This window comes from Alteribacillus sp. HJP-4 (assembly GCF_042139015.1).
GTDB lineage: Bacteria > Bacillota > Bacilli > Bacillales > Marinococcaceae > JBHIKY01.
In genome coordinates, this window is record NZ_JBHIKY010000001.1 from 115343 (window position 1) to 173013 (window position 57671).

At 42.2% G+C, this 57671-nt stretch carries 53 protein-coding genes (2 of these 53 running past the window's edge); 14 read left to right on the plus strand and 39 right to left on the minus strand.

Going from position 1 to position 57671, the window contains the following annotated elements; all coding sequences use genetic code 11:
• The 3 genes from ACE4RR_RS00510 to ACE4RR_RS00520 all read right to left on the minus strand — a co-directional run.
• On the minus strand, positions 1–30 hold the 5' end (the start) of the coding sequence (locus tag ACE4RR_RS00510) for an ABC transporter ATP-binding protein (RefSeq protein ID WP_375533434.1). Its footprint begins 1842 nt before the window's first position; the window shows 30 of its 1872 coding nt (coding positions 1–30); the start codon lies at positions 28–30; its stop codon lies beyond the left edge, outside the window.
• Entirely contained in the window at positions 8–3193 is a 3186-nt protein-coding gene (locus tag ACE4RR_RS00515; protein WP_375533435.1) for a lantibiotic dehydratase, read from the minus strand. The genes ACE4RR_RS00510 and ACE4RR_RS00515 overlap by 23 nt, the downstream gene beginning before the upstream one ends.
• An 86-nt stretch (positions 3194–3279) precedes the next feature.
• Positions 3280–3420, minus strand: coding sequence for a gallidermin family lantibiotic (locus ACE4RR_RS00520; protein ID WP_375533436.1), 141 nt, complete (start codon positions 3418–3420; stop codon positions 3280–3282).
• 223 nt (positions 3421–3643) lie between these two features.
• Between ACE4RR_RS00520 and ACE4RR_RS00525 the strand changes: the two genes are divergently transcribed.
• From ACE4RR_RS00525 to ACE4RR_RS00540, 4 genes are read left to right on the plus strand one after another with little or no spacing between them, the layout of a single operon-like run.
• Positions 3644–3796: a hypothetical protein gene (locus ACE4RR_RS00525; RefSeq protein ID WP_375533437.1), complete on the plus strand. Its 153-nt coding sequence runs from the start codon at positions 3644–3646 to the stop codon at positions 3794–3796.
• Between the two features lie 57 nt (positions 3797–3853).
• Complete coding sequence (locus ACE4RR_RS00530) at positions 3854–4681, plus strand: polyprenyl synthetase family protein (protein WP_375533438.1); 828 nt, start codon at positions 3854–3856, stop codon at positions 4679–4681.
• Positions 4674–6953 (plus strand): sensor histidine kinase, encoded by a 2280-nt coding sequence (locus ACE4RR_RS00535; protein ID WP_375533439.1) that lies wholly within the window; start codon positions 4674–4676, stop codon positions 6951–6953. Before ACE4RR_RS00530 ends, ACE4RR_RS00535 begins: the two co-directional genes overlap by 8 nt.
• Positions 6925–7536: a response regulator gene (locus tag ACE4RR_RS00540; protein WP_375533440.1), complete on the plus strand. Its 612-nt coding sequence runs from the start codon at positions 6925–6927 to the stop codon at positions 7534–7536. Before ACE4RR_RS00535 ends, ACE4RR_RS00540 begins: the two co-directional genes overlap by 29 nt.
• A gap of 14 nt (positions 7537–7550) precedes the next feature.
• On the opposite strand, the gene ACE4RR_RS00545 is transcribed toward ACE4RR_RS00540, so the two are convergent.
• A complete protein-coding gene (locus ACE4RR_RS00545; RefSeq protein ID WP_375533441.1) occupies positions 7551–8060 on the minus strand; it encodes a DNA-deoxyinosine glycosylase in 510 nt (169 codons plus the stop codon).
• A 100-nt stretch (positions 8061–8160) separates the two neighbouring features.
• A complete protein-coding gene (locus ACE4RR_RS00550; RefSeq protein ID WP_375533442.1) occupies positions 8161–9279 on the minus strand; it encodes an S-layer homology domain-containing protein in 1119 nt (372 codons plus the stop codon).
• Positions 9280–9529: 250 nt separating this feature from the next.
• On the opposite strand from ACE4RR_RS00550, the gene ACE4RR_RS00555 reads away from it, so the two are divergent.
• Positions 9530–10504, plus strand: a complete 975-nt coding sequence (locus tag ACE4RR_RS00555; protein WP_375533443.1) for an L-lactate dehydrogenase — start codon at positions 9530–9532, stop codon at positions 10502–10504.
• A 122-nt stretch (positions 10505–10626) separates the two neighbouring features.
• Here ACE4RR_RS00555 and rlmN read toward each other — a convergent pair whose 3' ends face one another.
• Together rlmN and ACE4RR_RS00565 are read right to left on the minus strand one after the other, a co-directional pair.
• The gene (gene rlmN, locus ACE4RR_RS00560; protein ID WP_375533444.1) at positions 10627–11691 is read right to left on the minus strand and encodes a dual-specificity RNA methyltransferase RlmN; all 1065 of its coding nucleotides are present in this window, start codon (positions 11689–11691) and stop codon (positions 10627–10629) included.
• Between the two features lie 84 nt (positions 11692–11775).
• Positions 11776–13371 (minus strand): gamma-glutamyltransferase family protein, encoded by a 1596-nt coding sequence (locus ACE4RR_RS00565; protein WP_375533445.1) that lies wholly within the window; start codon positions 13369–13371, stop codon positions 11776–11778.
• A gap of 409 nt (positions 13372–13780) precedes the next feature.
• Here ACE4RR_RS00565 and ACE4RR_RS00570 point away from each other — a divergent pair, with 409 nt between their 5' ends.
• Positions 13781–15133, plus strand: a complete 1353-nt coding sequence (locus ACE4RR_RS00570) for a glycosyltransferase family 2 protein (protein WP_375533608.1) — start codon at positions 13781–13783, stop codon at positions 15131–15133.
• Between the two features lie 60 nt (positions 15134–15193).
• Positions 15194–16093: an LCP family glycopolymer transferase gene (locus ACE4RR_RS00575; RefSeq protein ID WP_375533446.1), complete on the plus strand. Its 900-nt coding sequence runs from the start codon at positions 15194–15196 to the stop codon at positions 16091–16093.
• 392 nt (positions 16094–16485) lie between these two features.
• On the opposite strand, the gene ACE4RR_RS00580 is transcribed toward ACE4RR_RS00575, so the two are convergent.
• The 15 genes from ACE4RR_RS00580 to ablB form a co-directional block, all read right to left on the minus strand.
• Positions 16486–17082 (minus strand): hypothetical protein, encoded by a 597-nt coding sequence (locus ACE4RR_RS00580; protein ID WP_375533447.1) that lies wholly within the window; start codon positions 17080–17082, stop codon positions 16486–16488.
• Positions 17083–17328: 246 nt separating this feature from the next.
• On the minus strand, positions 17329–18021 hold the full coding sequence (locus ACE4RR_RS00585; protein ID WP_375533448.1) for an AIM24 family protein: 693 nt from the start codon (positions 18019–18021) through the stop codon (positions 17329–17331).
• Between the two features lie 136 nt (positions 18022–18157).
• The gene (locus tag ACE4RR_RS00590; protein WP_375533449.1) at positions 18158–19402 is read right to left on the minus strand and encodes a YeeE/YedE family protein; all 1245 of its coding nucleotides are present in this window, start codon (positions 19400–19402) and stop codon (positions 18158–18160) included.
• A 65-nt stretch (positions 19403–19467) separates the two neighbouring features.
• Positions 19468–20034 (minus strand): NADPH-dependent FMN reductase, encoded by a 567-nt coding sequence (locus tag ACE4RR_RS00595; RefSeq protein ID WP_375533450.1) that lies wholly within the window; start codon positions 20032–20034, stop codon positions 19468–19470.
• A 140-nt stretch (positions 20035–20174) separates the two neighbouring features.
• Positions 20175–22253 (minus strand): peptidase domain-containing ABC transporter, encoded by a 2079-nt coding sequence (locus tag ACE4RR_RS00600; RefSeq protein ID WP_375533451.1) that lies wholly within the window; start codon positions 22251–22253, stop codon positions 20175–20177.
• A gap of 34 nt (positions 22254–22287) precedes the next feature.
• Positions 22288–23664 (minus strand): glycosyltransferase, encoded by a 1377-nt coding sequence (locus ACE4RR_RS00605; RefSeq protein WP_375533452.1) that lies wholly within the window; start codon positions 23662–23664, stop codon positions 22288–22290.
• 69 nt (positions 23665–23733) lie between these two features.
• On the minus strand, positions 23734–23958 hold the full coding sequence (locus ACE4RR_RS00610; RefSeq protein WP_375533453.1) for a hypothetical protein: 225 nt from the start codon (positions 23956–23958) through the stop codon (positions 23734–23736).
• Positions 23959–24107: 149 nt separating this feature from the next.
• On the minus strand, positions 24108–25313 hold the full coding sequence (locus tag ACE4RR_RS00615) for a multidrug effflux MFS transporter (protein WP_375533454.1): 1206 nt from the start codon (positions 25311–25313) through the stop codon (positions 24108–24110).
• Between the two features lie 510 nt (positions 25314–25823).
• On the minus strand, positions 25824–25988 hold the full coding sequence (locus tag ACE4RR_RS00620) for a hypothetical protein (RefSeq protein WP_375533455.1): 165 nt from the start codon (positions 25986–25988) through the stop codon (positions 25824–25826).
• Positions 25989–26084: 96 nt separating this feature from the next.
• Positions 26085–26798, minus strand: a complete 714-nt coding sequence (locus tag ACE4RR_RS00625; RefSeq protein WP_375533456.1) for a hypothetical protein — start codon at positions 26796–26798, stop codon at positions 26085–26087.
• Entirely contained in the window at positions 26785–27672 is an 888-nt protein-coding gene (locus tag ACE4RR_RS00630; RefSeq protein WP_375533457.1) for an ATP-binding cassette domain-containing protein, read from the minus strand. The genes ACE4RR_RS00625 and ACE4RR_RS00630 overlap by 14 nt, the downstream gene beginning before the upstream one ends.
• Complete coding sequence (locus tag ACE4RR_RS00635) at positions 27669–28046, minus strand: GntR family transcriptional regulator (RefSeq protein WP_375533458.1); 378 nt, start codon at positions 28044–28046, stop codon at positions 27669–27671. The genes ACE4RR_RS00630 and ACE4RR_RS00635 overlap by 4 nt, the downstream gene beginning before the upstream one ends.
• A 232-nt stretch (positions 28047–28278) precedes the next feature.
• A complete protein-coding gene (locus ACE4RR_RS00640; protein WP_375533459.1) occupies positions 28279–30252 on the minus strand; it encodes a hypothetical protein in 1974 nt (657 codons plus the stop codon).
• A 39-nt stretch (positions 30253–30291) separates the two neighbouring features.
• Positions 30292–31638 (minus strand): ATP-grasp domain-containing protein, encoded by a 1347-nt coding sequence (locus ACE4RR_RS00645; RefSeq protein WP_375533460.1) that lies wholly within the window; start codon positions 31636–31638, stop codon positions 30292–30294.
• A 130-nt stretch (positions 31639–31768) separates the two neighbouring features.
• Positions 31769–32620, minus strand: coding sequence for a putative beta-lysine N-acetyltransferase (gene ablB / locus ACE4RR_RS00650; protein WP_375533461.1), 852 nt, complete (start codon positions 32618–32620; stop codon positions 31769–31771).
• 62 nt (positions 32621–32682) lie between these two features.
• Between ablB and ACE4RR_RS00655 the strand changes: the two genes are divergently transcribed.
• Positions 32683–32808 carry a hypothetical protein gene (locus ACE4RR_RS00655; RefSeq protein WP_375533462.1) on the plus strand — a complete coding sequence of 42 codons (126 nt, stop codon included), beginning with the start codon at positions 32683–32685 and terminating at the stop codon, positions 32806–32808.
• Positions 32809–32844: 36 nt separating this feature from the next.
• Here the strand turns inward: ACE4RR_RS00655 and ACE4RR_RS00660 are convergent, their stop codons facing one another.
• The 3 genes from ACE4RR_RS00660 to ACE4RR_RS00670 all read right to left on the minus strand — a co-directional run bounded on the left by ACE4RR_RS00660 (position 32845) and on the right by ACE4RR_RS00670 (position 37112).
• On the minus strand, positions 32845–35067 hold the full coding sequence (locus tag ACE4RR_RS00660; protein WP_375533609.1) for a YheC/YheD family protein: 2223 nt from the start codon (positions 35065–35067) through the stop codon (positions 32845–32847).
• 127 nt (positions 35068–35194) lie between these two features.
• Positions 35195–36640, minus strand: a complete 1446-nt coding sequence (locus ACE4RR_RS00665; protein WP_375533463.1) for a PH domain-containing protein — start codon at positions 36638–36640, stop codon at positions 35195–35197.
• Entirely contained in the window at positions 36633–37112 is a 480-nt protein-coding gene (locus tag ACE4RR_RS00670) for a PH domain-containing protein (RefSeq protein ID WP_375533464.1), read from the minus strand. The genes ACE4RR_RS00665 and ACE4RR_RS00670 overlap by 8 nt, the downstream gene beginning before the upstream one ends.
• 528 nt (positions 37113–37640) lie before the next feature.
• On the opposite strand from ACE4RR_RS00670, the gene ACE4RR_RS00675 reads away from it, so the two are divergent.
• Positions 37641–39455 carry a hypothetical protein gene (locus ACE4RR_RS00675; protein ID WP_375533465.1) on the plus strand — a complete coding sequence of 605 codons (1815 nt, stop codon included), beginning with the start codon at positions 37641–37643 and terminating at the stop codon, positions 39453–39455.
• Positions 39456–39764: 309 nt separating this feature from the next.
• Here the strand turns inward: ACE4RR_RS00675 and ACE4RR_RS00680 are convergent, their stop codons facing one another.
• Entirely contained in the window at positions 39765–40646 is an 882-nt protein-coding gene (locus ACE4RR_RS00680) for a LysR family transcriptional regulator (RefSeq protein ID WP_375533466.1), read from the minus strand.
• A gap of 121 nt (positions 40647–40767) precedes the next feature.
• Here ACE4RR_RS00680 and ACE4RR_RS00685 point away from each other — a divergent pair, with 121 nt between their 5' ends.
• Positions 40768–41328, plus strand: coding sequence for a flavodoxin family protein (locus ACE4RR_RS00685; protein ID WP_375533610.1), 561 nt, complete (start codon positions 40768–40770; stop codon positions 41326–41328).
• Between the two features lie 320 nt (positions 41329–41648).
• Here the strand turns inward: ACE4RR_RS00685 and ACE4RR_RS00690 are convergent, their stop codons facing one another.
• Together ACE4RR_RS00690 and ACE4RR_RS00695 are read right to left on the minus strand one after the other, a co-directional pair.
• A complete protein-coding gene (locus ACE4RR_RS00690) occupies positions 41649–42095 on the minus strand; it encodes a hypothetical protein (protein WP_375533467.1) in 447 nt (148 codons plus the stop codon).
• Positions 42088–42300 carry a helix-turn-helix transcriptional regulator gene (locus tag ACE4RR_RS00695; protein WP_375533468.1) on the minus strand — a complete coding sequence of 71 codons (213 nt, stop codon included), beginning with the start codon at positions 42298–42300 and terminating at the stop codon, positions 42088–42090. The genes ACE4RR_RS00690 and ACE4RR_RS00695 overlap by 8 nt, the downstream gene beginning before the upstream one ends.
• Before the next feature lie 294 nt (positions 42301–42594).
• Between ACE4RR_RS00695 and ACE4RR_RS00700 the strand changes: the two genes are divergently transcribed.
• Positions 42595–44175 carry a BCCT family transporter gene (locus tag ACE4RR_RS00700; protein WP_375533469.1) on the plus strand — a complete coding sequence of 527 codons (1581 nt, stop codon included), beginning with the start codon at positions 42595–42597 and terminating at the stop codon, positions 44173–44175.
• A 257-nt stretch (positions 44176–44432) separates the two neighbouring features.
• On the opposite strand, the gene ACE4RR_RS00705 is transcribed toward ACE4RR_RS00700, so the two are convergent.
• Genes ACE4RR_RS00705 through ACE4RR_RS00715 form a run of 3 tightly spaced genes read right to left on the minus strand, consistent with a single transcriptional unit; the run spans position 44433 to position 46332 of the window.
• The gene (locus ACE4RR_RS00705; RefSeq protein WP_375533470.1) at positions 44433–44855 is read right to left on the minus strand and encodes a VOC family protein; all 423 of its coding nucleotides are present in this window, start codon (positions 44853–44855) and stop codon (positions 44433–44435) included.
• 42 nt (positions 44856–44897) lie between these two features.
• Entirely contained in the window at positions 44898–45257 is a 360-nt protein-coding gene (locus ACE4RR_RS00710) for a Rieske (2Fe-2S) protein (protein WP_375533471.1), read from the minus strand.
• Positions 45226–46332, minus strand: coding sequence for an amidohydrolase family protein (locus ACE4RR_RS00715; protein ID WP_375533472.1), 1107 nt, complete (start codon positions 46330–46332; stop codon positions 45226–45228). The genes ACE4RR_RS00710 and ACE4RR_RS00715 overlap by 32 nt, the downstream gene beginning before the upstream one ends.
• Positions 46333–46713: 381 nt before the next feature.
• Here ACE4RR_RS00715 and ACE4RR_RS00720 point away from each other — a divergent pair, with 381 nt between their 5' ends.
• Entirely contained in the window at positions 46714–48258 is a 1545-nt protein-coding gene (locus tag ACE4RR_RS00720) for a BCCT family transporter (RefSeq protein ID WP_375533473.1), read from the plus strand.
• A gap of 56 nt (positions 48259–48314) precedes the next feature.
• Here the strand turns inward: ACE4RR_RS00720 and ACE4RR_RS00725 are convergent, their stop codons facing one another.
• From ACE4RR_RS00725 to ACE4RR_RS00735, 3 genes are read right to left on the minus strand one after another with little or no spacing between them, the layout of a single operon-like run.
• The gene (locus ACE4RR_RS00725) at positions 48315–48551 is read right to left on the minus strand and encodes a hypothetical protein (RefSeq protein WP_375533474.1); all 237 of its coding nucleotides are present in this window, start codon (positions 48549–48551) and stop codon (positions 48315–48317) included.
• Positions 48548–49924 carry a HAMP domain-containing sensor histidine kinase gene (locus ACE4RR_RS00730; protein WP_375533475.1) on the minus strand — a complete coding sequence of 459 codons (1377 nt, stop codon included), beginning with the start codon at positions 49922–49924 and terminating at the stop codon, positions 48548–48550. The genes ACE4RR_RS00725 and ACE4RR_RS00730 overlap by 4 nt, the downstream gene beginning before the upstream one ends.
• Before the next feature lie 4 nt (positions 49925–49928).
• A complete protein-coding gene (locus ACE4RR_RS00735; RefSeq protein ID WP_375533476.1) occupies positions 49929–50627 on the minus strand; it encodes a response regulator transcription factor in 699 nt (232 codons plus the stop codon).
• A gap of 160 nt (positions 50628–50787) precedes the next feature.
• Here ACE4RR_RS00735 and ACE4RR_RS00740 point away from each other — a divergent pair, with 160 nt between their 5' ends.
• The gene (locus ACE4RR_RS00740) at positions 50788–51360 is read left to right on the plus strand and encodes a YdhK family protein (RefSeq protein WP_375533477.1); all 573 of its coding nucleotides are present in this window, start codon (positions 50788–50790) and stop codon (positions 51358–51360) included.
• A gap of 52 nt (positions 51361–51412) precedes the next feature.
• Here ACE4RR_RS00740 and ACE4RR_RS00745 read toward each other — a convergent pair whose 3' ends face one another.
• From ACE4RR_RS00745 to ACE4RR_RS00755, 3 genes are all read right to left on the minus strand, one after another.
• The gene (locus tag ACE4RR_RS00745) at positions 51413–52282 is read right to left on the minus strand and encodes a sugar phosphate isomerase/epimerase family protein (RefSeq protein WP_375533478.1); all 870 of its coding nucleotides are present in this window, start codon (positions 52280–52282) and stop codon (positions 51413–51415) included.
• A gap of 78 nt (positions 52283–52360) precedes the next feature.
• Positions 52361–54091 carry a Rieske (2Fe-2S) protein gene (locus ACE4RR_RS00750; protein WP_375533479.1) on the minus strand — a complete coding sequence of 577 codons (1731 nt, stop codon included), beginning with the start codon at positions 54089–54091 and terminating at the stop codon, positions 52361–52363.
• 333 nt (positions 54092–54424) lie between these two features.
• Complete coding sequence (locus tag ACE4RR_RS00755) at positions 54425–55399, minus strand: asparaginase (RefSeq protein WP_375533480.1); 975 nt, start codon at positions 55397–55399, stop codon at positions 54425–54427.
• A gap of 138 nt (positions 55400–55537) precedes the next feature.
• On the opposite strand from ACE4RR_RS00755, the gene ACE4RR_RS00760 reads away from it, so the two are divergent.
• Positions 55538–55897, plus strand: coding sequence for a helix-turn-helix domain-containing protein (locus tag ACE4RR_RS00760; RefSeq protein ID WP_375533481.1), 360 nt, complete (start codon positions 55538–55540; stop codon positions 55895–55897).
• A gap of 20 nt (positions 55898–55917) precedes the next feature.
• Here the strand turns inward: ACE4RR_RS00760 and ACE4RR_RS00765 are convergent, their stop codons facing one another.
• Positions 55918–56916 carry an asparaginase gene (locus tag ACE4RR_RS00765; RefSeq protein WP_375533482.1) on the minus strand — a complete coding sequence of 333 codons (999 nt, stop codon included), beginning with the start codon at positions 56914–56916 and terminating at the stop codon, positions 55918–55920.
• 48 nt (positions 56917–56964) lie between these two features.
• Positions 56965–57671 carry the 3' portion of a Na+/H+ antiporter NhaC gene (nhaC, locus tag ACE4RR_RS00770; protein WP_375533483.1) on the minus strand. It continues 718 nt past the right edge of the window, so only the last 707 of its 1425 coding nucleotides appear in the window; its start codon lies off the right edge, out of view; it ends in the stop codon at positions 56965–56967.

Consider the following 57671-nt stretch of genomic DNA (forward strand, 5'->3'; position numbering starts at 1 on the left):
ACTCAGCTTAGGTGCTTCGGGAATAGACATGTGGCCCCACCTCTTTTTCTTTCCAATACCTTTGACTTTCTAAAATATGTCTTACGAAGGCCATTGTTTTCTTCTCAAGCTCCCGATTCGTACCAATCAATCTATTACAATGCATATGAATGAGGCTACCTGCAATTTTTTCCGGCGTGTTCGTAATTTCCTCTGTGTTAATTTTTTGTGATAAGCATTTTATTGGCTTATTGGTTCGTTCAAGCAATTGGAACCATGACGTGCTGTATTCTCTTAATGCTTTCCAATTGTCAGCTGCATCTGCTAGTTTTAGTAAGTTTTTTCTCAGTGGACGAAATTCGTCACTGAAATCATATTTATCTGTGCCATTTTTGATCCACGACAGCTGTTTTTGATAATCCCAGCCAAATTCTTGCAAGAAATATAGTATGTTTAATGATGTAATTACCTCAAGCGGATAGAGCAGTTCATCCTTTCTTTTCAGTTCAAGAATTTTTGAAGTCAGCATACTATCTATTTCAAAATAATTTTCCATATCCTCCATTAATGCTAATCCTCCATACCGCTCTATTTCACGCTCATACACATTAATAGTAAATGACCTAACCTTCCCATTTTCTTTTTTTCTTTTAGCCCATTTATAAAAAACAGGCATTACTTCGGCTAATAACGTATTTGGCTCTCCTTTCAGTCGCAATCGAACATGGGGGGCATGGTCGTGATATCGAATAAAAAACCAGCTATTAATCATTTCACTCTGCTGAAGCTCTTCAATAAGCTCAGAAATATCATGTGAAATAACTTCATCCTGCCTATGTGAAGGCATGTAAATTATAAAATACAGCCACTCCGTCCCTGGTTCTTTTTCAATTTCAGTAAGTGGTATGGACGAAAAGGTATTCAAATTCACCTGAGGTTTTTTCGGGACACTCTTTGTTTTCTTAAAAGGAACTACTATTTCCGTGCTATGATAGCCCCTCTCACTTTCTAGCCAGTGGTTATCTATATAGTCAGCAGTAATTTCTCTCAGCTGAATTCTGCCTTTTTTACGAAGCTCCCCCCGAAGCTCCTGCAAATGAGCTGTGTTTTGAAGATCTACGAATAAACGATTATCTCCAAAGGTCAAATGGACAAACCGGGGAACTTTCATCCTTAGCTGCCATTCATGAAATAGGACAGACCATTTTTTAAAAGGCAGACTGTGATCAGCAATGGACTGATGATTATGATTTAACTTCCAAATTGCGGGAGATAAGATAATTCGTCCGCTTTTCACTCGGGGTAAAAATGAAAAACCTTCAAGGCTTCCCCATTTAAATGGTTGAATTGGTTTTGTGTCTTCCATGGACACTTCCCTTAAAAACCGGTAACTGTTAGGAGAATGCTCGTAATTTAGCATGTTATCAGCAGTAACGATTAAACGTTTGTTAAGCTTTTTGGATTTTAAATACAATCTGTTTAAGGTGGCGCCCACATAGATATCATTAGGTTCAATCAAGATTGTCTGTTCTGGTGTATTAGTTCCTAATGCAAAGTGGTATTTTCTACGCGAGTCTGTTATGGCCACGTTCCCAGAGCGTCCGTATTCAGGCAGGTAGCTTGCTTCTACTACCTCTACTGATGCATCCAAGCATTGTTGTTCGACAATGGATTGTTCCTCCGCCAAAGCTTCCCTGTCATAAGGAGAAATCATATCAGTAAACCTGCCAAATGTTTGACCTATTTCCTGGGATGCCACATTGGTTCCAATAGCTATATAATAATTACCATTATCCATTTCTTCAGGGGATGGGCTTAATATTTCTGCAAATAACTCTCCGGAGTTCGGAGCAAAAATATCAGCTGTTTCACGGTCATAAAGCCGTTCTCTTTCATTTTTTGTAAGTTCTATTTCTACTTTATTTTCCCGTAAACATTGGGTATATTTCTCGAGTAGAAAGATGTCTTTATTTGTTTGAGAGTTTTGTGGTGATTTCTTAATTGTTTTTATACCTTTTGGATGTTTATAGTCAGGGGGCGGTCCAAGACCTTTTTCCTCACTTAACAGCTCAATCAAGGGGACCGTCCTGTTTACTCCGTACTTTTCAAGAAAATCGAGATGGTATTCTCTTAAATGCCCCATGCCAATTTTTCTATCCGACAATTTCCACAGCCATTCCGCTGCTTCTCCTATGTCTTTTTGTATCGACTGATTTATAGCTGGCTGTTCAGCAGAAATCCGCTTCAAATCAACCTGTAACATACTGCTTGACTGATTTAATGCTTTCATTCGCTTATTTATTTCCAGGTACAAACTTAAGCCGTCCCCTATCACCAGATTATCGTAAGAAGTAATCATAGATTGGATTTGTTCGAGCTCATCTACTAAGAGATTTGCTGTAGGCGCTTTTCGAAGAACATTTATTATGTAAGAGAGAGGCAGGCTTGAAGAAAAGGGCGGCCGCAGCTCACTAATTAAAAATTCTTCTCTACAGAGCTTCCAAATAAGTGTACGGATTTGAGTCCATGTTGCCTGGTCGTATTTTTCGTTAATACTTTTTATTAGCTTTTCAAGATTGATAGGGGTGGCTGCTATTTTTAATACATCCTGTACCACGATTGTATTTCTGATGGATATATTCTCTTTACGATCACTATTTTGCTGATTTCGCAATTGGCCGCAGCTTGAATAATAACTTAAATGAATTCTGTTCCCCGTAACGTATGTAGCGTTATTTGCTTTTACATTCAAATATTTAATAATATCAAAGTTATTTTCTGCTAAATTTACAATACCGAGCAGCCATTCCATGTCCGGTCGAGTTCTCTTCTTATAACGATATTGATCTTTGAAGCTGCCCTTTGTCTCATTATGGAAAGTCCCGATTTCAACTCCGGCAAAAAGACCAAACGGAGTAGGGCGGCTGGACATTCTAATTAAAAATTTTATTAAAGCAGAAGCTGCATTTCTGGTTTTCTTCGAGCCAGGATCCCCATCCAGCTTATCCAACGAACGATATAAACTGAGACTTGCGACGGCGATAGCTTCTTTTATGTATGGGGATTTTACATACTCTCTTAATACTGGAATCAGGTTCTGTTCTGATAAGTCTTTAAAATCTTTGGTAATGGATAGTACAGGGGCTCTCAGCATAAAGAAATTAGCTGCTTCATAGAGATTTACATCATCGTTTGTTTGTCTGGTTTCACTCAACTTCAGACTCCCCTTTCATTAATTAAAGTAAAAAGGGGTTGTCTGAAGCATCCCGCGCTCTTCTAGACAACCCCTTTTATGTAACTTTAGCAGCAATAACTGTTAAAGCTACCAGTCTCTCCGCATCCAGGTGTACACAAGCTCACACTAGTAATCTGCGGCTCTGCGTCGTTTTGCGGTTGGGATTTTGTTACTTCCACATCTAAATCAAAAATGTCATTTGTCATACTTCTCATCCTCCTAATAATTTTTTTGTGGCTCGCGAGCTATTTATAGATTACTAATTTTTCAAAAAAATTGAATCCGTAATTACCGCAATTTTCTTTAGTAATTAACACAATAATTAGAAATTACTGGAAAATATTTTATAATAAAACAATGCTTGTAATTTATGTGAAGGGAATATATTATATAGTCGAAAAGTTTAAAATGTTATTGGGAGTGAACAAGATGAAAGAAAATATCTGGATGGCAATGCAAGCATTAGCAGACGGGAAATCAGCAGAAACGGTGATAGCGGGGCTGTCGAAAGACGAACAAGAATTATTATTAGAACACATAAACAACAAAAGTCCTATACCATTGGGAGATATGTGGGTTTAGAATATGAATGTCCAACCCTTCCTGATTGTCATACTTCAGCAGAGGCGGTTGTAAAAAATGAACATAAAAAAAGACAGTTTTTGGAGAAAAATAATAGCTGGTCTTGGCGAACTAACAGAAATTTCATCCACCAGCATTCCCAATATTTCCTCCGGAGTAGACCTTATATTTTTAGCATGTGACATAAATGACGATTTGTCTGACGGTGATGGCCGATCAAGAAACACTATTACTGTTGATCTAAATCATCATAATGTTCTGCTTATGGAAGGACTTTACAGCTTATCGAAAGTCCTGTCTCCGGTATATTTTGAGAAAGTACTGAGCTCCCTCTATTCTTCTGCCCTAGGACAGCAACAGGATGCTTTTTTTATAATTGACCCTTACGATATATCAATCCCTACGGAAGAAAAATACTTTATAAATATAACTTCTAAAAGCGGACAATTATGTAAGATATTATATTGGAGTGTAGCAACTTCTCATATCTCACCTTCTCAGGAAACTGCATTGTTATCTTTTTGTGAATATTTAGGGATATCAGGACAGTTGTACAATGATGCCCAAGATATAGGCACCTCTGAAAAAAATGACCTCAAAGATTTAAAAGCTACCCTTCCTTTAATTAAAGCCTGCTGTAACAGCCTAAATAAAAGTGATAAATTTCTCTCCTTGTTAAGAAAACACCATATGGGAGATGTAAGTCTCAGAAAACCTATAATCCAATACATTTCTGACTGTGGAGCGATAGACTACACTCTCATTTTATCATCTATGTATGTAAAAAAAGCACTATCAGAATTAACGCGTAACTTCCCAGACAAAACAGAAGAAATAATAAATATCACTCAATTTCTTCAGCAGGGGGAAAGGGGTAATGGTTAAATACAAAGTAATTGGAGTTATCACTTTTATATTCTTAGCATTCATTTGTTTATCAGGCTTCTACATTGTGTATGTTAACACCCACAGCTCAGCATTTATCCCAGTCAACACCTTAAATGATAACTATATAGGTATTGTAGAAGGGGAAACATACTTTGAAGAAATATCATCCGGAGACATCATTACCAAAGTTAACGGAACTTTCCAAGGAGAGAAGTTTGCAGAGGTGTGGGGCATACTTTCAGGATTTGATGAAGTCCATGTTACAACACAGTCGGGAGAAGAATTAGTTATTAATCCTGATAAATCCACCTGGCTCACCTTTCAATATATCTTTATGATTACTCTCTCAAGTATTATTCTAACGATAGCTTCTTTAACCTATTTAAAACGGTCATATTCCCAGATCGTCCAGCTCTTCTATTACTTTTGTGTATCCATTAGTCTTGCTATACTCAGTGCTACCCCCTCATCTAATGGATTGTCATATGCCCGGATCTTCGAAATCATTTTCATTTCTGCAGGATGTCTATTACTGACTATTATATTCACAAACTTTCCTACAAAAATGAATAATCCAACTAGAATCAAAGTAATTAATATTTCCTACTCTCTTATTGGTCTTACACTGATCGCTGTACTTTTACTATTTTTAACTAAGTTTAGTCCTATTCGATCCGTTATTCAGCTGCTGCTGGTTTCAAATATCGTTTATTCGGCTGCTGTCAGTATTCTTTTATTATCCCTTCACTATAAAGTGAATAATAATAAGATAAAAACTCAGCTGAATATAATTATTACCAGCCTAATAATAGGTATTGCTCCTGTAATAGTGTTAAGCGTCCTTCCAAACATGTTTGGAGAATTACCTTATATAAACTTCGAATATACGTTATTTACATTTATTGCTTTTCCAGCTGCTATGTCTTATGTTTTGATAAAACAAAACATAAGCAGCCTCAGCCAGCTCTCTTCACAAATATTTAGATATACTGTCAGCATTTTTTTAACTTTATGTATAATGAACAGCCTAGTCTTTTTTCTGCAAAAAATTAACTTGCTATCTTACCCGCTGCATTTATTATTAGTGCTTAATATTTTCACCGTATTGACGTTTGTGTTATATTCTTTGATTCAAACGGTACAACGTCTGCTGTTTAATTCAAAGAAAGATATTATAAATGACAACCATTACTTGTTAGACAGTTTATTAAAAGGAGAATATGTAAAAGAAACCGGAAAAACAATATGTTCTGTGATTCAAGACCTGGTGGACACCACTGGCTCATGTATTATCTGGAAAGACCAGCACATAGCCCAGGTTGTATATTCAACTGGTTCATTTAAACAAAAAGATGTGTTGTCACTATATTACAATAACTATTCGACAAATTTGCTGTTATCTTTACCATTCTCTGCCGGGGGAGTAGAATATGGCGTATTATTAATAGATGCAAAAAAAGACGGGACCTCCTTGTCAACGCATGAAAAGAAATTGATTACTAAATTACACGACAGCTCTTTTCGTTTACTAAAGAACGCAAGTGTTTTAAAACAAAATCAAGAAATTCTTGTTTCGAGCAATGAAAAACACAACGCAACTAAAACGATGAATCAACTATTGATAAGTGCCCAGGAAGAAGAAAAACGAAATATCTCTAATTGGCTGCACGACGAGATATTGCAAAATATTATTTGGGCGTGCAATACCCTTCAAGTATTAGAAAAATCGAGCAATAATGGGGAGATGAAACAGACATGCGAAAAAATGATTGAAACCATAGGAACTATACGGGAAAAGTGTAGTGAGCTTTATCCATTGATGGTAGAAGATATTGGATTAGAAAAAAGTCTTCATTCTCTCATAGGTAAAATGGAACAAACCGGCCCCTGCATTTTTTTAAAATTTAATACCGGCAGATATATACTGGATGATTGTTATCAAATACATATCTACCGTATTGTAAAAGAATTATTGAATAATATTGTTAAACACGCAGAGGCAGAGGCGGTTTATATAAATATTACCTACTATGAAGATTGGATGTACTGCAAAGTAACAGATGACGGCAAAGGTTTTCAAGTACCTGCTCATGTTACCAAAATGGCAGAAGATAATCATCTTGGACTGGCCACCATTCATAGGCAGATAAAAGTGCTGAATGGAACATTTGAGATAGATTCCACACCACACGAAGGAACAGCAATCTCTTTTAAAATTCCAGTGGGAAGTGAAAATGATCATGGAAAAAATAAAAGTTTTGCTGGTTGATGATCACAGAATGGTCATCAATGGAATAGTGAAATTATTAGAAAATGAACAGGAAATTGAGGTCGTCAAAACTCTTCAAAATCCAGAAAAATTAGAAGAATATATACCAGCTCATCAAATCGATGTGCTGATTATTGATATTCGAATGAAGCAGTATAATGGATTGAAACTAACCAGAGAAATTAAGAAGCAGTATACTGACGTTAAGGTTGTCATTCTTTCAGGATATAATCTGGAAGAATATCAGCGAGCTGCTTTTGAATCTGGAGCAAGTGCATTTGTGAGTAAAGAAAACTCTGTAAATGAGCTGGCAAATGCCATTAAAAATGCTAATTCTGGAAACCTTCTTTTTTCTTCGAAAGTTATTAATGAGTATTCCTCAAAAGATCGCTTAACTGCTAAAGAATTAAAGGTACTTACTTTAATATCGAAGGATAAATCAAACCTTGAGATTTCCTTAGAAATGAAAATCAGTAAGCGTACCGTAGAACATCACGTATCCATCATTATTCAAAAATTAAATTGTTCTTCCAGAGTTGGTGCCGTTGTCGAGGGTTTGAAGAGTGGATTAATTACTGCATAGTAAAATAATTCCAATCAGACATGTTCCTTTATCACTTTCCAATCCTCGATCTTCTCTTCAAGATTCTTTATGTATTTTCCCGGCACCGGACTGGTGGAAGGTAATTTTTCCAAAGTTTTGTCCGGAAGTCCGTGGAGATTATGGTACTTTTGAAACGACGTAAATGATTTGCCACCGTTAAAGGCAATGCATTGAATCGTATGATACTTCTTCAACAAGCCGGTTATATCATTTGGTTCCTCATATTTGATGCTTGAATCAAGGCTTCCGGATCTTTCACAGGAGTAAATAGAATCCCAGAGTGCGATGCCCCGTGCTTTTAAAAACGCTTTTCTATCCTCATATTCGCCGGGGTCCTCCTTATTAAATAAAGTGAAAATAATTTCCCAGAATTGATTTCTTGGATTGGCATAATATTGCTGCTTCTGTAATGACTGCTTACCGGGCATCGATCCCAATACAAGCACCCTTGCCCCCTCTGCAATTACTGGTTCAAATGAATAAATTTTATTATGGTAATCCATCTGCTGTCTCCTCTCAAAGTCGTAATACATCACATGCAAAGAAAAAGGAAAAGGACAGATCAGACGGAATCTGTCCCTTTCTCCTGCTGGGCCTTATTTATTATTCCTCTCTCCACTGCCATTGATCTTTGACAACGGTTTCTCTTGGTCCGATACCTTCCTCAAGCTCTACCGGAGATTCGCGGTGCCATTCCATAAAGGTACCATCATGCTCAAGTATTGTAATCCAGTAGCTGGTACCTTCTTCATTCAGGAAGCGGGCTTCATACTCCCCAAAGTCAGGATTTGTGTATTCCTCAGCTAGCTCAAGGTTCACGTCGTCCAGCCCGGCGTATTCGTGAACCTCCTCAATCATATCCTCAAGCGTTACACCTTCCTCTTTCCCGTATGATGGATAAATGAATCTCCAAACCGGTTCTGCTGTCGGTTCGCCATCCTCAGTAAAGGAAGCGTACGCGAGAACACCATCAGCAGCTCCCGAAGAAACATTTTCAACCTCAAAATACTGGGGAATGTACGTGGTAAAAGGCATTCCTTCTTCATCCATAAGCTTGAAAATATCTGACTGCTCCATTCCTTCCTGTTCGTAACTGAATTCCTGCAGTCTTGGCATAATGCCTGCACGGAAAGACTCTTCCTCCGCACGGGCAAGAAATACGGCAAATTGAGAACGCGTCACATTAGGATTAGGACGATAGGTAAAATCACTGTAACCAGTCGTAATACGATTTTCCCCGATCAAACCGATGTCTTTAAAAGCCCAGTGGTTTTTCGAGACATCCCGGAAACGTGCGTCGCCTTCTCCATTCAGATCATAGGAACGGTTTAAGATTGCAGCCATCTGGGCTCTCGTTAAGGCTTCATTCGGACGAAATCTTTCCCCATCGTCAAAATAACCAGCCTCCACAGCTGCTGCGATTGCAGGGTAAGCGCTGTTCGCCTTTGAAACGTCCTTGAAGGAAACGGGTTCTGGGTTTTCAGTATCTAAATCGTGAATTCGTGCTAATGTTCTAGCAGCCTGGGAACGCTTAATCGGATCAGTTACACCAAATACTCCATTTTCATAGCCTGTCATCACTTCACGATCCGCGAGATAATTAATTTCATCCTCTGCCCAAAAACCTTCCGGGACATCTGGAAAAGATGTTTCTGCTCCTGCTGCAGTAGAAGCAAATAGTACAGATGCCAGCAAAGCAGTTAATACAGCCAATTTTTTCATGCCTTCTTCCCCTTTCAAAATTGTATTCATCTTAACCTGGAGAACATATTATATTTTCAATATGATTACCCTCCCTTCCCTAATGAAACGTTCCTTACTGGAAAATAGAAACAAAAGTATTTGAATTTAGGTCAGAAAATCACTAAGATTCTCAATAAAATTGTTGATTTATATTGTGAAGTATTGCACAATATACATGTGAATAAATTCACATGTATTCTTGAATTTCATTGAAGGGAGTGCGGTGATTATGGCACATAAGGAGAAAGTCAACCGCGTTGTTCTGATAGGAGCCGGCTTTGTGGGAAGCAGCTACGCCTTTGCTTTAATCAATCAGGCCGTGACAGAAGAGCTTGTTATCATTGATGTAAACAAAGAAAAAGCGATCGGAGATGTAATGGATTTAAACCACGGAAAAGCATTCGCTCCTTCCTCTACAAAAACATGGCATGGTGATTTCAGCGATTGTAAAGAAGCAGATATCGTCTGTATCTGCGCCGGAGCTAATCAAAAACCAGGAGAAACAAGACTTGATCTCGTAGAAAAAAACATGAAAATATTCAAAACAATCGTAGAGCAAGTAATGGAATGCGGGTTTGAAGGCATCTTTCTTATTGCTACGAACCCTGTCGATATACTGACTCAGGCCGTTCAAGCTTTCAGCGGCATGCCGCAGGAGCGTGTAATTGGAAGCGGAACGACGTTAGATACGGCTCGCTTCCGCTATCTGCTTAGTGACTATTTCGATGTATCCACTCACAATGTTCACGCTTATATTATCGGCGAACATGGTGATACAGAGCTTCCTGTCTGGAGCAATGCACGCATCGGGGGTGTTCCTATTTCTGCTTACCTGAACAAAGAGAAGGCTTTCCGTGCAGAAGATCTCGAGCACGTATTTGAGAAAGTTCGTGATGCGGCGTACCATATTATCGAAAAAAAAGGAGCGACATACTACGGCATCGCCATGAGTCTAGTACGAATCACTAAAGCTATTCTCGGAAATGAAAACAGTATTCTCACGGTCAGCGCTTACCTTGACGGAGAGTACGGAGCAAACGGCGTATATGCCGGTGTACCTGCAGTCATCAACCGCCTCGGAACCCGTGAAATTCTTGAAATTGAACTCTCCGAAAAAGAGCAAAAGCAATTTGACCATAGTGTTCAAACCTTAAAAGCTACAATAACACCTGCACTGGAGAAAATGAACCAGAACAAAATGTAATTCGCGTTCTGAATTACTAAACAAGATTCTTAACTAGTTCATTATTATGTGGTGATACACATGTCTTTAAAAGGTATGAAAAACACCATCCAACAATGGATGGTGTTTTCCTGCACGTCAAGTCAACTGGCGGGGCTTTTTTTGTTCTGCTTGCTGCGGAGCTGACCGCAGGCAGCATCAATATCTGTTCCATGCTCCTGCCTCACAACACAATTAATACCGTTTTTCTTGAGTGTGTCGTAGAAAGCCATGATATCTTCCTGTTCACTGCGTTCATATTGTATATGCTCATCAACAGGATTGTACGGAATAAGGTTCACGTAGGCCAGGTGACGCTTATTACGAAGCATTGCCGCAAGCTCCTTCGCTTCCTTTACATGGTCATTAACATCTTTAAGCAGAATATATTCAAACGTGATGCGCCGGTTTGTTTTCTCCAGGTAATAATCAATTGCTTCCATGAGAGGCTTCACTGGATAAGCCTTGTTAATCTTCATAATCCTAGTGCGAAGTTCATCATTTGGCGCATGCAGGGAAAGTGCCAGGTTTACCTGCAGGTCTTCATTGGCAAAATCATAAATTCTATTTGCCAGTCCACTCGTAGAAACGGTAATGTGGCGTGCCCCGATTTCCAGTCCCTTTGGATGATTGACGATCCGCAGGAAATTCATCGTGTGATCATAGTTTTCAAATGGCTCGCCAATACCCATCACAACAATATGCGTCACTCTTTCACCGTTTCCTGCCTCATCCAGGGCATGCTGCACATTCATGATCTGCTCGGTAATCTCTCCACTTGTGAGATCACGGCTCTTTTTCAAAAGGCCGCTGGCACAGAACGAACAGCCAATGTTACAGCCAACCTGCGTGGTTACACAGACTGACAGCCCGTATTTCTGTCTCATCAATACGGTTTCAATTAAGTTGCCGTCCTGCAGACGGAAAAGGAATTTGACCGTCCCGTCCTTCGAACTTTGTTTTACCTGTTCTTCGAGTGTCTGAATGACATAATGCTCCTCCAGTACACGAAGGCAGTCTTTATTAACATTTTTCATATCGGAAAAGTTCTTCACTCTTTTTCTATATAGCCAGTCCCATACCTGCTGCGCCCGAAACTTTTTCTGACCATTTTCTTCAAGCCATGCGGTCAGCTGATCAAGCGTCAATCCGTAAATGGAAGTTTTCATTTTTGAAACCCTCTTTTCAAAAAACATTCATCCTCCATTGTACGAAAAATCATAGGTAAAAAGCAAGTGTTGCTCTCTTCCGAGTTATTTATTCGTAGAGTCCCATTTTCCACCGCGCCGTTCATCTGCGATTCCGGTTACACTCCCGTCTTCAGCATCCACTTCAAGTGCCTGTATGCCACCAAAAAACATCGTATGATGATTGGTTCTTATACTGTAACCGCGCTCTTCCATGTCATCCGTAACGTCCTCGGATAAGCCTGGTTCAGCGAAAAATGTCCCCTTATACCCGTGAAAACGTTTTTCATCCACTGCTTCTTCAAGTGTCTCGTCAAAATAAAAATTTCTGGCGAGCACCTGTGTCATCACATTAGGAATTCTCTGGCCACCGGGAGTGCCTATGCCGAGTATCCTATCATCATTCACAAAAATACTTGGTGCCGTGGAGCTTCGCGCTTTTTTCCCCGGCTCATAACTGTTCGGAGAGCTGCTCAGATCACTGAAGTATTTATCTGAGTTATTTGCGAAATATCCATCAACGTACTCACCGGATCCGAAAAAATTACTTAACGTATTTGTTGCGGAAACCATGGTTCCTTCTTCATCCACAACGACAAAATGAGTCGTATCAGTATTTTCGTCCTCTGCAGCTTCATCCTCCCCGGCTGAATCTGTGCCTAAATCCGTGGTCGAAATCTCGTCAGCCAATTCTTCAATATAATCGTCGCTGACAAGCTCATCTGCATCAACATCCTCGTTTGACGGATCACCGACCTCATTTATTTTATCATTGTTAGTCACTCTTGAAATTTCTGACATCAAATGTGCAAACTGAGTTTCATCATCTTCGGTTTCTTCAATGTCGAGATGCTCTGCAAGTTTTAGAGATTGAACAAATGGAACCCCTGAAAGAGGTGGACTGGCTGAAAATATTGTTCCTCCATTCACCTCTCCCTGCACAGGCTCAGGCTCGGTAACCTCATAATCTTCTAGATCTTCAGCATCGACATGTGGAAATTCATCTGTAAAGCTTTCTCCGAGTTCCCCTTCATAAAAAGTACTTGCCCCGTCTTCTTTTATTTTTGTCAACGTATCTGCCAGTTCCTCCTGCTTCAGTGTTTCACCGGATTCAATCGGCTCTTCATCAGGATAAAAATGATCTAATTCTTCTACGTCCACTCTTGAAATTGCACCGTCGAGGCGCTCTGCCAGTATCGGATCCACTTCAAATCCGTCTTCAGCAAGCTCTATGGCCGGATCAATCAAGTCATCAAAGGATGCCGATCCATGCTCACTATGTAAGGTATCCATTCCTTCTACAAATCCAGGTACACCAGTGACTTTCCCATTTTTCTCATCTTTCGAAGGAGCAGTTACTTTGTAGTCATACACGCTTGGCGTCTCTTCATCTGAATCCAAATGCAAAGCCTGACCTCCTCCGCCTATGCCTGAGCCAAAAGGCTCTACCACAGAGAGAGCATATGACACTGCGACCGCTGCATCCGCAGCATTACCTCCGTTTTCCAGTACCTCCATTCCCGCTTCTGCAGCAAGCGGATGCGATGCCGTTACTCCATAATTATCTTCCGTTTCCACAGAGTCTACTTCTTCCTGTGGATCTAACGTGCCGGATGATAAGAGATTCAATAACAGACTGAACGATAATGTAACCTTCAGCAAGATAACTCACCACCAAATATTAAGATTTTAACGCTGTTCATCCTAACACAAAAAATCTGACACCGTAGAAATTTTACAAAAAATTAATCAAAAGTCATGTATATTGATAAATCTTTACTATAAAACTTTTATTAAGTTTTAGCATTTAATTAAATTCCGTAACTACTGACATATAAGGAAATTCGATGATTACTATTAATAGTATGTGAAGTCGTAATCAGTTCATTAGTGCCTATTATTTTATATTAATAGGAAAATAAATTGATATTACCCTATAAATTTCCAATGAACATAGGTATTAGGCAGGTTTTTCATAGATATCCCTTTCCAAAAAATCTTATTCGTGCAATCATTTCACTTGTGAACTGAAAAAGATTTTCATTTAAGAAGGGAGTGGATACACTTGGCTATGTTTTTTATTATTTTGTTCTGCTTGTGTATATTTTTTCCTTCGCTGCATCTGCTGCACTGTCTCCCTTGGTTTCGGGACCTCGAGGAAGGAAAAGTCAAACCATGCAGTAACAAAAAAGGAATCAGCATTCTAGTCCCTTGTTTCAATGAAAAGGACATTATTGACACGTCAGTGAGCAGCATGCAGTCTCTTTCTTATTCTGCGTTTGAGGTCATTTACATAAACGACGGCTCCAGCGACCAGACACTGTCGTCCCTGTATTCAATCTTAGATTTAGCCCCCTGCACACGAACTCCACTCAAAAAACTCGGACATGAAAAAGTACACCGCTTTTACCAGTCGAGGCTTTACCCTCACATTTTTGTACTGGATAAAGAAAATGGAGGCAAGGCAGATGCGTTAAATGCAGGTATTGAATATTCAGCCAAAGGGATTGTCGTAACACTTGATGCTGATACCATTCTTACTGATCAAGCATTATCAGTAGTCAATGATAAATTTGAGGATAATTCAGTCGTCGCTGCCGGCGGCATGGTTCACGTGCTGCAGACAAAAACCTCCAGACCTCTTAAACATTTGTCACTGCTGCGCACGAATATGCTGTTACGTGTTCAGGTACTGGATTTTCTAAAAGCATTCTACATTACAAAAATGTCCCTTGCCCGCTTTCGTTCGCTCGCTGTCATCTCGGGTGCGTTCGGAATATTTAGAAAGAAGGTATTGATTGAAGCCGGCGGCTACCGCAGAACGATCGGTGAAGATATTGACATCACTCTGAGGATTCATCGATACATAGCGAAGCTAAAAAATAAAAAAATAATATTTCTGCCCGAAGCAGTGGGATACACGGAGCTTCCGGAAAATTGGAAGGACTTATTTAAGCAGCGTGTCCGCTGGCAAAAAGCTTTCATTGACTGCCTCTTTCATTTCCGTTCTTTCTTCGGAAAAACGTTAATTTCAAAAGCGGTTTCGTTTTTCTATGTAATCGAATCTTTTTTTGTCGGGACCATGGCAGCTTACGTTACTACCATTATCGTGATCGCAAATATGATTGTCAGTCCGCCTTCTTCCTATCTGTTTTTTATCGCGTTTTACGTGACGTATATTTTTCTATTCAGCTTGGCCTATAATCTGATGGCTCTCAGAATGGGAAAGCATTATGGCTTTGTTTTCGATAAGAAAGATAAATGGAAATTACTGCTGACAATTTTCTTTGATATCTTTGTCTACCGATTCATCACGATGTACTTCGTTCTCTATGGAAGCATCGCTTACTTCTTTAATAGAGACTGGAATAAGGTGGAGCGAACCGGACGGAATTATCAGGATGATGTCGGCCCGGCAGCGTAATTATGCTGCAAATATTAACTCTGAATAATGGCATACAAATTAGGTGAGAGCATGATCCCTGTGAAAATCAAAAGAATATTATTAGTTATATTTACAATTTTCTTCGTGTCATTATTAGGTATGGGTAATTACTTTCTGCATATGACCTCAGAAACGCTGGCAAATATGAACGAAGAAATTGAATGGGAGCAATCAGAAAAGCGCGCGGAGCCTGTCCGCCCGAAGGATGGGGACCCGCTTTCTGTTTTATTAATGGGCGTCGATGACGAAGAAGGCCGTACCGACTCCCTCATTTTATTAACCGTAAATCCCTCGGATGAATCAATAAACATGGTCAGTGTTCCCCGGGATACCCGTGTAAAAATTGATGGAAAAGATAAAAAGGATAAAATTAATCATGCCTATTCCTACGGAGGCTCCGAAAAGACGATTCGAACCGTCGAAAATTTATTAGATATTCCGGTGGATTATGTTTTAAAAGTAAACATGGAAAGCTTTACCGACGTGGTGGATGCGCTAGGCGGTGTCGAAGTAAAAAATGATTTAGATTTTACCTTTAGGGATACTCACTATCCAGAGGGCACCCTCGAATTAGGCGGGAAAGAAGCACTTGGATACGCGCGGATGCGCTATGATGACCCGCGTGGTGATTTCGGACGCCAGGCCAGACAGCAGCAGGTGTTAGAAGCAGTCATTAGAAAAGGAGCAAGCATATCTTCTCTTACGAAAATCGATGATATGTTTGATATTGTTGAGAAAAATATTAAAACAAATGTCAGGTTGAAGGATGCCTGGGATCTGCAGTCCAATTACAAAAACACCAGACACAACATTGAACAGCTTCAAATTGAAGGAAAAAGTAAGGAAATTGACGATACCTATTACTATGTACCAGATAAGCAGAAGCTGCGCGACACCTCTGAGAAGCTAAAGGAGCATTTGCAGCCGCCAGAGAAATAGAAGCATCCGGCTGAGGAGAATCTGCTGTATCAATTCAAAGATGCAGCAGGTTTTTTGCTAGTTTTTATAAATGAGGAGAGGATCGGCGATTTTTCGATTGTGTTCAGCGATAATTGAATTTTTATCAGCGATATCTCGAAATTCATCGGCGAAAAATATCACAATGCCAGCTGAGGACACCTGACATTTCCCGGGAAATATCGACAAACACTGAAAGAGAACAAGCATCAGTAACAGCTTGTTCTCTTTCCTAATTATTCAGATGATGAACTACGTTTGTTTTTATAATCATTTATCGTGCAGTACATAGCCATTCCAAGAGAGCCTAATATCGTAATGCATAAGGTTGCAAAGAACAGCGTTACATAATCCATCTACTTTCCACCTCCATTTTAATTAACACATTCAAACGTGTATCCGCCGGCCCGTTCAGCCGCTCCACTATCCGTCGTTCCGTTCACTCCCGCACTGTCCTGATTGGAAACGACCGGATTGCCGCCCTCATCGTAGCATCTGTCAATTAACTGTGTTTTTTCCTGATGGTTGAAATACATGGAGGAGAAAATAAGAGCACCGCCGGTCAGAATGCCGATCACAGCAATACCGCCCCAGATCAGCGCCGGAGCAACCTGAGTACTGGCTCCGTCCTCTTCTTCCGTATCGTATATATCAATATTAGCATCTGCCATCAGCTGTTCTGCCTGCTCCGGGGATATGTCCTCCATCGCGATCTTAATAGAGGAAAGAGCCTCGTCAGAGAAATTATAATGTTCCCTGGCAATTTCTTCATCCAATTCGAATGTACCAGTCTCTGTGTTATAAAAGGTAGCCTTGACAAGTGCCGAATCACGTTCATTCAGCATCATTTCATCCATGTCTTTTTCGTTTGGCTGTGCCGGGGCAGCGTGGCCGGCAGATAGTGCAAAAGTTGAAAAAACAACAGCAAAGATTAATAACCCGTTCAATAATGTAATCCAATGCTTTCCCATACCCTCACCTCACTAATATTTTTTTAAAAAACATAATGGTTTGTCGAGTTCAAGGTAACACGACTCCATATATTGTAAAAGGGTGGAAAATCATAGGAATTTATTACATATAAGTGCTGGATTTCATTAAACAGCTTTCAGGGGATAATATTTTTGACAGAGTGCTGCTGCCTTTTTTGCAGAATTCGCCGCTTTCCTTTTCCGAACTTCCCGTGGGCTGGCTGCGTACCAGTGTCCGCATATCGTTTATCTCGACCCTCCCCTTCGTCCTTCAAAATATGGCTGCACAATCACAAATCCATGGCCGTCGAATTCCATTTGAATGGATTCACCGCTTCCTCTTCCAATAAAGGTGCGATAATTGAAATCTGTTCGAAATTCCGGCTGCAGGTGTCCGGACCAGGCAACCGTTGCCTTAGGGTCTGTAAGAACCGGTTTCCCAGGTTCGACAAGGAGCGTGAGCGGTTCGTAATAAGTCGTAATCGCAACCTTTCCATTGCCGTCAAGGGAAATATTAAAAAGTCCCCCTGACATCATACCGGCAAGTTTACGCATTAAGTGAATGTCCCATTCAATCGTTGGTTCGAAGGCAAGCAGATCATTGCCGTTCACCGTAATCTTTTCATTATGAAGTTCAAGAATAGTTACCTTTTTCCCTTGGTCCGCAAGAAACAGAGTTCCCTGGCCAAAGGCTTTCATCAGGCTTGCTCCTTCACTCGTAAATGTTTTTTTCAGCATCCTTGAAGCTCCGTGTTCCAACATTCTTTCGCGTTCAAATTTAATATTTCCAGTATACGAAACCATCGAACCGACCTTCGCCCATATTTTCTTAGTAAGCTCCACCTCAAGGAGACGGTCCGTTTCTAAATCAAATCCGTCCTTTGGCTCGCTTCGTTTTTTTGTTTTGTTAATAAATTCCTGAACTGAATATTCACTCATCTCATTTTTCACCCTTCCGCGCTTCTTGTTATCATTTTTACTATTACGAAAAATTAAATAATACGTTTCAGCAAGCCCGCAAGAAATATAAAAACCAGCACCGTTATTTCGGTACTGGTCAAAAGAAAGCTCCGTGTTAATTTTTTCCTGTTTCCCTAGAGACAGAACGGGTAAGCTGAAATTTTTTCTCTGTAAAATATGCCGTATACGTTCCAAAGATAGCCAGAGGAGCCCAGATCCATGCGTGCAGGCTGAACGAGGCTATCCCGCTGAAGTATGCGCCAATATTCGCTCCAAAAGAAATACAAGCCCCATACCCCATAAACGTACCACCTAGTAAAGCCACCACTCCGATACGAGGGGGGATTTTACCAAAGCGTACCAATCCTCCAAGAGTAAGGGTGATAGCTGTTCCAATCAATACACCAAAATTTAATACACTCAGTTCATTCATAAAGACGGATTGGGTGAGATCGCTGAGGGGCTCCTGTTCCCCCCAATAACCCCATTCACTCGCTTGAAAGCCCAGAGCATCAGCTAATTTAGAGCCCCATAATGTGAACGCAGCGGTTAGTTTCCACGGCTCACCCTGCACGACCAACACTGCCGCGTTCCCTGCTGCCAAAAGGACAGCACCAACCCAGAGCGGCCAGGATCCAAATATGACCTTTCTCCAGTCTGGAGCGGAAGGAAGCGGCGGAAGCGGAGGGGGCTGTTTTCTTTTTTTATACATATAGGAACCGATTCCGACTGCTGCAAATATTGCAATCTGTAGTCCCCAGGCTCCACTATAGCCAAGTGGCGTATCGAGTGCGAGGGAAACTTCAGGGATACTCGGGAGCTCCTCATTCCAGAAAGAAAAATGAACCGCCCCCACTGTCGCTCCTATTAAAAAACCTAAAATAGTAAATATCGAAGCTGTCCGGCTGCCTTCTGCCCGATACATCGCTGCAGGAGCCAGTCCGCTTCCTATTTCCATTCCGAATCCGAACATAAACGAGCCGATGATCAGCCCAACCGAAATTGGGGAAGTCGCACCCATCGGCACATTACCGAACAAGCCAAGGTGTAATGCTAATATCAGTGCGAACAACGTCGTGGCTGTGGCGAGCATCAGCATATGAGCACGAAGCATTTCTGTATTTCCGGTTTCGACAATTTGCCGGTACACGGAAGCAAATCCAAATCTTGCATGAAATAATGAAAAGCCGATAATTATTCCAATTGCGAACAATAGTACAAACTGCCATCCAGAAAAATCATACGCCGCATAAGCAAGAGCGGCACCGATAACTATAACAATAATTGTTAATATATTCTGTGGATCTCTCAGGTCCGGTGCTTTTGCGGAAGAGGTGTCCTGTGTCTGCTTTGATGTCATAGGGGCTGCCTCATTTCAGAATTATTGATAATACGAAATTACCTCAACCACAGTACCCTTAATATTTATTTCATAATCTTATTTTCGGATTTATTGTTCAGCCTCTTGTAAATTTCGATCCATTTCATGTATTGCTGCAGCAATTGCTCCAACCTCTGCTGAAGCTGTGGATCAATGGTTCCTTTCCTCGGATTTATCCGTCCTGCATCAACAACAAGCTGATCCGATAATACCTCTGCATGAAGACTTCGTAAAATAAGACGGAGAGTGTTCAAAGCATTAATGCCGCCCTTGCCTCCTCCTGCTGCTGCTAAAATAGCTGTTGCTTTCCCTTCAAATTGACCTGGCCCAAGAAAATCCAGTGCATTTTTCAGCGCTCCGCTGATGCTGCTGTGATACTCCGGCGTGCAAATGATAATCCCATCTGCTTTCGCTGCATAGCTTCTCAGCAGCTGAATGTCCGGATGCGTCTCTTCGGAAACAGTACCGGAAAAGATAGGAAGCGTATGCACAGATAAATCAAAATACATCGTTTCCTCCCTTGAATTCTGCAGCACCTCGTCGACGATGGATGCAATAATTCCTGAATTAGAATGCTCTCTGGCACTTCCAGCTATTATTAAAGTTTTCATGATATGTCCTCCTTGTCTCTCAATATATTGTTTCCTATAAGTTTGACACGATGAATGAATCTTTAAATCGACCAGGTGAATGAATTTATCGTACAAAAAAAGCCTTAGCTTCACTAAGACCTTTTTCTCCGACCTGTTGTCTATTCCATGGTAACCTCGCTCACTAATTGTTTATCCTTCATTTTATAAATGTGATCCACCTGGCTGAGCAGTGATCGTTGATGAGAAATAATAATTTGAGTGGGATAATACCGGTTAAGATTTTCTATTACAGCCGCTTCCATAGAAGGATTCAATGCACTGGTGGCTTCGTCCAAAATAAGGACGATTGGGCGGCGAAACAGTACACGGGCTAAAATTAACCGCTGACGCTGGCCTCCAGAGAAATTTGTCCCTCCTTCTGAGACGACCGTTTCATACTTCATCGGCAGCTTTTCAATTTCCTCATGTATGCAGGCGTGCTTGGCAGCTTCTATCACATTCTCCATCGAATATTGCTCCACTCCGACCGTAATATTCTCTAAAATACTGCGGTTAAAAAGCTTTGTTTCCTGCAGTACTGCCCCTATCCCCCGGGAGAGCAGACCCTCTTCAGATAACGCCTGCAGCTCTTCATGGTAGAAAACGGTGCCGGATGTTGGCTGGTACAAGCCGGCAGCCAGCTTCGCAATTGTACTTTTCCCTGAGCCTGAATCACCGATAATACCGACCTTTTCACCTTTTCTTATAGAAAAATGCATTTCGCTCAGCACGTCCTCTTCAAATTTTCCATAAGAAAAGCTGACGTGAGACAAGGATATCATCTCCTCCGAGAAGGAAATTTCTGCAGAATCCTCTTCCGGGGCCTGCAGTAATACATCGTAAAGGCGCTGCAAAATGGAGCTTAAGAAAATAATCTGCATGTAGCCGCTCCCGATTGAAACAATGGGCATTAAGAACATACTTGCCATCGAAGAAATCGAAAGAACCGTCCCAAGGGTGAGGGATCCGTTTATTACCTGGTAACCTCCGAGCCATAGAAGAAAGAGCGGCATCACGAATTGTATCGTGGAGGAAAAAGTGTTGAGCCATGTCGTCCATCTGGCCGTCTTTTCGAACACATTCACCTGCTCCTGAAAGCTGTCCGCCCATTCCTCGTACATATGATTCTTTAAGCCAAGCACCTTCATATCTCCTACAGCATCAAGCTGTTCTGCTAAAACACTCTGTGTTTTTGTCTGCGTTAATACCTGTTTATTCGTATAATTTCTCGTAATTTTTGTACTTAATAAAAGAACGATAAAAATGATAAGGCTGCACGCGATAACAATGGTACCCAAAAGAAGTGACTGAGCAAGCATACCGATCATCAACGCAGCAATAAGAAAGCCATCCACAATCGTCCCGACCACCCGTGTCGAAAGAATATCCCGAATATGTACATTGGCATTGGCCCGGTACAGCAGATCTCCTTTTGAGCGATTCTCAAAAAATGAATAAGGAAGCTTTAATAGGTGTGAGATAAAATGTGTCATGATTGCTTGATCCAGCAGCTTTTGAAAACGGGCGACAATATAGCCTCTTCCCACGGACAGGATAAATCTCGCAACAGTTAATGCAAGAATGAAGACACCAAAAACAGGAAGCAGCTCACCGGAACCAGGGACGAGTATCGTGTCAGTAGCCCACCTTGTTAATAAAGGAACCATTAATGTAATGATGATAAAAAGAAGCGTCACAGCAAGCAGCCAGAATAAATGTTTTTTTAACTGGAAGGCAAAGGAAAGCAAAAATGTTAAATAGGAGGGCTTTTTTCTTGAGTGGAGCTTCTCTCCGCCTTCAAATGTCATAATATAACCCGTCGCTTTTTCATCCAGCTCCGTCTGGGACAGTTTTCTCCGGCCTGCTGCTGGATCAACTACAAAAGCATGCTTTTTTGTAAGCCTCTCGAGTACGACAAAATGATTGCCTTCCCAATGAAGAATACACGGAAAAATGGCTTCTTCTTTCAAATCAAACAGAGAATAACCTTCCAGCGAATAAGATGTGGGCAGGAGATGATACTCCTCCGCTATATGCTTTAACTGATAGAATGATAAGCCGTCCTTAGGAGAATAATAGAGCTCCCGAAGTTCATGAAGCGAGGTATGATGCTGATAATAGCCTAAGATCATGGCGAAACAAGCGAGGCCGCACTCGCTTGTTTCCATCTGAGCAATAAAGGGGACCCGTGCTGCCATAGACATACCACCTCTTGACATGTTTAAGGGATAATTAAAGCTCTCTCAACCTGGAAAATGCCTGCTGATACATCTCCTGAACCGGCTTCATGACATTTTGACTGTCCAGAAAGTCAAAATACTCCTTTGCCCGTTCGTACATACCGGTTTCAAACAACAATGCACCTATCAGGCAGTCAATATGCAGGCCTTCCGGGTGGAGGGCTCCATATTCATTTCCGGACTGTCCATCCCGGAATTGGACAACCTCCTGCAGCATTCTTTTTTGCTCCTCCCACAGCTCAAACAATCTGGCAAGCTTTGAAAAAAAGAGCGCATCGCTGTCTTCAGGGTGGTACTTTTCCAATTGTTCAGCAGTTCTGTAAACCTCTTTAAAGTTCTTCTGCTTAAATCGATACTGCAAAAGCAGCCTCGTGAGAGGGATCGTATAATTCTTGCTGCTTTGGTAGTTTTCAACCCTGCAAAAAGCAAATCCTTTCTGAAAAAGCATTTCCATCTCATCCGCAGAAAACCTTTCCATGCCGTCTCTAACTAAAAAATAAATCCAGCGCGGATTTTCCGGTTCTTTTTTTCTTACTTTTTGCAGCAGGGAAATATTCCGCTCAATTTTCTTTTTAGACTGAAGGATATCCTCCTGGTAGCCATCATGCTCCACCTTCAGCTCTATATTGATATTCTCCTGGGATTCTAAGGTTGGGTCTTCATTTTTCCGCGGCTCTTCATGTACATCCCCGAAAAAACGAATCCCGCTTGCGCGATGAAAAATTCGCTTCACCCCAACCACACTGGATTTATCTTTTTCCACGATCAGTGGAGAAATAGTAAGTGAATGCTTTAAAGGAAACCTGGAGAACATTTGAATCAGCGGCTTTACTTTCCCATTGCTCTCCCTGCTGATCCATTCATCCGCATCAATAAAAAATATCCAATCCCCCGCTGATTTATCGATGCCGACATTTCTCACAGCGGAAAAATCGTCCTTCCATTCTTCATGGTGGACATGAATGAGAGGAGATTGAATGGACTCAATGATCGATAAGGTAGCATCGGACGAGCCAGTATCGATAATGACGATGTCATCGACTTCGTTTAGAAGGCTTTGAAGACATCTGTGAATGGAACGTTCCTCATTACGTGTGAGCACTACCGCTGTCACTGTTTCACTGCCTGGATCCAGATGGCCGGAAAGTTCTGCTCGTGCTTCTTCCTTATCAGCAAACAATGGAAAAGAACTATATTCTGCCCCGATCACCTCATTCCAAAAGTCTGGAATAACAATGATGTTATTAAGCAATTCGAGCCGATGATCTATCAAAGACAGTTCTTCAAATTCACCAAATTGAGCCAGCAGCCCATCTTTTAATTTATGTAAGCTGGTTTGGTTGAACCATAGTGCTTCCTGGTCTATCACGATCATCCCTCCCCATCTAGAAAGCAAAGGCTGCACACGCGTGTGCAGCCCTGCCTTATAAGTTACATGTTAACCCTGGATGGATGCGCAGCTGTGGCCGGAACTTCCCGATCCTCCGCTTCCGCCGGAAGATCCAGACGGCTGATCAGAGGTGCAGAGCGACCCCATATGGCAGCTGAACATTGCATTCATCGTTTCAGAGTACACGTCATACCAGCTGCAGGAACCGCCGTTCACCTGCTGCAGCTCTAAATCTTCCTTTACTTCCCTCAGTAACTCTTTCGATTTACTCACGTAAAAATCCCTCCTAAAATAATCGTTACTAGTGGTAAGGGGTTTCATTACATAATATTCCTGATTTATACATCTTTAAACTTATTTCTCCATTACAATAACGTTGCTTATCTATTACATTCGTTTTGTTGCTCCTGCATTTCAGATGATTACTTCGATTTATTTTCACCCTGTTTTTTTACTAAAGTAAAATAGGCTAATAGCGCAATCAGGCTCATCCCAAAAATAGTCAGGCCCATCGGTACCGCTGTATCTTCTCCGGCAATTCCAACCAATGGGGCAGTCACTGCACCAAAAATAAAAGGCAGCACCCCGAGCAGCGCGGAAGCACTTCCGGCAATGTGGCCCTTTGTCTCCATCGCCATTGAAAAAGAAGCGGTTGCAACAGCACCAATGGAAGCAACAAAAAAGAAAATCGGCACGACTAAGCCCCACAATGGTCCCTCTATTATTGTTACGATGAAAAGAATAAGTCCGGTCAGAAACGCAAGAACCAAGCCCGCTTCTAAAAAACGTTTCTCCGGAACCACGTGGGCAAAGCGGCCAACTGTCGAAGTACCGATAATAAGGCCGATACCGTTCATACCAAAAAGGATACTAAAAACCTGCGGAGATACTCCGTAAATATTTTGATAAATAAACGGAGTACCCGCTACATACGCAAATATTCCGCCGATCATAAAACCCTGCGCGAGAGCGTAGCCGGTAAATTCCTTATCCTTCAGCAGAGAATCAAAATTTCGAAAGGTCGTTTTCAAATTACTTGGGACGCGTTCCTCCGGCGGCAGCGTCTCTGTTAGCCGGTACACAATGGTAAGCAGCAGCAGCCCGCCTAGCAGGGTAAGGATAAGGAAAATGCCGGTCCAGTTAGAAAATAATAGAACTCCACTGCCAACAGATGGAGCAAGCAGCGGCACAAGATTATGAACAAGCATCAATAGCGCAAACAGCTTCGTCAGCTCCGGCCCTCTGCTTACATCCCTAACGACTGCCCGTGATATAACCAGTCCCGCAGAAGCAGCGAATCCCTGCACAAAGCGGCCGGCAATCAAAACGAAAATATTCGGCGCAAAGATACAAACCACTGAGGCAGCAATATATGTAACCAAGGAAGTAATTAACGGCTTACGTCTTCCCTGCACATCACTGAGGGCACCTGTAACCAGCTGTCCAAGCGCAAGCCCCAATAAACAAGAAGTCAGGCTGAGCTGAACAAAAGAAGCGTTTGTCTCAAAAGCATCAGCGATTTCCGGCAGAGCCGGCAGGTACATATCAATTGTCAACGGAATGAGAGCGGCGAGCGAACCAAGCAGAATTATAAACCGCACCCGTTTGAAACCAGTCAAGTTTTCCATATTATGCAACCTTTCCTAATGCTCCTGATAATGCTAGATTAGTATTCATTTAAGTTATCACTCCGGTTTCCCTCCTTCAACTAATATGTTTTATGAAAAAAAAGAGAGCTGGGATAAAACCAGCAAATGATGAATATCCTTCCTATTGTGAGGGATTTCTGCGTAAAATGGTGGATTGAACAGAAATACATACGCTTGCAATCATGCAGCACCCTGCAACCGCAGACGTCTCATGATATCTGACAATCCATGCGTTCAAAGGTTGGGAGAACCAGTAAAAGTACACCACCAGAACACAAGATATATCTAGGTATTTTAATAAAACCTGGATTGCCGCCATTTCAAATGACGAAAGCATTAGCATTCCTATGCTTTTACCTAAAAGCACAAAAAGAGACTGCCTCAAAGTGAATTTCACTTTGAGACAGCCCCTTCGACTGGGGACGGGAAGCATTGGTGTTGAAAAGGTTGGAGGTCCTTAGCAGCTGGGAGAAGAACCCGCTCTTCTTTTTAATTCTGCTGTCTCGCTTTCTTACCGTCTTCATAGCCTTGACGGTAGACAGCCTTGAGCATATTCTCAAGTTGTTTTCTGAGTACTGGATCGTCAAATGTTTCTAAAAATTTATTCATGTCGTCGGGTTTCATGTGACCTCTTTTATTATAGTAATCTTCCATCTTCCCGGCCCCATTGCCTTATAAATACCTTCTTTCTAGTAAAACGAAACTATTTATCTGAGACGTTTGCAATATATGCCTGAGTGAATATTCTATTTATGCTTTGACTGCTGCATTTTTTGTTAGAAGCCGCATGATCGTTGTCAGAATCGAAGCCATAATAATCGTGAGGAAAACAGCTGTAAAGGTCGTCTGCTCGCCCACTGGGATCCAGCTTAACCAAGGAATGTGATCTTCGATGCCCCACACATAATTAAACATCGCAATCATCACAATTCCAAGCGCAATAAAACCGAGACCGATCAGCCAGTGGAAGCGGTAAAAGCCGGTGCTGATAAACCAGCCGATTAAATAAAAGATGATAAGCTGAAAGAAAGTCATTGCGAACATTGCTGCCAGCCCGCCGCCGCTTGACGCTGCAACAGAGTCTCCAAAGAGCTGGTTCCAGCCCATGAAGGAAAAAATCACTCTCTCAAGTCCAATCATTATTCCAATAATGATCGTGAGAATCACACTCATCGTCACAAAGGCGCCAGCCATCCCGAAAAAATAATCCTTTCTGGTGACTCCATTTTCAATAAAGTAAGGAAGGAAGCCGATTGTCGTCATGATACCGAGAACCAGTAGATAGATCCGCGAAGCCTGCACCGACGTTTCAAGAACCGTCCATTCCATCGACCCGTCCACATTTGCAAATATAATCAGGAGGACAATATGACTCAAAATAAATATAGAAACAAACCATGCGGTCCATCGTAAAAACGTCACCAGCATTCCGAAATAGACCTTTGCTGCCTTATTGTCTATCATGATTCTCCTCCTCCGTTAAATAGATAAATAAATCCTGAAGCGCCATTTGGCCTAATTCCAGCTGCAGAGCACCTGCTGCTTTCCTGTCATTGTCCGTAATCTCTCCATACACCATCGCTGACTTCGTGGCGCCGAGTACTTGATTATTCAGAACTTTTTTCCCTTCAATAAAACGGTCGACGTTTTCCTTTTGCCCAGTTACTGTTGTGCCACGAGCTGATAATTCCTCTGCTGATTCATGAAGCAGCATCGACCCTTCCTGCAGCATCACTACTTCTTCGAACAAGGAATCCATCTCCGAGATAAGGTGGGTGGAAAGAATGATCGTCCTCGGATGCTTCATATAATCCTGCAGTACTTCATCATAAAAAAGCTTTCGGGCCGGCGCGTCCATTCCTAAATAAGCTTCATCAAATATCGTTATCGGCGCCCTGCTGGCGAGTCCGACTATTACACTTAAGGCGGACTGCATGCCACGGGAAAGCTTATTGACCTGCTGATCCAGGGGGAGCTTAAATCGCCTGACGAGGTCATCTGCATAGGGACGATCAAAATTCGGGCGGAATTCCTCCGGCCCCTCCATCCATTTTTTGACCGTTTCTGTTTCATCGTCTCTCTTTACATCGCGCACAAACATAATACTTTCCATCATTTTTCTGTTTTCAAAGGTATCTTCCCCATCAACGGTAATACGTCCGCCTGTCGGCTTATTAAAAGCGGCCAGCAGGGACAGAAGCGTTGTTTTACCAGCACCGTTTCGGCCAAGCAGACCGTAAATTTTCCCACCTTCCAGCTCAAACGTGATGTCTTTAATGATTTTATTTTTTCCGAGCTTTAAGGATAATTGATCAGCTTTTATGCTCATCGCGGTCATTGATAATCTCTCCCCTTCATGGACTGCATCATTTCCTGGACTTCGTCTATAGTAATACCGAGCTTCTTTGCTTCCTCCACCATTCTCCAGACGTACTCTTCTTTAAATGCCTGCTTGCGGGTTTCCAATAGCCGTCTGCGTGCTCCTTTGGCAACAAACATCCCCACACCCCTTTTCTTATATAAAATTTCTTCATCAACAAGTTGATTGATTCCTTTTAAAACGGTAGCCGGATTGATCTTGTAATAAGCCACCAGCTGATTGGTCGAAGGCGCCTGTTCCTCTTCCTTTAATATGCCGTCCACAATATCGTCTTCGATTGTTTCTCGTATCTGTAGAAAAATTGGTTTACTTTCATCCAATGAGGACCTCAACGAACGTCCACCTCCTTTTATATATGAATTGTTAATTGGTTAGTTAGTTATGTAATTAACCATATAACGGAAACACTTATTTGTCAATTGCAATAATTAAATTTGGGCGAAAAGGCTGCTGAAAATGTTCAATTACCAACAGATAGGTGCCTATTTTTTGGTGAACTGCAGGCACCGCTATGAATCAATAAAAGAAACAGCTCAGGGTTAGTACCCTGAGCTGTTTCTTTTTTTATAGCTGCACCCACGTATATTCTTTTCCCCAGCTTTCTCGAGCAATCTCTTCCACATTTCTTACTATTTCTTCATCCACCGCATAAGCGTCACCCTGTTCATATGGATTATAGTGAAAGGCATACAGCCTGGCAACAAATTCATGGAAAGGAAGGGAAGATTCCCCTGGAATTTCTCCATTTCCAGACACAGCAGGTTTAATGCCCTGGCTCCAATCCTGTGAGCTGTCATTGTTCGGGTTATAAAAGTATACCCGATATTCGCCGTCCGGATCCTTTCCAATCCTCTGTATAGAAACAGCATGAAGACCGAGAAAATCCCCGTTAGCATTTACAATAAAGATACCTACTGGATTAGGGTAAATGAGCTCGTGGCCATTGTTGTACTCTGGATGATGAGTCGAATAAAAGAGTCTGACAAAGCCAGAGTAATCTGCCACCGACCCTGTCATCGGATCAATAGTAGAGCTGAAGCCTCTTGAAATCCAATCTCCATAAAATGCAGGATTGACCCATTTATGAACATCTTCCCCTCTAAATTCTGATCTTCTGACCAGCTCTCCATATATACGGTCGAGGTGTGGTACAAGAACCAGGGACACCGGATCCAACTCTTCATGGAGGTCGTTTACAAGTCCATCTTGAAGATCTTTTGAATGTATGGCAAGACCTTCAAACATGACATCAATATCTCCGTCCCGGGCAGCTCTTGGAATAATTTCAAGTAAATACCCAGGAGCATGCAAAGACCATAGGCTGATTCCTCTCGCTGTCTGGCAGGTCGGATTCATGCCCTGTCCAACTCCAAGCGGCTGTCCAAGAACGCTTATGACCCCTGCCACTAAGATATCATTAGCTGTAATGCCTTCATTTCCATTAATGGAATTCAAGAGGACTTTTCTTACTTCAGGCTTTAAATCCAATTCAATCAATCGCCGCAGCCCAGGAACAACAGGTTCGGCGGATAACACTCCTCTTTCAAGCATCTTGGAAAGTCCGTACACAGCCTGCCGCATAGGCGTATGAATAGCTACTTTTATTAACTCACTTACTGTTTTCTGATTTTCTTCTAAGCTGGCTGATCCTTTATTATCCAGCCCAAGCGCAACAGATAGAAGTTCTGGGTGGTTTACATTGAGATATCGGACCAGCACAGCATGCTGGGGCGCGACAAGGCCTGTTTCATGCATGGATTCAGCAAATGCCACTGCTTCTGCCTTCAACTCTTTTTTCGGTATATCCTTCAGAAGCTTGCGGTATTCACAGCGTTCCTTACACTTTTTACTTTTTGGGGATGCTCCATAAATTGCTTGAAGATATTTCTTTATTTTTCTTTTTTCAGCTTCTTCGATATTATGCTTTAGTAATCGTTCAGCATTTTCAATCATGATAATAATTCGATTGACCATGATCGGCCGCTGTGCGATAAGCCCATCCAATTCTTCAAGCAGCGTCGTTGATATAGCAGCAAGTGTCATTTTATCTGATAAAAATTGAAAAAGTTTCTCCGCACGATCTTTTTCTTTCCCTTTGCCTTCAATTCTTGCTGCTTCCGTTTCTTCCGGAAATAAAATATCCATATTTAATGCCATAACCGTGTTTAAAAATTTTTTTGCTTCTTCCTGAGACATATCTTCCTTTTGGTGATTTCCGTCTGCTATCGAGACCATTCTCAATTCACTTAAAATCTCTACAATCGAAGTCATGCCACTGCCCATTAGGGAGCCCTTCACCAGATTAGGGACTAAGTTTGAAGGCTCTGCCCAAGGGCCGCCTTCAAACACACCAGCACTGTCAAATTTACCAGCAGACTCGTAAAGAAATTCCATTCCGTCTTTTTCATCCATGACATTTGCTGCTGCCTGGAGCACTTCTGCCTGGTACATTTTCTTCGCATATGGAAAAGCCGATTCTAATGTTTCAAGCGCCTGCGTAAAGGCATTTTTTTTGGACGTATCTATTTCTAACGACATTGATTTTGCTCCTTCCTTTTCTTTGGCTCAATATTCGTCTTAAATGAAAAAGTCGTGGTCCACATAATCATATAGAGGCTGCTTTACTTGTTCGCTGTCGTCTCCGTAGAAAAACACTGTCCCCAAATGATTCCCATATCCCTCTAAATCCTGTATCTTAGGGTCAGCCGGACGGAATAATGTGTGTTTATCAAAGGCTGGATGCTCTTCTAATTCTTCTGGAAAATTCACACCATTTACATGATTCACGCGCGGGTATATGAGAAAGCTGCTGGCATGGCCTTTTGCACTTTTTTCATCTGGAAAGACTTCCGCTAATTCTTCTTCTTTCGTGTTAGGATCGCAGCAGAGGACATGCGCTTCATGGGGGTTAAAGTTATATGTCTTTTTCATCAAATCAAAAATATGTCCGCCGGGAATTCGATACGCTACTTCTCCAAAATAAATTTCTCCATCTTCTGCGAGAAAAAATTCCGGGTGAATGATGCCATAATCAATATCAAAGGTGTCGACAACTTTTTGTACTTCTTCCCGAATTGCCGGCCGTAACTTCTCAATTTCAGGGGATGGAGGCACCATCATAGAGTAACCAAAAACGACATACTCCGTTATATTTAAAAATTGAACTTTACCTTTGCAAATAAAGGCTTCACAGGAAACCTCAACGCCGTCTAAATGACTTTCCATCAGACAAGGAAAATTGTCATCTTTTAATTTATAATCAATATCTTCTTCTGACCGTATAATTCTATGACCGGCTGCTCCCGCTTTGTTTAATGCTTTCACGTGAATGGGATCGGGCTCATCACCACGATGACGGAAGAGAACTTGGTTGACACGCTTGAAAAAACGCCGAACATCTTCTTTAGTATTTCCTTCTTCAAATACACCAACTTTCAGTCCACCCATATGTGCTCTGCGTTTCATCTGAGCCTTATCACGAAAAAGCACGGAATGATCAAAAAGATGAGGGTCTCCCCGGAAATGAGCATTTAAAGCTCCTGCCCACTCCACCGTCTCTTCAAATACTGGAATGGCATGGTCCACTTCCAGATCTTTTAAACGATGATGGAGAAGCTCTGCACTTTTGTATACTTCTTCATAGCTGGGGTTTTTCCCAAAATCCCAGGAAATAAAAGGAATATTATGCTGATTGGCATATTCCTCAAAGGCAGGCAGGCTGACTACCATATACGGCTTTTTCAGATTATCCATCGCTTCCATGGAAGGAATGCTCCAGCCAATAATTGCGAGCTTTTTTCCTTCCTGAGGTTTTCCGTGCTTTAATTTCACCGGTCCAGTTTTTCTTTTACTTAAGGCGGCACGGTCTCTCTGATCATTTTTTTTAAATGAAATGGTTTCTTGAGGCGTATTGTGTGGCATCATCTTCTCTTCCCTCTCTTACCTATTAATTTTCTAAAGGCATCACATGTTTAATGGTTTCCTTATTGAGGGTGAATTATAAGCTTTTGCACAAAAAAAGACTCTCGAATTTCGAGAGCCGCAATGAACACCACTACAATCGTTTATACCATATATTCATGTTTTCTAATCTTCCGGCAATATTACTGTTTTGAATCATTCGTCCTCCATATTTAAAGCCATGCTTTGCATTGACAAGATTCATTCCTAAGGAAACAGAGCGGGAATAAGAAAAAATTGTTTTCAGGTCCATTTGTTTTACTTTTGGAATTAGTTGTGCGACTTGACAGGATAGCAGCTGCTTTTTACGATGCTCCTCTTTTGTCGCACAATCAGAAAGCTCTGCAGCCTGGAATTCTGTCTGTACATCTGCTGAACAAGCACTTACAATCTCCTTTCCCTTTTCCACAACGAGAAAATACACATCGCAATCCATCATCTCACGTATGAACTGAGGATCATTCATCGGCGTTGGATAAGATTGAAAGACTGTATCATACAAAGCAGCCAATTGTTTAACGTCATCTGCGTGGGCCCATCTCATCTTATACCCTGTGGGCACAGGGGCATGTTTAATAACTACTCTTCTTTGTTTTGCCAGTTCTAATATGTGATTTTCTTCTTTCACAAGAACAGTGGCATCGTTTCTCGATGGAATGAAAAAAAGAGAATAGATAAATGCATCTTCTCCGTTAAAAAAACCTTCGATTCGTCCTTCATAACTGCATGAAAATGAAGGAAGCCACTCCTTTTCGTTTTTCTTTACATAAAAGATAACTTTATCACATTTATGAATATCACTGACTTCTTTGAGTATGTTTATAAAATCTTTCAGCTTATTTTTTTGAGGGAGCTTATAAATTTTTATCCTTCTGCTTATTGGCTCAAGTAGGATGTTCATCTCGGAAACAGTCAGTTCATAGGCTTGATCCTTCACAATTTGCATGCCTTTACATCACTCTCCCCTAAACCCTTTACCACCTACTTTATTATGTTGAGGCAAGTGTTATGACAAATTCAAGTATCTTTTATGACATGTCTATCAATTCGATGACACCGGTCGCCCAGGGAGGTACGGCGGGTAATAATAAGCTTCCGACAATCACTTTTAGATCATCGGAAGCTTTTTATTAATATTCCCAGCCTCTTTCTTGCTGATATATTGATACTTTATCCCTGTGTCTTATTCCGTAAATACCAGACCGCGTGTTCAAAAGGAATTCGATTATGCATAATGTTAATTCTTCGCCTGTACGGCCTGAAATTAGCTTCCAATAACCAAACCTTTCCATCCTTGTCAACTGCAATATCCAATCCCAAATCTATAACCTGGGGATATTTTTCTTCAAGAGCCATGGCCGTTTGAATGCTCGCTTTTTTGATTTGTTTAATTGTTGATCTATCGATTATTTCTTCTATCTTATATTTTGGCCAGCCGCCTTGATCAAGATTCGTGATATTAAGACATTTTTTTGCTACTCTTGCAATCATGCCTGTTATCTGCCATTCTCCATTTTTATTTTTCTGCGGGGATATTCTAAAATCACATTTTCTCTCTCTATATTCTATAGTTGCAACAGCTTGCTGAACGATAAAATCTTGAGGGATGGGAAACGTCTCTTCATAAAACTGTAATAGCTTTTCTTTAGTAACATAATAGATTTTTTCTTCTGAATTAAAAACATGGGTGAATTTATATTCCTCATTTTCTTTTTCAACTACGTAAATATTTCGTCCTCTCGAGCTGCGTTTAGGTTTAATATAAAGCTTATCGTAACGGCTGATCTTCTCAGTTATTCCAGCGAATGAAAGTGACGCTGTCTCAGGCAGCAGTGGTGATATTTTTGGAAAAGATGATAAATATTCATAAATGTTATATTTACATCTCTCTATATTTGTCATGGCGTGAAAAAACATAATATTATAGTTTTTACTCAAGTAATTAATTTTATCTATCGATAGTTTGTTTCTCAGGTACGCATTTACCCGGTAAATATTCACGTCAGGAATCGTGAGCTTTCTTCTTATCAGCTCATCAGTTTTATAGTTATATACAATACCGTTAACGGTAATATGTTTCCTAGAAACATTATTCATTGAATAAAAACAAAGATCTACTTTGTTCTTACTGGCCAGTTTTATATAATACTCCAGCGATTCATCAGACTCACCTAAAATTATTTTATTTATATAACTGCTTGAGAAAATCAGCCCTATCATATTACTGTCTGCTTTCTTGCTCGTTACAGACAGCTCACCATTTTCCGTTTCTTCGTACAAATACTTTGTATACAGTAATACATTTTTCATTGAATCCTCGAGAGTGTTGATTCCATGGGCTTTCATTAAAGATACTTTCGTGCTTTGGGAGTTACATTCGATAAACTTAATATTCATATTCCGATCAATCGCAAAATCTATACCTATTTCAACAAATTTTCCAAATTTTTCTTCTGTGGCTCTATAAACCTTATATAAAAATTGCTCCATCTTATTCTGTATATCTTCTATTTCTTTACTGGATAAATTTATAGCTTCATACAATTTCTCAACTGGTATCGCTTCTGCGTGAGTAGTAATCGGCGAATTCTTAATACCCATTCTGGCACTGATCCCGCAGATTGATATCTCTCCACCTGTATTGCGGTACAATTCTGCCCGCAGATCAATTCCCCTGTTATTAACCTCAAGTAGATCAATGGCTTCTTGAATCATGAACTTTTTTCCTTTATAAAACTGTTGTATAAAGGAGACCATTTCTTCTTCATCATTAAATTGCTTGTAATGGATTTTTTTAATGCCTGCTTCATAATGTTTTAAATAATAATTATTATCTTCTCTTTGTTCCAGTCGGATTACATTTTTTCCTTTTCTTCCAGTCACCCCTTTTAAATACAGGCACCGATGCCTCGTAAGCATATTGTAAAGATCTTCTGGTTTTTCGTATAATACCGTTTCCAGCAGGTAATCTTTTAATGACCCAACTGAGTTGAAATGATTGTAAACCATCCAATTTCCAAGCGTTGAAGGATTTAAGAGAACTGTTCGCTGTTTCTTACACTGATTCATAAAAATCCGGTACTTCGCTTTGTCTTTTCTGCTTATTCCTCCTCGCCGATAAATAAAGTCAGGGTAATGATAGATGGCTGATTTCCATAGTTTCTCCTCAAAATCATAGTACATTCCATTAATGAGCTGGTGTTTTGTATCAATAGTTTCGCTGCAGAAGTAAAATAAATTAAGCTTTAGGCTCTCATTGGCTTTAGCTAATTTATTTAAGCGGAAATGCGGTCTTTGTTTAGCTAATGCCCGCCAATTTCTATTAGAAACATATACACCCAGATGTATATATTGATTTTTTCCGTGCTCTGCGAGTTTATTGTTATCGTACATCAAGGTTTATTTCACTCCTTTTTCTTATCCTTGAATATCCTATGTCTTTGGAAATCAAACTGAATAGGTTGATTTAGGAGTGCAAATACCTTTTTTTATATAAAAAAGCATAAGAGACTGGCGTCTCTTATGCCTGAATGTCTTTGTCTCTAAAGGAATACCAGTCACCAAGGCGGTCGGCATCCTTTTCTTCTATTTCTTTTACGAGATAATGTCTGCCGAGAACATTATTTAAAATTGAAAGACGCAGACTGCCCAGCTGTTGTTTTTGGTGAAGGATATGCTGTTTTTTCTCGAAGGCCTGGATACGGCGATGCTTCAGCATCACAGTATCCTTGCTGAAATTTCTTAACCTCACCGTGAGCTGCTGCGGCTCGAGGTTATATCCGGTAGACCGCCACGTCAGGACTGCCATTAACACGGCTATCGTAAGCAATGCTCCTGGAAGATACGCCCACGCAGGGAAAAAGATAAAAATAGCAAGAAATAAAAGGAATGGAAACCATGCACTTCTTACGATGTAGTACGGAATGGCCCGCTTTGGTGCAGGGAGAAAGGTTTCCGGGAACTCCTCATATTCCGGCATAATGGTGTGTAAAAATTCACGAATTTCTTTTTTTCGTATAATCGGAAATAGCAACGTGCTGCTTCCTGCATTTTTCCCGGTCTCCCCGCCGGCGATTTCTACATAAATGGTCGCAAAACCGAATGGCTGCCTTATTAAGCTTTCTTTTATCCCGACAGCCTGAATTCGTTTTAACGGAATCGTCATCTGTCTCTTTTCGAGCAGCCCTCTTGTGATGAAGAGCTCTTTTTCATAGCGGGTGATGGTGAATTTTCCGTATTTAATTACAGTACCCAGGATTCCGATTAAATAGAGAAGAAGCAGAATTAACACGACTAATCCAATCACCGCTTCAAAGGCGAGAGCAAGTACCCATCTCGTTGTCTGGTCGTACACCGTATTGGGAATAAGACTTTCTAATTCATTAAAGCCAACCGCTGCCAGACCAAGAATAACACCGACACTTCCTGAGGTGGATCCAGCAACAAACAGCCGCTTGAGTGAAATCTTAAATGATGGGAATTCTTTTTCGGGACCGGCTTCCTTTTCTTCTTCCGGCAGCTCCATTTCTTTTTTTCGTTTTAATTCATTCTGTACCCGCTGCCCTTCCTCAAAGGTCACGGCACTGAGTGACGCATCGACACTTTTGTCACTACCGGCTGTTTCAATCTGGACCTTCGTTAATTTGAAAATACGATGCAGCACTCCCTGGGTTAAATCAATCGATTGAATTCGGTTGTTTGATATATAGCGGTTCTGGCGAATAATGACGCCCTTTTCAATTCTTAGCTGATCACCCTCAATGGTGTAGGAAAACCGTAACCACGATAGTATCGAGAAAATAATAAGAATGATAACTAATACCGCGAGACCTCCTGCGAAATAAAGAGCATGGCCATTCCCGATTGTTAACACCACCAATGGAATAGCTGCATAAATGGATTGCTTTAAGATCGTTATTAATTGAAACACAACGGCGGCAGGATGCAGTCTTTTCGGCTCAGACATCATCTTGTTCCACCCTGGCAAGCACTGAAATCTGGTCACGGAGATCTGCTGCCTCTTCTTCACGCAGCGCAGGTATTTCATGGGTTGTCGCAGCAGTCGAAACCGTCAGGCTAGCCAATCCATACTTCTTTAAAATCGGCCCCTGTTTCGTATCCACATGCTGCACCCGGATCATCGGAACTAATATTCTTGTAACAATTAAGATGCCGTGCTGAATATATATTTCCTGATCAAACACCTGATAGCGCCAGCGTTTCCAGCGCAGCTGCGGCAGCGGAAACACCATAAAATATGTAAATACCGCACTTACTGCTGCTGCAGTCCCCCCATACCAATTGGAAAATTCAAAAATATTTACTCCCACCCAGACGAGCACAGTTAACGCCCACGGTATAATCATATATATTGCCGCAGTGATCCTCCATGCCTTTACTGCATCCTCCGCAATCATATTATTTGGCGGTTGTCTCAAGTTAAAAAACCTCCTGTCAATTAGCTTCCACTATGAGAATGTTATGTTCATAATATCTTGTTGCCAATATAATTTCTATAGGGATTCTACGTGCTGTATTCCGAAAAGTTTCATAGAATAAGCAGGGAAACTGAAACCTGTTACTGTTTATTTCGTATTTTATAATGAGTCTCTTATTCACTCAATCAGGGAGGGAGCATTATGGGCCTGCCAGCGTGCTGGTCATGTTAAATATCAATTCAGATTCTCAGAGCTGCTGGTTGTCCTTGAAGGGAGAAAACAATGTCCAGCCTGTGGCGAAACACAGTTTTCAACCACCCATTCTAAATGGAGTATGGGCATGATTTTACTTCCTGTGTTCATTATTATTCCTCTTATTTTAGGTATTTTCATCGAAGGATTGCTTCTTCGAATAGCCTTACTGATTTTTTTGGCTGCGTTGAATTATTTATTGATTCCTTTTCAGTATGAATTCACAGATACGCAGCAGCCATTTTTTAAGATAATTTAAAGAGCAGGGGGAGACTTATGTTCAGCTGGATTTTCATTATGGCACTAAGCTGCCTGGAGCTGCATCCACGGGCGTGGCTCCATGGATTGCAGAACAGGCCATTTCTTATTGTTCAAGCAGGCCGGTATATTATTGGATTGATATTAAGCTTTTTTATTATTTATTTTCTGTTGATTGATATTTCAGTTACAGGATTAATGAATACCTTTGGATTTATCGTGGCCATTAACCTGATCGTATCCGGATTATTTTATCCTTCCTCCGGCGCCGGCGATGAAAATGAATTAAAAAGAAAAAAGAATTTGAAAAAGCGGCCGAAATCGTTTTTTCCAATACCGAGCCTGATAGGGCTGGTTTTTTTAGTCATCCTGATCGTACTTAACTTTATTTATCCATTAACAGTTACTCAGGACCTGGCAGAGCTGGGAGAGATCGAAACGAGCACCGAGCAGATCGATTCAGTAACAGAGGAAGCGGTTCGGTCAGTGCCCCATACCTATGCGAGATACAAATCAGAAATTGTGTTTGGAAATATTGATAACTATTCCTTTTACGAGCTCGGCGAATCCAGTATTCAGAAAATCAACGATGAATTATTCTGGGTCTCTCCCATCGAATATGCGAGTATCTGGAGATGGTTGCGGGCCGACAGTGCCCCGGGCTACATTATGGTAAGTGCTGAGGACCCGAATGCCGAAGCGACGCTCGTCGATGATCATGAACTTAAATATGTCCCCAGTGCCTATCTGGGAGAGCATTTAGAACGACATGTGCGCCAGGCATACAACGATGTCATACTCATCGGTTATTCGTTTGAGCCTGATAATGAAGGAAAGCCTTATTATGCTTATTCCTATGCCTACTATGACCATTACCGGACAGGGCCGAATGCGGATGGGGTGATCCTTGTCGATGCGGAAACAGGTGAGATGGAGAAATATGAGCTTGGCGAACAGCCGGAATTTGTGGATAACGCGATTGATTACCGGCTTGCTCTCGATTATGCAGGCTGGTTCGGCAAGTATTCAAACGGCCTTTTGAATTCTATATTTGCGAAAGAAGGAGTACATGAACCGACGAGCGAGAAAGAAATGATCGGCGTGCTCGGGCCGGATAATGACATGTACTGGATGATCGACCATATGCGCCCGAATCAAAATTCCAATACGATGGTCGGCTTTACGATGGTGAATGCCCAGACAGGCGAAGCCACCTACTTCACCGACTCGTCCGGACTTCTGAATGCGCGCGGGGCACGTGAGGTTGTAAACAAATCATTTCAAAGAGAACAATGGAGCGGCACCCAGCCTGTCCTTTACTCCATTTATGACAGCTATACCTGGGTTGTGCCGGTAGTGGACCAAAACGGGCTTATGCGTGAAATTGCGATGGTTCATGCGGAGACGGGCAACATTGCGTATGGATCGTCAAGAGAAGCAGCGTTCAGCAGCTACCGCCAGACGCTCGCTAATGAACTTGATTCGGACGACTACGCCCCAACGGATGTACTCGACGAAGAGACAATTGACGGCACTGTCTACCGGGTAAGCAATACAAATAATAATACCATACAGGTCTTACTCTCCGGTGAAAGCCGCGTGTTAGAATTTGATGTCACGAGCATTGCCGACGTTGTCTTTATCCGGGAAGGCGACGAGATTGAAGCCCAGGTTGTGGATACAGAAGAGAATATTTTGAACGTTGTTGAATTTACGAACGTTACGATTGAAGATGAGTTTGGCGAAGTGGAAGAATTTGAAATTGAAGAAGAAACGGAAAATGAATCAGACTCCAGTGAGCCGGCAGAAACCGAAGCTGAGACGGAGGGATAAATAAAGATGGGGCTGTATCATAAATGATACTCGCCCCCTTTTGCATGGTAAAAATGCAGTGGACAAGTCCTTCGCTTTCCGTGGGCAGCGCTTCATCTAACCAGACGAAACCCGCGCCCGGCGGATCTTCAGCCATTGCTCTTCCACTGGAGCCTTCGGACTTGTCCCCTGCTATCTTCTATTTAGGATACTACTTTTTCTATAAAAAGGGGCTTTTGCTACAGCCTCATCTTTTTTGTCCTGGCCACGCTGGCAAAGAAGACGCAGGCATGGCGCTGCGCCTGGGCTCAGCAGGGAGAGCGGGCAAGCTTATTTTTTCCAAATAACGGATCTCCTGTCCGCATCCAGATCAAACATCTGCAGCATCTCTAAAAAAGCTTCCAGGTTCGCAGACAACCATTTCTTGTTGTGGTAAGCTGCGTAAATACCAATTTCCTCGGAGGGGCTGTTCATTTGTGTTTCCAGCAAAGCTCCACTGTTCACTTCGTCTTTGACAACAAAGCGCGGCAGCATGGACTTGCCTAGTCCGCAAAGTACACATTTTTTTATGGCCTCGACACTTGGCAGTTCAATTTTTGCGAGATTTTGGTTTTGTTCGTTTTTTAAATAACTTTCCACTATCGGGCGCCAGCTGCAGGAATATTCCGTTACGAGCATCACGTCAGGCCGCTTTTCCGCCGGCCTTACTATAGAGAGCTTTTCACGCTTCAGCTCGTGTATGGTTAATTCTGAGGAAGTCCATTCAGAGGATTCTACCAGCACGGCGGCATCAATGTCCCCCTTCTGCAGCTGAGCGGACAAATTATCATAATGAATAGATTTCAACACTAATTCTACCTTTGGGTATTTTTCCATAAATTCCATAATCAGCTCCGGCAGCCAGTAAATCATTAACGATTCACTTGCACCGATCGTAAGCTGTCCCGACGGCTCGCCTGTGTTATCCAGGACAGCTTTTGATTGAGAATAAAGCTCAATAATGTCGTGAGCATATGGGAGAAAGTTTTTCCCGGCCTGCGTTAATGTAACATTTTTCCCCAGTCGGTCAAACAGCGGCTGTCCGAGCTCGCTTTCTAAATCTTTTATATGGGCAGTAATCGATGATTGGGCATACCCGAGCTCTTCTGCCGCTTTCTTGAACCCTCCTTCCTCCACAATTGTCTTCAGTGTTAGCAGGTGTCGAAGCTCCATGTAACTTCCTCCATTCATAAATAATGAATTAAATATTCAAAACTATCTATTTTACTGAACTATGAATTTATCATAAACTCAAGATAGTTCATTTACAAGAGGGAGTGGAGCTTCAATGAATATATTGGCTTTGTACGGCAGTTCAAGAAGACATGGAAATTCTGAATACCTTGCAGAAAAAACACTGGAGGAAGTGGAGCATCGCAGCATTTTTCTGTGTGAGCATGATATCAAACCGATTATCGACCAGCGTCATATACCGGGAGGGTTCTCTGAGGTGAATGATGATTATGAAGAACTGTTTACTTCCTTTTTGAAGCAGGACACTATTGTGTTTGTGACCCCATTATACTGGTTTGGCATGTCGGGACAGATGAAAATATTTTTTGACCGCTGGAGCCAGTATATGCGCGACGTTCGTTTTGATTTTAAAAAAGAAATGAGTAAAAAAAAGGCATACGTTATTATTACTGGAAATAACCCGGACCCTAACATGTCTGCGCTTCCTTTAATTCAGCAGTTTCAGTACATTTTTGATTATGCCGGGATTGAATTTGTTGATTATATTATTGGAAAAGCGAATGAACCAGGTGAGATCACAGCGGATGTTTACGCGCTGAAGAAAGCTGAGCTGTGGAACAGGGAGTTTTCGTCAATGCTTCAAAAGACCTCCCTGTCATAGTTTTAGAATAGCTTTACTAAGGAGGGGGCTGTATCAAAAGCCCTTCACGTAAAATACCATGGACGCCATCCCTCCAGATGGTGACCATGGTATTTTTTTAAGAATAAGAAAATTAGAACTTGTTGATTTCATCCCTGCAGGCGGACGCTTTCCGGTTGGCGGTGGTGCAGTCCGCTTAGAACGAGCATCCATCCTAATAACAAATCTCTTATAGAATCGAAAAAAGGGCTGTCAAAAGGTCATTTTTATGACCTTTTGATACAGCCCATTTTCAGCTTTTCTTATTTATATTTCTGGAAGTTTGAAAGGCTTACCCCAACTTACGCTGCGTAGGCCCGCTTCCACGCTGCTGCATACGCGATATTAATCCAGGTCAGCAAAAAGGCAATATAATAGATTGGGAAAAAAGGAAACTGATGGCCGATAAACGAGTATACGGTAAACACGAGAAACGATACAAAGAGAATCAGCAGGGTGTGGGTGTAGGCTACTTTCGTCGCGTAATTGGTAATCTGCTTCTCCCTTTCATCTAAATCTGCAAATTCTGATGGAGTGACCCACCACTTTCCCTTACTCACCTGTGGATTTTTATTTTTCCAAGTGTAGATCGTCCAAAAAACAGTTAGAACGAATAACAGCAAAAAAGGAATAAATGAAGTAATTTCAAATCGGGGGCTAAAGAAAACATAATAAACATTTGCAAAACTCCAGGCGAACACCCAATACAACAGTACACTAAAAATGGTTTCCGTCCATACTTTATTCATCTTCATCATTCTCCTCATAAAATAATTCATCGACACGCATTTGAAACACCTTCGCAAGATCAAAGGCTAACTGCAGAGACGGGACATAGCTTCCTTTTTCCAGCGCCACGATCGTCTGCCTTGTGACATTTACTTTGTCAGCTAAATCTGACTGCGTTAGGTGATCCCGCGCCCGCAGCATTCGAATGTTATTTTCAATGCTCATGACATCCTCCATTTTTCTTGTTACGAAAAATTGTAAAACAAACTATACATATTGTAAAGTTAAGTATACATATTTGATTTGCATTAACCATTTATCAACTGCTGAAATCTGCGGTGTGAAAGGCACCATTTGACATATAGTGATAAAATACTCATTTTTGACATTAATTTTTCCAAAAAAGGGTATACGTACTAGCAGAATAATTATGAGATGGGGGCTGATAATGTTGCAGCGGGCGGCATAAGCACATAAATTTTAGGTTAAAACTTTCATGAATTCAAAGGAGACATAATTATGGATAATAAAAAGAAAAAACTGAAATTCATGAACAGTATTTTTTGGGTTTCTTTTTCAATTATTTTTTTATTTGCAATATGGGGGGCATTTGCACCTGACATACTGGCTACGCAGGCGGAATCCGTTTATGGCTGGATTGCAAGTACATTTGGCTGGTTCTACCTGGTCTTTGTATTTTGTTTGATTATTTTCAATTTTTATTTAGCTTTCAGTAAATACGGGAAAATTCGATTAGGCGGGGATGATGCCAGGCCCAAGTACCCTCTCTTTACCTGGATTGCCATGTTATTCAGCTGCGGGTTTGGAGTAAGTATCGTATTCTGGGGAGTCGCTGAGCCGATGACACATTTTGGCACACCGCCTCCGTTTGAAGGAAACATAGAAGCTGGCACAGCAGAAGCTGCAAGAGAAGCGATGTGGAGTGCTTTTTTTAACAATGGCATCCACCAATGGGCCTCTTTTACATTTGTCGGACTTGCCATCTCGTACTTTTTGTACCGGCAGGAGGAACGAAGCTTAATTAGTGACACTATGAATTCGGTTATCGGACATACAGGCAAAAAGCCGCTCAGAAACACGATCGACATTATTGCTGTTATTGCTACTGTAATGGGGGTTGCTACCACCCTTGGGCTGAGTGTTCTGCAGATCAGCAGCGGTCTCGGGAGTGTGTTTGCGGTGCCATCTGGACAGATTACACAATTTGCGATTGTTGCTGCGATGTTCGTTTTCTTCATGCTCTCTACCCTGTCCGGGCTCGACCGCGGGATAAAATATTTAAGTAACGTCAACCTCGGACTTGCCCTTGTATTGATGGTCTCCGTTTTGTTTATTGGACCGACCGGATTTATTCTTGATTCGATTACGATGGGAATCGGCGACTATATGCAGAACTTTTTCCAGGCCAGCTTACGGCTTGATCAGTACACAGGCAGCACATGGGTTCAGGACTGGCCGGTTTATTACTGGGCATGGACAATTGCATGGGCACCGTTTGTAGGTATGTTTGTTGCACGTATTTCCAAAGGACGGACTCTCCGCGAATTTGTGCTCGGTGTAATGGTTGCCCCACCTTTAATTGGGATTATCTGGATCGGAATTTTTGGAGGAACTGCTGTAAATTTGGATCTGCTGCAGGGAACGGATATTGTCAGTGCCGTGGAACAAGATGAAGCGACCGCTCTGTTTGCCATGCTGGAAAACATACCATTTGGTACGATTTTATCAATCTTATCGATTTGTCTTCTGTTTACTTTTTTGGTCACTTCCGCCGACTCCGCAACATTCGTGCTCGGCATGATGACGTCCAACGGCGACCAGAACCCTTCAGGCCTCGTCAAAATTGTCTGGGGTACACTGATTGCTTCTCTTGCACTGATCCTCATCATCAGCGCAGGGCTGGAAGGACTTCAGACCGCTTCCCTGGTAGGGGCGCTGCCGTTCTCGATCGTTTTGTTCGTCGCCGCCATTTCGCTATTGAAATCCATACGTGCGGATTATAAAGAAACAAGACGATTAGAAGAGGAAGAACGCCAGCGGAAGATTCGAGAACAGATCGAAAATCACAGATCAAGCTAGATAGATTGGAAAATAACCGTGGAATCGCCTGTAGGAGGGAAAGTACGATTGCCTCCTGCACGGACACTGGTTCCGCTATTCGACGCAATCAGGGCCTATACACATCCAATAGATGCTAATAACGGATCCTATGTGCGAACCTTTGATTTTGAGCCTTTTTTGAAGAAATAGCTGATCTCATGTCCGCTCCGCTTCCCCCAATAACAAACAGAGAGACCTCTCCAACGTCCAACGTCGGGAGGTCTCTTCGATTTGTTTTAAGCTTCTTCCTCCCATTGCGGATTCCAGACTACTTCCCACACATGACCGTCCGGATCCTGGAAGTGGCCGGAGTAGCCGCCCCAAAAAGCTTTATGGGCAGGATATGTAATTGTGGCTCCAGCCGCTTCCGCCTGGGCCATTACTTCATCCACCTCTTCCGGACTGCCGACATTATGGCCTAATGTAAATTCAGCGGGATTTGGGGAAGTCTGTGAAACCTTTGCCTCGTGTGCTAGGTCTTTCCGGTTCCATATCGCCAGCTTCACTCCATTCTGCAGATCAAAAAAAGCAACGGCGCCATGCTCGTATTCTTTCCCGAGAATGCCTTCTGTCGGGAGTTTTAATCCATCTCGATAGAATACGAGCGCTCTTTCCAGATTATCGACTCCAAGGGTGATTACAGTTATTTTCGGCTTCAACCTTATTCTCTCCTGTCCAAAAGCTATGTTACATCTACCATATCACTTATACACAATAACTTCCTCTTCTTCCACCCTTACTTTAAAACTAGGAAGCTTTTTGGTCGGGTTCGCGAGCATTCGTCCTTCATTTGTGATATCGAATTCGCGGCCGTGCCAGGGACAGCGGAGAATTTCGCCTTTTCTGCCGTAGTGATACTTGCCCGGAGCGCTTTGTTCCATGGAGGTTCCGCACATAATGCCTTTATCGAGAGGAGCTCCCTGGTGCAGGCATTTGTTTAAAAAAGCATAAAAACGGCCGTCAGGAGTACGGCAGACAACAATTTCCTGACTTCCGAATGAGGTCGAAATCATTTCCCCCGGTTCAACGTCAGATATTTTGCAGACGGCTTGCTCGACCATGCTTTTCTTCCCTCCCGCCAGGCAGTTTCGGGTAGAACGCTTTCGCGTTATCCGCAAAGATCTTCTGTTTCAGCGCCGGGTCCATGCTGGGAAGCGCCCGGGATGGGGAGTCAAAGTCCCAGTGTGGATAATCAGTGGAAAAACAAAGCATTTCCTCTGAGCCCATCTGGTCAATGAGTGACTCAAATTCCTTTTTCGTTAATTCCTCTGCCGGCTGCGTTGTGATCCTGACCTGATCCTTCATGATTTGGCTTGGTTTTCTTTTCAGCCATGGCACCTCGTGGCGAAGATCGCGGAATTGCTGATCCATTTTCCACATTAAATGAGGAATGTACGTAAATCCGCCTTCGATCATGATGAGGCCAAGCTGCGGAAATTTATCAAATACCCCATTAAAAATCATATTCGTAATTTGTTTCATATGAGCGGTTGGGATCAGGGTGTGCCATTCGATGAAATAGCGCGGCCACTTTCCGTAATAGACGGGCGGTTCGTTATGGTGCATTCCGATCATTAGATGATGCTTTTGTGCCGCCTCGAAAATAGGGTGGTAGTAAGGGTCTCCCCACATAATGTCGTCAATGGGAAGAAGAACCTGCACCATCTTAGGATGGGAGCCCACTCTTTCAATCTCTTTAACTGCGACGTCCCGCTCCTGAGCTGCAATATGTACAGATCCGTACAGGCGCTCATCCTTTTCAAGCCAATGTTCGATCTGCCAGTTATTATAGGCTGTCGCGAGTGAAGCAGCCATCTCATACCAGCCATGCATGGAAGAGGGGGACGGGTCGAGTGCGCTCGTTAAAATGCCATATTCGTGACCGATGTCGTCGAGCAGCTGCTTCTGCATAAATGCTAAGTCTGAACCCGCCGGGCGGCCATCCGGAAGCACCGCATCAGCCCGGTCCACCCCAGCAGTTGCAGGCTGCGTATAGGGCATGTGCTTCTCCTGCATCCAGTGACAATTTGTTATATAATGCTTGAACGGCTCCTCGAGGTATTCGAGAATGTCCTGGTACTGCACTCGCTCATGAATATCGGTGTCTACAATCGGTATTTGGTGGTGTTTTGCCACAAGAGCCCTCCTTTTTAAAAATTATCTCTTCCTTTAGCATAGCAGTGCCTGTGCCGGGCCTCCAAACCTGATGAGAGGCCTTGTCCTTAAATCAGATGGTTCAGTGAGCTCCAGTGACGCTCAGTGACGCTCAGTGCCATCTTCTTATAACAGCTTGTCATGATAGAGAGTGCTGACAAGCATCGGAAATGGATATTATCACTCCCTCACGTGAGATAAGTATCATTTAAAATCTGGCGTTTTACCCGGGCAAATGTCTTAGAATCAATGTTGCAAATACTCTAAAAGGTATGTAGTATGATAGTCTATTGCTAAAATTCGTCATTCTTCCCTAAAATCCATGAAATTTTTATCTATATTCTTTCTAGGAGAGGTGATTGTTTGAGAAACGCAACATCAGTTTTCTGGTACAGCCTTGCCATATGCGGCCTTGTCGTATTATGGGGCGGAGCTGCGCCGGAGCATTTAGAGGGCGTCACTACCAATGTGACGGCATTTATTTCGACGTCGTTCGGATGGTATTACTTACTACTTATTATGTTGATTCTCGGTTTCTGCGTATACTTAATATTTTCCCGCTTTAAAAAAATCAAACTCGGAAAAGAAGAGGATCAGCCGGAATTCAGCCTGCCCGCCTGGTTTGCCATGCTGTTTAGTGCTGGTATGGGGATCGGCCTTGTGTTCTGGACCACCGCCGAACCGGTGTCTCATGCTTTTTTGAGCAGTCCGAGCGGAGAGGAAGGCACCGCCCGGGCCATCCGGGAATCTCTTCAATACTCGTTTTTCCATTGGGGTGTCCATGCCTGGGCCGTTTATGCGATCGTTGCGCTGGTTCTTGCTTATTTTAAATTCCACAAAGGCTATCCAGGCCTTATCAGCGCCACTCTTGTACCTATTTTTGGACAAGAGCGGATGGAAGGAAAAACCGGCAGATGGATCGATATCCTCGCTGTATTTGCAACTGTAGTAGGTGTTGCTGCGACACTTGGTTTCGGTTCTGCTCAAATCAGTGAAGGCTTACACTTTTTATTTGAGACTCCGAACAATTACGGTTTTCAATTAATTATTTTAATTATCGCTACAGTATTATTTATTATTTCAGCCTGGTCTGGCATCAGCAGAGGGATTAAATATTTGAGCAACATTAATATGGTACTTGGCATCTCCCTGATGATTCTGCTGTTAATAGTCGGGCCGACGCTGTATATTTTGGACATGTTCACAAGCTCGCTCGGCCTGTACACTACGAACTTCTTTAACATGAGCTTTGAATTAGAGCCATTAAACGATGAAAGCCGTTCCTGGCTCGACAGCTGGACGATTTTTTACTGGGCCTGGTGGATCTCGTGGTCTCCATTTGTCGGTATCTTTATCGCAAGGATTTCGAGAGGACGCACCATCCAGGAGTTTATGCTTGGCGTGCTGTTCGTTCCCGCCGTGCTCTGTTTTTTCTTTTTCGCTGTGTTCGGTGTATCCGCCTTGAATATTGAACAGCAGGGCATTGCTGCTATCTCTGATTATCCGATGGAAACCGCAACCTTCGCGATGCTTGATCAATATCCGCTCGGCTTACTTATGTCCTTGATCACCATCGTCGTTATTGCGATTTTCTTTATAACTTCGGCTGACTCCGCTACCTTTGTGCTTGGCATGCTCTCAACAGGCGGTTCGATCAACCCATCCGGCATCGTAAAAATTGTGTGGGGCTTATGCTTATCTGCCATGGCTGCCATTATCGTTTATTTCGGAGGAACGGACGGACTTCAAAACGTACTCATCATTGCAGCACTGCCGTTTTCCGTTGTCATCCTGCTGATGGGATACTCCTTTTACCGGGCCGCGAAAGCAGAGGTGCGCGCTGAAATTAAAAAGGAAAGCTGGCGAACCAGACGTAAGTCAGCGAAAGAAGCGGCACGGGCAGAATAATAATTCTGCTGGCAGTAGTACTTCTGTACAGCAGTCCTTGAACGAAAAAGGAGCCTTTATGGGGCTCCTTTTTTTGATGCCTTCTCTTTCCTGTTGTTTATTTTTAGTCGAATCACCCCATACACAATACTTCCCAAACATACCGGCACAAGTATCCAGATACAAAGGTAGAGAAGATGAACCAGGTAAGCGTGGGGGCTCGTGGTTCCCGCAACGATAAACGGCGAGATGACCAGGCAGTGCAGGCCAACCGCTATGAATACTAATCCTATCAGCCAATCCAGCTTCTTCATTCTTCCTCCTCCCTTGCTTCTGGAAATTGAATAGTAAACACAGTGCCCTTCCCTGTGCTGCTTTCAACATGAATAGTTCCGAACTGAAGATGAACTAGTTGATTTACAATGGCAAGACCGAGTCCGGTGCCTCCAAGCTTTCGTGTTCGTGATTTTTCTACCCTGTAAAAGCGTTCAAATACGTTAGGGAGCTCTTCTTCGGGGATTCCCGGGCCGGTATCTGAAATGGTGGTTTGAACATATCCATTATTAGCATGCACTTTGATATGAATAAAACCTTCCTCCGTATAGCGCACCGCATTCTGTAGTAAGTTCGAGTAGATTTGCGCGATTCTTACTCCATCAGCAACGATGAAAGGAATATGATCCTCAATCTGGACAGTAACGAGAAGATTATTTTTGTCCGCCTCTACTTGTATTTTTTCTGCGGCAGCCCGTGCAATGTCCCCGCAATGAACTAGTTCCAGATGAAGCGGAAAGCGCTCCTCCTCCATCCGGGAAAGCTCAAATACGTCGTGAATGAGCCGGTTCATCCGTTGTGCTTCTTCTTGAATAACACGGATATATTGATTTTTTTCCTCTTCAGTCTCGTAAAGTTCTTTGATCAGTGCGTCGCTGTACCCCTGCACATAAGCGAGTGGAGTACGCAGCTCGTGAGAAACATTCGAAAAAAATTCCCTCCGGCTGTTTCGGTATCTTTTTAATTCGCCTGCTAAATCATTCATCGATTTTGAAAGAGAGCCTAATTCATCTTTGTTTGAAGGAGGTACAGAAATGTCGAGATCCCCTTTAGACATTTGCCGGGCTGCTTTCTCCATTGCTTTAATGGGATTTGTGAGATTTCTCGAAATAATAAATGTGAATCCGAGCGCCAATAAAAAGGCACCTGCACCGGATAATATGAGTGCATACCTCACTTCTGTCACAGAGCCGTTCATTAAATCAACAGGAGTAAATATGTAAATTTCTGCAGCCTCAGAAGAATTCCCTGTCACTTCTCCTGCTGCTGCAAAATAAGACTGATGATTGTTTTGATTTACGACTTGGCCGTTGCTGCTGAGTTCTTTCTCATCTGTTTTCGGAGAAAAACCACGAATATTCTCAGATTCACTGAGAATCATGTTCTTTTCATCGAGGATGATGATTTCCCTTTCTGTATTCTCAGCAAGGGAGTCCGTAAAGCTCTCTAAATCGTTCGTTTCGATTCCGGAAAGCAGCGCTGCCTGCTGGGAGGCTAATTCTTCTGTCTCTTCCTGTAAATGATGATAGCTGTAATTAGTGAAAATTTGATTTAGTACAAAACCAAGCGGCAGCAGTACAATTAAGAACAGAAGGATGATGGAGCTGCTGAGTTTGAAAAAAATTGTATTCATCTGCTTACAACCCTTCTGGCTGATGAAATCTGTAGCCTATTCCCCACACTGTTTTAATTGGGTGAAAGGTCAATCCTTTCGTCTTTACCTTCGTTCTAATATTTTTCACATGAGTATCTATCGTACGGGGATCATGCGATTCGTTGACCGGCCAGATCTGCTCCATGAGATTTTCACGTGTGTATACCCGCTGCGGATGACTTGCGAGAAGGTATAAAATATCAAACTCCTTCGGTGTGAGATCAACCAGCTGACCAGCCACTGTTACGTCCCGGGTATTCTCAATGATAACCATTTCGCCTGCCTGTATCTTTCCGTCTTCTTTTTTTTTCCCGTTACCGGTTCTTCTGAGCAGAGATCTCACTCGTGCAGCCAGTTCCTCCGGAGCAAATGGTTTCACGAGATAATCATCCGCTCCTAAGTTTAATCCCTTCACTCGATCCTCTACATTACTCTTCGCAGTCAACATTAATATCCCAGGACTGTTATCAAAGCGATTCAAACGCCTGCAAACGTCCCAGCCGTCTGTACGCGGCATCATAATGTCCAAAATGATAACGTGATAGACTTCATCCAGATTTTTTTGTATTGCTTCTTCACCGGATGCTGCCAAATCTATCTCATATCCTTCGTTTGCCAAATGTATCTTTACGAGCTGACGCATATTCTGCTCGTCATCTACAACTAATATACGGTCCGCCACACCATCTTCCCTCCCTTTCCTATCATCTTTAGTGTAAGTGATATTTATGTGATTTTTGTGAACATTTCTCACGTTTCATTGTGATTGCTGCCTTCTCCATAATTTCTCTATATTTTACGGGTACGCTGAAAATGGAGTAAAAAAGAGAGGAGAATCTAAAATGGCAAAGATTATATTTTCTATCTTCTTCACATTCGTATTAGCCGCCTGCGGGACGGATGACGAAGAAATGAATCATGATGAGGACATGAACATGGAAACCGAATCCGGAGAAGAGGAGGAAATGGACCATGAAGGAATGGATCATTCCAGTTCGGGAGAAGTACCTGACGATTTAATAGAAGCCGAAGACCCTGCTTATGACGAAGGAAGCAACGTGATTCTTGAAGCGGATCACATGGAAGGAATGATGGATGCAAAAGCAACGATCGCCGGCGCGTTTGATACTGTGGCTTATACCGTTTCCTACACTCCAACAGACGGAGGAGAGGAAGTAAGCGATCATAAATGGGTGATTCATGAAGAAATAGAAGAAGCGGGAGAAGAAGCACTTGAGCCCGGCACAGAAGTCAACTTAGATGCGGACCATATGGAAGGAATGGAAGGGGCTGAAGCAGAAATTGATTCTGCCGAAGAAACGACGGTATATATGGTGGATTTCACTCCGACAAACGGAGGAGAGGAAATAAGCAACCATAAGTGGGTAACTGAAAGTGAAGTAACTGCTGAATAACCTTGTTATGGTGAATCCCCCGTTGTTTAACGGGGGAGCTTGTAATGTTCGCTTATTTGATCCGCTCTTTCCAAAGTTGTTTAATCGTATCCAGCCCGAGTTTTGCGCCTTTGCGACAGTCTTCCATCCCTTCAAATTCAACCGACACATAGCCCTCGTAGCCGGCTTCCTGGATAAGCGCTGCGATTTCTGAGATGGCGACATCTCCATGACCAACAATAGCCCCGCGCAGGTACCGGCCGTTTGCTGTCCTGGTCCAGCCTTCTTTAACAGGTAAGGATGCATCGCGGCAGTAAAAATCTTTAAAGTGGACCATCGATGCGTAAGGCAGATTGTTTGCCACTGCAGCGACTGGGTCCTCATCCACACAGAGAAAGTTCCCGATATCAAGAGTCGTTTTAAAATTATCCCGATTCACCGCATGGACGATACGCTGCACGCGTTCGCTTGCCTGTACGTAAAAACCGTGATTTTCTATACTTGTAATGATGTCGTACTGGCTCGCATAATCGGCGATTTCCCGACAGGCCGACACCAGCTTTGGCAGATCCTCTTCAAAAAAAGCGTAAGTTGTTTCCTCGGGCTTACGTGAAGCCACATCATGACGCACCCTTGCGGCCCCGAGCTGAACTGCTGTATCTACTTGCTTTTTCACTGTCTCAATTTCCGCGCGGCAGGCTTCTTCTGAATCTTGAACGAAGTTGGCGCCAACCGCATAATTAGAAATTTCCAGCCCTCGTGCTTGTGCCCTGCAAGCAATCTTCTCCACAAGCGAAGGGTCTTCGAGCAGATCAAAACCAACCGGAACAATTTCAATATGATCAGCCCCAGTATCCGCTACATAATCGACAACATCAAGGATAGTCATTTCCCCTGCCTGCATCGCCTGAAATAAACTATACGAACTAATTCCTGCCTTCACACACATTGCCTCCCTATTTCATAACACTCCCATGATTTAATTTCAGAGATTTACCCTCGTCATTTACCTGGCTTCAGCTTAGTTTTCCTGAAATAGCTTTTCACCAAGATGCAGCCTCCAGGCGATTTTAGCGACATGCGGTGTTTCTCTTGAAGTTGGAGCATGCGCTGCTAAATACCGCGCCAGCGCGATCAGCATGGTTTCTTTTGCCTTGGCTGCAAAGGGGGTATCTTCCTTATCCCAGCGGTCGTATTCCATACATGCCGCCTCATACATCTGATAAGAATGGAAGTTTGCGTCCTCCCGTACTAAAGCATGGCCTAGCACGTTAAAGAGTATTTCTTTGTTTCCTCCGTGATGGACAAAATCAACCACCCACTGTGCTACCTCATTCACCTGCTGCTGTTTGTCAAGCAATTGCAGGAGCTCCTGGGAATCTAGTGAAGATGATGGAGTCTTCGAAGGCTGCGGCCGTTTCGCTGAAGGAATATTTAAAAAATGATCTAAATAAATGCTTGCCGCTCCGTGGAAAAGCGCTCGCGTCAATTGTTTATCCGGAGCGCGCCGGAGGCTTTCATGAACAGCATGTGCATGCGTAAACGTATGCAGCACTGTATTCCAATCACGGAATTCGTTTTGAGTATGGAACCTTGCAATTCTTTCAGCGGAAGCGAGTGCAATTACCTGCCCGATCCGCCCGGGCTCTGCTCCCTTATATAATAGATCTGTCAGCTGTGTAATCATTTCAACCGGCTGATCGTTGAGAAGGGATTTCATCAATTCTTCTTCATCAAAGTCTGTGCTTCCGGATTCCGGCACCTCTTCCAGGGCGGCAAAGGCTTCCTGCAGAGGTGTGACCAGATCCACAGGCGACTGCCATTGATGCAGCTCTTCACTTCGCGTCGCATTCCTAAATAACGGAGGTAAAGAGGAAAGGACCTGCTCCTTCTTTTCTCCATTCAGGAGATGAAGAACCTCAAAGGCTTTATTGTGAAAATCGAGCGTATGGCCGCCGTCGATATAAAAATGATCACTCGCTGCCGTCAGCAGCATCTGAGAAAGCTCCTTCGTATCGATCTCTTTCGCAACAGCAGTGAGTACGACTCTTTCTGCGCCCTGGGCATCCCGAACTTCTATACAATTTCTATACCAGGCTTTTAATTGCTCGATATCTCCGCCATATCTCGCCAGCGGCCCGAGCAGATGCTGAGGCGGTCGGCCCGAGCAGTCCCGCGCCACATGCACCATTCCTTGATAAAGTGCCTGAATCCGCCCCTGCTCATCCAGCTTCGGCAAAATATTAGCCATTGCCGTTAAAATAGTAAGACCCGGCCCCCAGCCGCTGTCACGGTATGTCGTGCCAAAATCAACCCCGATTTCGACAATTTCGTATTGCGGGACATTGTTTTTTACAAGTCCTACGACAGCTTTGGCAATGACAAGATCCAAATTCTGCTCGAGCCCTTTGCGCAGCCGACTTTTGTATTCAGTTATGAGATTAAGATCCGGCTTCTTCGTATTGACCCACACCTCCCCCTCTTCAACGAGCACCTCATAAGTCTTTACATCATCCGCCCATGGATCGAGCGTGCCGCCGCTGTTGATATCAAAACGGGCATGGTGCCAATGACAGGTTAATATCCCATTACACAGGCTTCCCATATGAAGGGGAAACCCCATATGCGGACATCGGTTATCTACGGCATACACTTGATCGTTATAATAAAACACCGCAATGCTGCCCTTCACCACTTTTGCCTTCTCTTCCTTGATTTGTTTCATTGAACCAACGTTTACCCAGGATCCCATGTTGTGCCTCCTTTTAAGAACCAATTACTATTATTGTGCTTCTTTTCTGAAAACATGAAATCCTGCTTCGCTCGTATCTTTTTCTACGAAAATGGTCGTAGGCTGCGGGGTAAGGTTTGGTGGTTGCTGCGGCGGTAATAAGCTCGAAACTGAAGATTCAAGAAAATCACCACGGCACCATTACCGTGGCAATATTATAACAGCATAATACTAATAAAACCTGCTCATATTATATGGTTACCGATCAACAAGCGGGTAGTATTCTTTTCCTTCCTTCTACCACCTTCCAAAAAACTGAGCAGTTCTGTTTGATTAAATATTTTTGATGACTCTTTACACGAGTTCACTTTCTACTATTTTTTTCACGCGAGCCACATTTGAGGTTTTTCCCATTGCCCACATTAGTTTGGGCAGGAGAGCTTCCGTATTCATATCATTAGATAAAATAATCTTACTTTGGTCGATAATTCTCCCTACTTTATAAAGAGTTAAATCAGCACCTTCTTCCAGACACTGTGTCGTTATGACCACAATCGTACCTTCATTGATTAATTTCTCAACAGTTTCAAAAAAATTTCTCTCTAAGAAAGGAAGTCCTCCACTCCCGAACGTTTCTATAATTAACCCATTAAATTGACCTCTTATGCTCTCTAACATTTCTGGTTTGGCTCCAGGAAATAATTTAAACAAATAAACGTCTGGACATAGCTCTGCGTCTAACTTAAACTCTCCCATAACCTTTTTAGACACACTCATGTTATAGGTTATTTCTTGCTCTTCAATATAAGCAATATAGGGATAATTCACACTTTCAAAAGCATCGTAACTTTCCGTCCTCATCTTCACAGCTCTTGTGCCCGCAATCACACGCCCGCCAAATACTACAAATACACCAAATGTACCTTCGCTTGCAAACGTAACTGCGTCCCCTAAATTTTTTATCCCATCTGTTTTCTTTGCATCAATCGGCTGAATAGATCCGGTGACAACAACCGTTTTCTGTAAGTTATGTAACATATATGATAATGCGGCTGATGTATAGGATAAGGTGTCCGTACCATGTGTTATTACAAAACCGTCATATTGGGAATAATTCTCATAAACAGCTTTTGCAATTTTGACCCAGTGTTCTGGCTGCATATTGGTACTGTCAATATTTAAGACCGTTTCAGTACTGATTTGGATCTTGCTTTCATCTACTGACAAAAAACGGCTCACCTCTTGTATAGGGATGCCAGGAATGAGCCCCTCATCAGTTTGTACACTACCAATCGTACCACCTGTTGATAATAAAAGAATTTTTTTCATTAGAGCATCACCTTTTAAATAAGAAATGTCAGTCGGAAACTTTTACTTAATTATAACCAGCTTACCATAGACAAGATTTGTTAAAGGTTTTGGTCTATACCTCATATAAGCTATACTATTTGATGGGGGGATTATTAGATGAAATTAACTAGACTTGCTGCACTCCGAAAAGAGAGAAAAAAATGGACGCTTCAAGAAACGGCAGATCAATTAGGAATTGCCAAAAGTACGTATGCAGGGTATGAGTCCGGCTACCGACAACCATCGTTAGACTCACTGATTAAATTAGCCGATATTATGGACACGTCCATTGATTACTTATTGTATCGTAATGATGACAGCCGATCTCCCCTACAGAAAACAACTATTGAATTAAATGAGCAAATTGAGAATTGGAACTGGAACATACTTCTCGACAATAAGCACTTGACTAATGATGAATTGAATGATTTTATTGTATTTGTTCGTACAAAAAGAGAATTACAAAAAGGGAATTAGTATGGGATGGCCAATCATAATCAAAATTGATATTCCATACTTTCTTCTTCAATCTCCCGGTTTATTTGATAAACAACTTCTTGTATCGTCTTACATTTCCCTAGAGCTATCATTAACTTTGGTAAGAGCGCTTCTGTATTCATATCGTTTGAGATCACAACTTTATCTCTGTCTACCTTTCGACCTACTTCATAGAGATCTATATCAATACCTTCTTCAAGACATTGAGTAGTTAGAACAACAACCACCCCCAACTTTATTAACTTTCTGACTTCTTCAGCTACATTCACTTCAGAGAAAGGAATTCCGCCACTCCCAAAACATTCTATAATGACTCCTTTATAATGATCAGCGATAAACTGAAAAATTTCTTTATTAATTCCAGGATAAAGTTTTAGAACAAATACATGCGGGCATAAACTAGTTTTCAATACAAGGTTCTTATCTTCTTTTGGTTCACCTCGATTAGTGTGATATTTAATAACAGATTTCTCCACTTCAGCCACATAAGGATAGTTTACGCTTTCAAAAGCATGATTGCTGCGTGTTCTCAACTTTACGGCTCTTGTACCTTTAATTACTAGGCTGTTAAAGACAATATATACCCCCGCCATCCCCTCAGAAGCAAAATGAACAGTATCTATAAGGTTTTTTTCTCCATCGGAATGTTTGAAGGAGAGCGGAATCTGGGATCCCGTCAAAACTACAGGCTTGTCCAAGTTTATTAACATCGAATGTAGTGCAGCTGCGGTATAAGCCATTGTATCTGTACCATGGGTAATAACAAAACCATCATACTCATCGTAATAGTTGTGAATCATCGTTGCGATTTCAATCCAATGATTTGGATAAATGTTTGTACTATCAAGGTTTAAGGATACTTTGGAATCCACCTCGCAGTTAAATCGACTCGCGAATGTACTCACCATTTCCTCCGGGCTTATTCCAGGGGTAAGTCCCTTATCACTCTGAATTGATGCTATTGTTCCTCCTGTACCAATGAGAAGTATTTTTTTCATCGTTTGCACCCTTTCGTTTAATATAAAAGTATTAAATATATCTAGTATTTAATTAGAATTGTGACTTTCTTGGTCTGAATCTGTATTCTTCTGATGGGAGCTCGTATACCAAATGAATTTACCTGTATAACCGTATATGATGACTAGAGCTATAGAAATAAAACTCATCCACATGAACGGAAGATAAGATAATGTGGAAACACCCAAGACTCCTGCCATAAAGATTCCATTATCTGACCAGGGAACCATTCCCGATGTCATCGTCCCCCCTACTTCAGTATTACGAGACAAAACTCTTCGATCAATATGCATTCTGTCATAGCTGGATTCCATAAGTTTAGGCGTTAAAATTAACGATACGTACATCGCACATCCGAAAATGTTTGAGAACAGCCCAACAAAAACCGTAGAAGTTGATAAACTACCTGCATTATTAATTTTATTTACAAAAGCATTCATGATGACCGTTAAAACCCCAATTTTTTCAAGCAAACCTCCTAAACCAAGGCCAAGAATAACGACAACAATGGAGTCTAGCATCCCGCTTATCCCCCCCCTGTTTAGTAAATTGTCAATAAATTTTGAATCTGAATCTATGCTAAACCCATTGTAGGCTGTTTCAAGCGCATTAAGGAAAGATAAGTCCTGGAATAATGCAGCCCAAACCACTCCTACTAACGCTCCTAATGAAATAGTTGGGATGGAAGGTTTTTTCAAAACTAATAATCCTATTACAATTAGGGCAGGTACTAGCA

Coding starts and splice junctions, on each gene's coding strand:
- ACE4RR_RS00595 (WP_375533450.1), bottom strand. CDS start 20,034: ATGAAAACTTTAATAATAGCTGGAAGTGCCAGAGAGCATTCTAATTCA.
- ACE4RR_RS00550 (WP_375533442.1), bottom strand. CDS start 9,279: ATGAAAAAATTGGCTGTATTAACTGCTTTGCTGGCATCTGTACTATTT.
- ACE4RR_RS00620 (WP_375533455.1), bottom strand. CDS start 25,988: ATGGAAGATTACTATAATAAAAGAGGTCACATGAAACCCGACGACATG.
- ACE4RR_RS00765 (WP_375533482.1), bottom strand. CDS start 56,916: ATGAAAAAAATACTTCTCATTGGTACAGGAGGAACAATAGCATCAATT.
- ACE4RR_RS00760 (WP_375533481.1), top strand. CDS start 55,538: ATGAAATTAACTAGACTTGCTGCACTCCGAAAAGAGAGAAAAAAATGG.
- ACE4RR_RS00700 (WP_375533469.1), top strand. CDS start 42,595: ATGGATAATAAAAAGAAAAAACTGAAATTCATGAACAGTATTTTTTGG.
- ablB (WP_375533461.1), bottom strand. CDS start 32,620: ATGCAAATTGTGAAGGATCAAGCCTATGAACTGACTGTTTCCGAGATG.
- ACE4RR_RS00585 (WP_375533448.1), bottom strand. CDS start 18,021: ATGAGTGAATATTCAGTTCAGGAATTTATTAACAAAACAAAAAAACGA.
- ACE4RR_RS00535 (WP_375533439.1), top strand. CDS start 4,674: ATGGTTAAATACAAAGTAATTGGAGTTATCACTTTTATATTCTTAGCA.
- ACE4RR_RS00530 (WP_375533438.1), top strand. CDS start 3,854: ATGAACATAAAAAAAGACAGTTTTTGGAGAAAAATAATAGCTGGTCTT.
- ACE4RR_RS00730 (WP_375533475.1), bottom strand. CDS start 49,924: ATGAATACAATTTTTTTCAAACTCAGCAGCTCCATCATCCTTCTGTTC.
- ACE4RR_RS00740 (WP_375533477.1), top strand. CDS start 50,788: ATGGCAAAGATTATATTTTCTATCTTCTTCACATTCGTATTAGCCGCC.
- ACE4RR_RS00755 (WP_375533480.1), bottom strand. CDS start 55,399: ATGAAAAAAATTCTTTTATTATCAACAGGTGGTACGATTGGTAGTGTA.
- ACE4RR_RS00555 (WP_375533443.1), top strand. CDS start 9,530: ATGGCACATAAGGAGAAAGTCAACCGCGTTGTTCTGATAGGAGCCGGC.
- ACE4RR_RS00570 (WP_375533608.1), top strand. CDS start 13,781: ATGTTTTTTATTATTTTGTTCTGCTTGTGTATATTTTTTCCTTCGCTG.
- ACE4RR_RS00660 (WP_375533609.1), bottom strand. CDS start 35,067: ATGTACGATAACAATAAACTCGCAGAGCACGGAAAAAATCAATATATA.
- ACE4RR_RS00675 (WP_375533465.1), top strand. CDS start 37,641: ATGTTCAGCTGGATTTTCATTATGGCACTAAGCTGCCTGGAGCTGCAT.
- ACE4RR_RS00580 (WP_375533447.1), bottom strand. CDS start 17,082: ATGGGAAAGCATTGGATTACATTATTGAACGGGTTATTAATCTTTGCT.
- ACE4RR_RS00655 (WP_375533462.1), top strand. CDS start 32,683: ATGACAAATTCAAGTATCTTTTATGACATGTCTATCAATTCGATGACA.
- ACE4RR_RS00750 (WP_375533479.1), bottom strand. CDS start 54,091: ATGGGATCCTGGGTAAACGTTGGTTCAATGAAACAAATCAAGGAAGAG.
- ACE4RR_RS00525 (WP_375533437.1), top strand. CDS start 3,644: ATGAAAGAAAATATCTGGATGGCAATGCAAGCATTAGCAGACGGGAAA.
- ACE4RR_RS00630 (WP_375533457.1), bottom strand. CDS start 27,672: ATGACCGCGATGAGCATAAAAGCTGATCAATTATCCTTAAAGCTCGGA.
- ACE4RR_RS00725 (WP_375533474.1), bottom strand. CDS start 48,551: ATGAAGAAGCTGGATTGGCTGATAGGATTAGTATTCATAGCGGTTGGC.
- ACE4RR_RS00540 (WP_375533440.1), top strand. CDS start 6,925: ATGGAAAAAATAAAAGTTTTGCTGGTTGATGATCACAGAATGGTCATC.
- ACE4RR_RS00600 (WP_375533451.1), bottom strand. CDS start 22,253: ATGGCAGCACGGGTCCCCTTTATTGCTCAGATGGAAACAAGCGAGTGC.
- ACE4RR_RS00695 (WP_375533468.1), bottom strand. CDS start 42,300: ATGAGCATTGAAAATAACATTCGAATGCTGCGGGCGCGGGATCACCTA.
- ACE4RR_RS00590 (WP_375533449.1), bottom strand. CDS start 19,402: ATGACATCAAAGCAGACACAGGACACCTCTTCCGCAAAAGCACCGGAC.
- ACE4RR_RS00645 (WP_375533460.1), bottom strand. CDS start 31,638: ATGATGCCACACAATACGCCTCAAGAAACCATTTCATTTAAAAAAAAT.
- ACE4RR_RS00665 (WP_375533463.1), bottom strand. CDS start 36,640: ATGTCTGAGCCGAAAAGACTGCATCCTGCCGCCGTTGTGTTTCAATTA.
- ACE4RR_RS00545 (WP_375533441.1), bottom strand. CDS start 8,060: ATGGATTACCATAATAAAATTTATTCATTTGAACCAGTAATTGCAGAG.
- ACE4RR_RS00690 (WP_375533467.1), bottom strand. CDS start 42,095: ATGAATAAAGTATGGACGGAAACCATTTTTAGTGTACTGTTGTATTGG.
- ACE4RR_RS00625 (WP_375533456.1), bottom strand. CDS start 26,798: ATGATAGACAATAAGGCAGCAAAGGTCTATTTCGGAATGCTGGTGACG.
- ACE4RR_RS00615 (WP_375533454.1), bottom strand. CDS start 25,313: ATGGAAAACTTGACTGGTTTCAAACGGGTGCGGTTTATAATTCTGCTT.
- rlmN (WP_375533444.1), bottom strand. CDS start 11,691: ATGAAAACTTCCATTTACGGATTGACGCTTGATCAGCTGACCGCATGG.
- ACE4RR_RS00520 (WP_375533436.1), bottom strand. CDS start 3,420: ATGACAAATGACATTTTTGATTTAGATGTGGAAGTAACAAAATCCCAA.
- ACE4RR_RS00680 (WP_375533466.1), bottom strand. CDS start 40,646: ATGGAGCTTCGACACCTGCTAACACTGAAGACAATTGTGGAGGAAGGA.
- ACE4RR_RS00710 (WP_375533471.1), bottom strand. CDS start 45,257: ATGGTCGAGCAAGCCGTCTGCAAAATATCTGACGTTGAACCGGGGGAA.
- ACE4RR_RS00640 (WP_375533459.1), bottom strand. CDS start 30,252: ATGTCGTTAGAAATAGATACGTCCAAAAAAAATGCCTTTACGCAGGCG.